Source organism: Staphylococcus sp. HMSC34G04 (assembly GCF_001838765.1).
Classification (GTDB): domain Bacteria; phylum Bacillota; class Bacilli; order Staphylococcales; family Staphylococcaceae; genus Staphylococcus; species Staphylococcus epidermidis.
The window spans coordinates 66,991-124,661 of record NZ_KV838730.1 but is presented as its reverse complement, the minus strand read 5'-3'; the positions used below and the strand labels follow the sequence as shown (position 1 = coordinate 124,661).

Annotated in this window: 54 protein-coding genes and 2 other annotated features; of the genes, 29 read left to right on the top strand and 25 right to left on the bottom strand. The window is 32.9% G+C overall.

Annotation, left to right across the window (positions count from 1 at the left end; all coding sequences use genetic code 11):
- Window positions 1-411 precede the first annotated feature (411 nt).
- A complete protein-coding gene (serS, locus tag HMPREF3241_RS06475; RefSeq protein WP_002475481.1) occupies window positions 412-1,698 on the bottom strand; it encodes a serine--tRNA ligase in 1,287 nt (428 codons plus the stop codon).
- Window positions 1,699-1,785: 87 nt separating this feature from the next.
- Window positions 1,786-2,001 (bottom strand) — a binding site (T-box leader).
- 541 nt (window positions 2,002-2,542) lie between these two features.
- Here serS and HMPREF3241_RS06470 point away from each other — a divergent pair.
- A complete protein-coding gene (locus HMPREF3241_RS06470) occupies window positions 2,543-3,358 on the top strand; it encodes an NAD(P)H-hydrate dehydratase (RefSeq protein ID WP_001831762.1) in 816 nt (271 codons plus the stop codon).
- Window positions 3,359-3,755: 397 nt separating this feature from the next.
- Here HMPREF3241_RS06470 and gyrA read toward each other — a convergent pair whose 3' ends face one another.
- The 6 genes from gyrA to dnaA all read right to left on the bottom strand — a co-directional run bounded on the left by gyrA (window position 3,756) and on the right by dnaA (window position 12,998).
- Window positions 3,756-6,437 (bottom strand): DNA gyrase subunit A, encoded by a 2,682-nt coding sequence (gyrA, locus tag HMPREF3241_RS06465; RefSeq protein ID WP_002447641.1) that lies wholly within the window; start codon window positions 6,435-6,437, stop codon window positions 3,756-3,758.
- A 36-nt stretch (window positions 6,438-6,473) separates the two neighbouring features.
- A complete protein-coding gene (gene gyrB, locus HMPREF3241_RS06460) occupies window positions 6,474-8,405 on the bottom strand; it encodes a DNA topoisomerase (ATP-hydrolyzing) subunit B (RefSeq protein ID WP_002447642.1) in 1,932 nt (643 codons plus the stop codon).
- Window positions 8,406-8,415: 10 nt separating this feature from the next.
- Window positions 8,416-9,531, bottom strand: coding sequence for a DNA replication/repair protein RecF (gene recF, locus HMPREF3241_RS06455; RefSeq protein ID WP_002447643.1), 1,116 nt, complete (start codon window positions 9,529-9,531; stop codon window positions 8,416-8,418).
- Window positions 9,528-9,764 carry a S4 domain-containing protein YaaA gene (yaaA, locus tag HMPREF3241_RS06450; protein WP_001831806.1) on the bottom strand — a complete coding sequence of 79 codons (237 nt, stop codon included), beginning with the start codon at window positions 9,762-9,764 and terminating at the stop codon, window positions 9,528-9,530. The genes recF and yaaA overlap by 4 nt, the downstream gene beginning before the upstream one ends.
- 432 nt (window positions 9,765-10,196) lie before the next feature.
- On the bottom strand, window positions 10,197-11,330 hold the full coding sequence (gene dnaN / locus HMPREF3241_RS06445) for a DNA polymerase III subunit beta (protein WP_002447644.1): 1,134 nt from the start codon (window positions 11,328-11,330) through the stop codon (window positions 10,197-10,199).
- Between the two features lie 312 nt (window positions 11,331-11,642).
- Entirely contained in the window at window positions 11,643-12,998 is a 1,356-nt protein-coding gene (gene dnaA / locus HMPREF3241_RS06440; protein ID WP_002496908.1) for a chromosomal replication initiator protein DnaA, read from the bottom strand.
- Between the two features lie 748 nt (window positions 12,999-13,746).
- On the opposite strand from dnaA, the gene rpmH reads away from it, so the two are divergent.
- The 10 genes from rpmH to HMPREF3241_RS06390 all read left to right on the top strand — a co-directional run bounded on the left by rpmH (window position 13,747) and on the right by HMPREF3241_RS06390 (window position 21,932).
- Window positions 13,747-13,884 (top strand): 50S ribosomal protein L34, encoded by a 138-nt coding sequence (rpmH, locus tag HMPREF3241_RS06435; RefSeq protein WP_000240855.1) that lies wholly within the window; start codon window positions 13,747-13,749, stop codon window positions 13,882-13,884.
- A 158-nt stretch (window positions 13,885-14,042) separates the two neighbouring features.
- The gene (gene rnpA / locus HMPREF3241_RS06430) at window positions 14,043-14,390 is read left to right on the top strand and encodes a ribonuclease P protein component (protein WP_001832522.1); all 348 of its coding nucleotides are present in this window, start codon (window positions 14,043-14,045) and stop codon (window positions 14,388-14,390) included.
- A gap of 145 nt (window positions 14,391-14,535) precedes the next feature.
- Entirely contained in the window at window positions 14,536-15,915 is a 1,380-nt protein-coding gene (gene mnmE / locus HMPREF3241_RS06425) for a tRNA uridine-5-carboxymethylaminomethyl(34) synthesis GTPase MnmE (protein ID WP_002458522.1), read from the top strand.
- Window positions 15,916-15,987: 72 nt separating this feature from the next.
- Window positions 15,988-17,865, top strand: coding sequence for a tRNA uridine-5-carboxymethylaminomethyl(34) synthesis enzyme MnmG (gene mnmG / locus HMPREF3241_RS06420; RefSeq protein WP_070853552.1), 1,878 nt, complete (start codon window positions 15,988-15,990; stop codon window positions 17,863-17,865).
- A complete protein-coding gene (gene rsmG, locus HMPREF3241_RS06415) occupies window positions 17,865-18,584 on the top strand; it encodes a 16S rRNA (guanine(527)-N(7))-methyltransferase RsmG (protein ID WP_070853551.1) in 720 nt (239 codons plus the stop codon). Before mnmG ends, rsmG begins: the two co-directional genes overlap by 1 nt.
- A gap of 43 nt (window positions 18,585-18,627) precedes the next feature.
- Window positions 18,628-19,467, top strand: coding sequence for a nucleoid occlusion protein (gene noc, locus HMPREF3241_RS06410; RefSeq protein WP_002447649.1), 840 nt, complete (start codon window positions 18,628-18,630; stop codon window positions 19,465-19,467).
- A gap of 400 nt (window positions 19,468-19,867) precedes the next feature.
- A complete protein-coding gene (locus HMPREF3241_RS06405; protein ID WP_070853550.1) occupies window positions 19,868-20,227 on the top strand; it encodes a DUF3147 family protein in 360 nt (119 codons plus the stop codon).
- Window positions 20,228-20,242: 15 nt separating this feature from the next.
- Window positions 20,243-20,638, top strand: a complete 396-nt coding sequence (locus HMPREF3241_RS06400) for a DUF3147 family protein (protein WP_001831775.1) — start codon at window positions 20,243-20,245, stop codon at window positions 20,636-20,638.
- Window positions 20,604-21,143: a TetR/AcrR family transcriptional regulator gene (locus tag HMPREF3241_RS06395; RefSeq protein ID WP_002447651.1), complete on the top strand. Its 540-nt coding sequence runs from the start codon at window positions 20,604-20,606 to the stop codon at window positions 21,141-21,143. The genes HMPREF3241_RS06400 and HMPREF3241_RS06395 overlap by 35 nt, the downstream gene beginning before the upstream one ends.
- A 219-nt stretch (window positions 21,144-21,362) precedes the next feature.
- On the top strand, window positions 21,363-21,932 hold the full coding sequence (locus tag HMPREF3241_RS06390; protein WP_002447652.1) for a helix-turn-helix transcriptional regulator: 570 nt from the start codon (window positions 21,363-21,365) through the stop codon (window positions 21,930-21,932).
- Window positions 21,933-22,122: 190 nt separating this feature from the next.
- Here HMPREF3241_RS06390 and HMPREF3241_RS06385 read toward each other — a convergent pair whose 3' ends face one another.
- On the bottom strand, window positions 22,123-22,752 hold the full coding sequence (locus HMPREF3241_RS06385) for a YIP1 family protein (protein ID WP_070853549.1): 630 nt from the start codon (window positions 22,750-22,752) through the stop codon (window positions 22,123-22,125).
- Between the two features lie 237 nt (window positions 22,753-22,989).
- Here HMPREF3241_RS06385 and HMPREF3241_RS06380 point away from each other — a divergent pair, with 237 nt between their 5' ends.
- The 4 genes from HMPREF3241_RS06380 to lip all read left to right on the top strand — a co-directional run bounded on the left by HMPREF3241_RS06380 (window position 22,990) and on the right by lip (window position 29,021).
- Entirely contained in the window at window positions 22,990-24,108 is a 1,119-nt protein-coding gene (locus HMPREF3241_RS06380) for an efflux RND transporter periplasmic adaptor subunit (RefSeq protein WP_070853548.1), read from the top strand.
- Window positions 24,105-24,791 carry an ABC transporter ATP-binding protein gene (locus HMPREF3241_RS06375; RefSeq protein WP_002458527.1) on the top strand — a complete coding sequence of 229 codons (687 nt, stop codon included), beginning with the start codon at window positions 24,105-24,107 and terminating at the stop codon, window positions 24,789-24,791. The genes HMPREF3241_RS06380 and HMPREF3241_RS06375 overlap by 4 nt, the downstream gene beginning before the upstream one ends.
- Window positions 24,784-25,980 carry an ABC transporter permease gene (locus HMPREF3241_RS06370; protein WP_070853547.1) on the top strand — a complete coding sequence of 399 codons (1,197 nt, stop codon included), beginning with the start codon at window positions 24,784-24,786 and terminating at the stop codon, window positions 25,978-25,980. Before HMPREF3241_RS06375 ends, HMPREF3241_RS06370 begins: the two co-directional genes overlap by 8 nt.
- 995 nt (window positions 25,981-26,975) lie before the next feature.
- Entirely contained in the window at window positions 26,976-29,021 is a 2,046-nt protein-coding gene (gene lip, locus HMPREF3241_RS06365; RefSeq protein WP_070853546.1) for a YSIRK-targeted triacylglycerol lipase, read from the top strand.
- Between the two features lie 79 nt (window positions 29,022-29,100).
- On the opposite strand, the gene HMPREF3241_RS06360 is transcribed toward lip, so the two are convergent.
- The 3 genes from HMPREF3241_RS06360 to HMPREF3241_RS06350 are packed head-to-tail and all read right to left on the bottom strand — an operon-like array spanning window position 29,101 to window position 31,965.
- The gene (locus HMPREF3241_RS06360; protein WP_002447657.1) at window positions 29,101-29,292 is read right to left on the bottom strand and encodes a VraH family peptide resistance protein; all 192 of its coding nucleotides are present in this window, start codon (window positions 29,290-29,292) and stop codon (window positions 29,101-29,103) included.
- Between the two features lie 44 nt (window positions 29,293-29,336).
- A complete protein-coding gene (locus tag HMPREF3241_RS06355) occupies window positions 29,337-31,217 on the bottom strand; it encodes an ABC transporter permease (protein WP_070853545.1) in 1,881 nt (626 codons plus the stop codon).
- Window positions 31,207-31,965, bottom strand: a complete 759-nt coding sequence (locus HMPREF3241_RS06350) for an ABC transporter ATP-binding protein (protein WP_002458531.1) — start codon at window positions 31,963-31,965, stop codon at window positions 31,207-31,209. Before HMPREF3241_RS06350 ends, HMPREF3241_RS06355 begins: the two co-directional genes overlap by 11 nt.
- Before the next feature lie 293 nt (window positions 31,966-32,258).
- Here HMPREF3241_RS06350 and HMPREF3241_RS06345 point away from each other — a divergent pair, with 293 nt between their 5' ends.
- The 3 genes from HMPREF3241_RS06345 to lepB all read left to right on the top strand — a co-directional run bounded on the left by HMPREF3241_RS06345 (window position 32,259) and on the right by lepB (window position 33,943).
- Window positions 32,259-32,639 carry an LptM family lipoprotein gene (locus tag HMPREF3241_RS06345; protein ID WP_002474869.1) on the top strand — a complete coding sequence of 127 codons (381 nt, stop codon included), beginning with the start codon at window positions 32,259-32,261 and terminating at the stop codon, window positions 32,637-32,639.
- 15 nt (window positions 32,640-32,654) lie between these two features.
- Window positions 32,655-33,299 carry a hypothetical protein gene (locus tag HMPREF3241_RS06340; RefSeq protein WP_002474867.1) on the top strand — a complete coding sequence of 215 codons (645 nt, stop codon included), beginning with the start codon at window positions 32,655-32,657 and terminating at the stop codon, window positions 33,297-33,299.
- 65 nt (window positions 33,300-33,364) lie between these two features.
- Complete coding sequence (lepB, locus tag HMPREF3241_RS06335) at window positions 33,365-33,943, top strand: signal peptidase I (protein ID WP_002447662.1); 579 nt, start codon at window positions 33,365-33,367, stop codon at window positions 33,941-33,943.
- A gap of 62 nt (window positions 33,944-34,005) precedes the next feature.
- Here lepB and HMPREF3241_RS06330 read toward each other — a convergent pair whose 3' ends face one another.
- Window positions 34,006-35,370 carry an MFS transporter gene (locus HMPREF3241_RS06330; protein WP_049383323.1) on the bottom strand — a complete coding sequence of 455 codons (1,365 nt, stop codon included), beginning with the start codon at window positions 35,368-35,370 and terminating at the stop codon, window positions 34,006-34,008.
- Between the two features lie 1,327 nt (window positions 35,371-36,697).
- Between HMPREF3241_RS06330 and HMPREF3241_RS06325 the strand changes: the two genes are divergently transcribed.
- Window positions 36,698-37,246, top strand: coding sequence for a GNAT family N-acetyltransferase (locus tag HMPREF3241_RS06325; protein WP_002458624.1), 549 nt, complete (start codon window positions 36,698-36,700; stop codon window positions 37,244-37,246).
- 121 nt (window positions 37,247-37,367) lie between these two features.
- Here the strand turns inward: HMPREF3241_RS06325 and HMPREF3241_RS06320 are convergent, their stop codons facing one another.
- From HMPREF3241_RS06320 to HMPREF3241_RS06295, 6 genes are all read right to left on the bottom strand, one after another.
- A complete protein-coding gene (locus tag HMPREF3241_RS06320; protein ID WP_001831338.1) occupies window positions 37,368-37,832 on the bottom strand; it encodes a bacillithiol transferase BstA in 465 nt (154 codons plus the stop codon).
- Between the two features lie 478 nt (window positions 37,833-38,310).
- On the bottom strand, window positions 38,311-38,541 hold the full coding sequence (locus HMPREF3241_RS06315; RefSeq protein WP_070845771.1) for an epilancin biosynthesis-related protein ElxI1: 231 nt from the start codon (window positions 38,539-38,541) through the stop codon (window positions 38,311-38,313).
- Between the two features lie 149 nt (window positions 38,542-38,690).
- The gene (locus HMPREF3241_RS06310; RefSeq protein WP_002447666.1) at window positions 38,691-39,329 is read right to left on the bottom strand and encodes an ABC-2 transporter permease; all 639 of its coding nucleotides are present in this window, start codon (window positions 39,327-39,329) and stop codon (window positions 38,691-38,693) included.
- Complete coding sequence (locus tag HMPREF3241_RS06305) at window positions 39,329-40,171, bottom strand: ABC transporter ATP-binding protein (RefSeq protein WP_002458623.1); 843 nt, start codon at window positions 40,169-40,171, stop codon at window positions 39,329-39,331. Before HMPREF3241_RS06305 ends, HMPREF3241_RS06310 begins: the two co-directional genes overlap by 1 nt.
- Window positions 40,172-40,198: 27 nt before the next feature.
- The gene (locus tag HMPREF3241_RS06300) at window positions 40,199-40,933 is read right to left on the bottom strand and encodes a DUF3169 family protein (protein WP_002491718.1); all 735 of its coding nucleotides are present in this window, start codon (window positions 40,931-40,933) and stop codon (window positions 40,199-40,201) included.
- Window positions 40,930-41,133: a helix-turn-helix transcriptional regulator gene (locus HMPREF3241_RS06295; protein WP_001831346.1), complete on the bottom strand. Its 204-nt coding sequence runs from the start codon at window positions 41,131-41,133 to the stop codon at window positions 40,930-40,932. Before HMPREF3241_RS06295 ends, HMPREF3241_RS06300 begins: the two co-directional genes overlap by 4 nt.
- Before the next feature lie 285 nt (window positions 41,134-41,418).
- Between HMPREF3241_RS06295 and HMPREF3241_RS06290 the strand changes: the two genes are divergently transcribed.
- The 3 genes from HMPREF3241_RS06290 to HMPREF3241_RS06280 all read left to right on the top strand — a co-directional run bounded on the left by HMPREF3241_RS06290 (window position 41,419) and on the right by HMPREF3241_RS06280 (window position 43,640).
- Entirely contained in the window at window positions 41,419-41,619 is a 201-nt protein-coding gene (locus HMPREF3241_RS06290; protein ID WP_001831332.1) for a sterile alpha motif-like domain-containing protein, read from the top strand.
- Between the two features lie 608 nt (window positions 41,620-42,227).
- A complete protein-coding gene (locus tag HMPREF3241_RS06285) occupies window positions 42,228-42,440 on the top strand; it encodes a hypothetical protein (RefSeq protein WP_002496925.1) in 213 nt (70 codons plus the stop codon).
- A 15-nt stretch (window positions 42,441-42,455) separates the two neighbouring features.
- Window positions 42,456-43,640: an acetyl-CoA C-acetyltransferase gene (locus HMPREF3241_RS06280; protein WP_002458622.1), complete on the top strand. Its 1,185-nt coding sequence runs from the start codon at window positions 42,456-42,458 to the stop codon at window positions 43,638-43,640.
- A gap of 217 nt (window positions 43,641-43,857) precedes the next feature.
- Here HMPREF3241_RS06280 and HMPREF3241_RS06275 read toward each other — a convergent pair whose 3' ends face one another.
- From HMPREF3241_RS06275 to HMPREF3241_RS06255, 5 genes are read right to left on the bottom strand one after another with little or no spacing between them, the layout of a single operon-like run.
- A complete protein-coding gene (locus tag HMPREF3241_RS06275; RefSeq protein WP_001831362.1) occupies window positions 43,858-44,601 on the bottom strand; it encodes a cyclase family protein in 744 nt (247 codons plus the stop codon).
- A gap of 21 nt (window positions 44,602-44,622) precedes the next feature.
- Window positions 44,623-46,869: a 5-methyltetrahydropteroyltriglutamate--homocysteine S-methyltransferase gene (gene metE / locus HMPREF3241_RS06270; protein ID WP_070853544.1), complete on the bottom strand. Its 2,247-nt coding sequence runs from the start codon at window positions 46,867-46,869 to the stop codon at window positions 44,623-44,625.
- Window positions 46,866-48,704 (bottom strand): bifunctional homocysteine S-methyltransferase/methylenetetrahydrofolate reductase, encoded by a 1,839-nt coding sequence (locus tag HMPREF3241_RS06265; protein ID WP_002458619.1) that lies wholly within the window; start codon window positions 48,702-48,704, stop codon window positions 46,866-46,868. The genes metE and HMPREF3241_RS06265 overlap by 4 nt, the downstream gene beginning before the upstream one ends.
- Window positions 48,658-49,833: a cystathionine beta-lyase MetC gene (gene metC / locus HMPREF3241_RS06260; RefSeq protein ID WP_002447674.1), complete on the bottom strand. Its 1,176-nt coding sequence runs from the start codon at window positions 49,831-49,833 to the stop codon at window positions 48,658-48,660. The genes HMPREF3241_RS06265 and metC overlap by 47 nt, the downstream gene beginning before the upstream one ends.
- Complete coding sequence (locus HMPREF3241_RS06255) at window positions 49,830-50,933, bottom strand: PLP-dependent transferase (RefSeq protein WP_002447675.1); 1,104 nt, start codon at window positions 50,931-50,933, stop codon at window positions 49,830-49,832. Before HMPREF3241_RS06255 ends, metC begins: the two co-directional genes overlap by 4 nt.
- A 65-nt stretch (window positions 50,934-50,998) precedes the next feature.
- Window positions 50,999-51,395 (bottom strand) — a binding site (T-box leader).
- 265 nt (window positions 51,396-51,660) lie between these two features.
- On the opposite strand from HMPREF3241_RS06255, the gene HMPREF3241_RS06250 reads away from it, so the two are divergent.
- The 4 genes from HMPREF3241_RS06250 to ychF all read left to right on the top strand — a co-directional run bounded on the left by HMPREF3241_RS06250 (window position 51,661) and on the right by ychF (window position 54,867).
- On the top strand, window positions 51,661-52,503 hold the full coding sequence (locus tag HMPREF3241_RS06250) for a ParB/RepB/Spo0J family partition protein (RefSeq protein WP_002447676.1): 843 nt from the start codon (window positions 51,661-51,663) through the stop codon (window positions 52,501-52,503).
- A 155-nt stretch (window positions 52,504-52,658) separates the two neighbouring features.
- Window positions 52,659-53,534: a mechanosensitive ion channel family protein gene (locus HMPREF3241_RS06245; protein ID WP_002458618.1), complete on the top strand. Its 876-nt coding sequence runs from the start codon at window positions 52,659-52,661 to the stop codon at window positions 53,532-53,534.
- Between the two features lie 20 nt (window positions 53,535-53,554).
- Window positions 53,555-53,770 carry a DUF951 domain-containing protein gene (locus HMPREF3241_RS06240; RefSeq protein ID WP_002447678.1) on the top strand — a complete coding sequence of 72 codons (216 nt, stop codon included), beginning with the start codon at window positions 53,555-53,557 and terminating at the stop codon, window positions 53,768-53,770.
- Window positions 53,770-54,867 (top strand): redox-regulated ATPase YchF, encoded by a 1,098-nt coding sequence (ychF, locus tag HMPREF3241_RS06235; RefSeq protein WP_002447679.1) that lies wholly within the window; start codon window positions 53,770-53,772, stop codon window positions 54,865-54,867. Before HMPREF3241_RS06240 ends, ychF begins: the two co-directional genes overlap by 1 nt.
- Before the next feature lie 193 nt (window positions 54,868-55,060).
- On the opposite strand, the gene HMPREF3241_RS06230 is transcribed toward ychF, so the two are convergent.
- Complete coding sequence (locus HMPREF3241_RS06230; protein WP_001831355.1) at window positions 55,061-55,252, bottom strand: hypothetical protein; 192 nt, start codon at window positions 55,250-55,252, stop codon at window positions 55,061-55,063.
- A 73-nt stretch (window positions 55,253-55,325) separates the two neighbouring features.
- Window positions 55,326-56,135 (bottom strand): GH25 family lysozyme, encoded by an 810-nt coding sequence (locus HMPREF3241_RS06225; protein ID WP_002447680.1) that lies wholly within the window; start codon window positions 56,133-56,135, stop codon window positions 55,326-55,328.
- Between the two features lie 384 nt (window positions 56,136-56,519).
- Here HMPREF3241_RS06225 and rpsF point away from each other — a divergent pair, with 384 nt between their 5' ends.
- The 3 genes from rpsF to rpsR are packed head-to-tail and all read left to right on the top strand — an operon-like array spanning window position 56,520 to window position 57,635.
- On the top strand, window positions 56,520-56,816 hold the full coding sequence (gene rpsF / locus HMPREF3241_RS06220) for a 30S ribosomal protein S6 (RefSeq protein ID WP_001831345.1): 297 nt from the start codon (window positions 56,520-56,522) through the stop codon (window positions 56,814-56,816).
- Window positions 56,817-56,838: 22 nt separating this feature from the next.
- On the top strand, window positions 56,839-57,348 hold the full coding sequence (gene ssb, locus HMPREF3241_RS06215) for a single-stranded DNA-binding protein (protein ID WP_002447681.1): 510 nt from the start codon (window positions 56,839-56,841) through the stop codon (window positions 57,346-57,348).
- Window positions 57,349-57,392: 44 nt separating this feature from the next.
- The gene (gene rpsR, locus HMPREF3241_RS06210; protein ID WP_001831354.1) at window positions 57,393-57,635 is read left to right on the top strand and encodes a 30S ribosomal protein S18; all 243 of its coding nucleotides are present in this window, start codon (window positions 57,393-57,395) and stop codon (window positions 57,633-57,635) included.
- Window positions 57,636-57,671: the final 36 nt, after the last annotated feature.

The window sequence follows — 57,671 nt, the reverse complement described above, 5'->3', positions numbered from 1 at the left end:
TAGAAATAAACATTGTTTGACAAACTAAGTTAAATATTTTGAATATGAATGACAACGTTTAAAAATCAATTTCCACTATTTTATATTTTTACAGGCGTTCTCTAAAAGATAAATTCTTGCTACTTCATGTATTATTTTCATGATTTTATAACTCAATCTATGACAATAAATATTTACTATTTTTAGACATACGTTTGTGTGACGTCAGACATCCATATCTATAAAAACTCTGTTGTATCAGCATTTTAAATCACCAAAATTATTTTAAGTTATTTTAGACATCCATCTCTAATTGAATATAAAAATAACAATTTTGTCTTTATACATAAAAAACTGCCGATAAGTTTATAGAACCTTATCGACAGTTAAATAACTTTATAATATTGTAATCATCTAGTTAAGTTTATATGATTATTTGATTGGTTTTTCAATCTTAGTTTTGCCACCCATAAATGGTACTAATGCTTCAGGAATTGTTAATGTACCATCTTCGTTTTGATAGTTTTCAACGATGGCTGCAAATGTACGACCTACAGCTAAACCACTACCATTTAATGTGTGGACTAATTCTGGTTTAGAAGCAGCATCACGTTTGAATCGGATATTTGCGCGACGTGCTTGGAAATCAGTACAGTTAGAGCAAGAACTGATTTCTTTATAATCATTGTAACTTGGTAACCAAACTTCTAAATCATATGTTTTACTAGCACTGAAACCAATATCGCCAGTACATAAGATAACACGACGGTATGGTAAACCTAATTCTTCAAGAATAGCTTCAGCATTTTGTGTCATTTCTTCTAAAGCATTCCAAGAATCTTCAGGTTGTACAATACGAACCATTTCAACTTTATCAAATTGATGTAAACGAATTAACCCTCTTGTATCTCTACCAGCTGATCCTGCTTCACTACGGAAACATGCAGTTTGAGCTGTAAATAATTCAGGTAGTACACCTGGTTGAATAATTTCATCTCTATAGAAGTTTGTTAAAGGTACTTCTGCAGTTGGAATCGTATATAAGCCTTCTTTTTCAACTTTAAATAAATCTTCTTCAAATTTAGGTAATTGACCTGTGCCAAACATCGTATCAGCATTCACTAATTGCGGTGTCATCATTTCAGTATAACCATGTTGCGTTGTATGTTTTGTCAACATGTAGTTCATTAAAGCACGTTCAAGTAATGCGCCATCTTTAGTTAAGTATACGAAACGAGCACCAGATACTTTAGCAGCACGTTCAAAGTCAGCCATTTTTAATTCTTCAACTAAATCCCAATGCGCTTTAGGTTCAAATTCAAAATCACGTGGCGTACCCCATTTTTTAACTTCAACGTTTTCTTCATCAGAAGCACCTTGAGGTACGTCTTCATTAATTAAGTTAGGAATACGAATTAAGATATCTCTAATTTTAGTATCTACTTCATTAAGTTGATTATCGATATCTTTAATTTCATCACCTAAATGACGCATCTCAGCAATGACGTCATCAGCGTCTTCTTTATTACGTTTCTTTTGAGCTATTTCTTCGCTCACTTTATTTCTTTTCGCCTTCATCTCTTCAGTTTTACTGATTAATTCACGGCGTTGTTCATCTAATTCTAAAACTTGGTCGACAACTTTAGGATCGTCGCCTCTTAATTCAATTTTGCTCTTCACTTTCTCAGGTTCATTTCTAAATAAACGAATGTCTAACATGTAACCTTCATCCTTTCCCAAATAAAATATATTCAATTTTATGGATGACTTCGTGTGATAAAACAATAAAAAAAGACCACATCCCAGACAAGGGACGTGGTCTACGCGTTGCCACCCTATTTAACAATTTCAAGTAAATTAAAACCATTTACCTCAAATTGCGCTTAACTAAAATAACGGTTATTACCGATTGTTCACATATAGTAGGTAGATTCACATGAATGTCGATTACTTGTTCTCACTTACCACAAGCTCTCTGAAATCGAACTATCTATGCTACTTGTCCTACGAACAATACTTTATTAACTTAATTTTAATATAGCAAAGTCATTATCATATTTCAAGTTATTTTAAATTTGCAACAATTACGTCATATTTAGATGTGCTTATATGCAACACTTTTTAAATCATTTGTGTCCCGCTTCTACAACTTGTTGAAACTGAATATCTTGTCCTGTGTAATAGTAGATACATTGTGACGATATACATACAATTTTTCTCGGATGAGCGGCGAGAGAATTTCAACATTATTATAATCAACTGCTTGTAATGTCACCTTACGTTCTATTTCCATTTAATATTTTTAATTAAATAAATAAAACTGCTACATTATACTATCGGTCTACTAAAATAATGAATGATACATGACGATGTAAAAAGAGTTTCATTTAACTATTGACGAATGTCAGATACAGGTATAGTATTCTTAATTGTATTTAGAAGAGATGATTTAAAATCACATGTAAACAATTGTTTGAAATAAATAAAAAGATTCGTGAAATAAAAGCAAACATAAGACTTGCAACATTTTAAGAAATAACATGTTATGGGAGGTTATGTCGTTATGAAAACGTTAGATTCTGTTAATATTCCTATAAGAAAAGACGAAACACATAAAGGTGACTATGGTAAAATTTTATTAATCGGTGGATCTGCTAATATGGGGGGCGCAATCATGCTTGCTGCACGCGCTTGCGTTTATAGTGGAAGTGGACTCATTACTGTAGCAACACATCCAAATAATCATGCTGCGCTACATTCTCGTTGTCCTGAGGCGATGGTTATAGATATTAATGATACTAAAATGCTTACAAAAATGATTGAAGCAACCGATAGTATCCTTATCGGTCCAGGTCTTGGAGTAGATTTCAAAGGTAACAATGCCATCACGTTTTTACTTCAAAATATACAACCTCATCAAAATTTAATTGTTGACGGAGATGCTATAACAATATTCAGTAAGTTGAAACCTCAAATTCCTACATGTCGTGTTATATTCACACCACATCAAAAGGAATGGGAGCGTTTGAGCGGTATACCTATTGAAGAACAAACATATGAACGCAACCTTGAAGCGGTAGAACGTATTGGCGCGACAGTAGTATTAAAACAACATGGTACGGAAATCTATTTCTGCAATGATGATGTCTATAAATTACCTATTGGCACACCTGCTATGGCTACAGGTGGTATGGGCGATACACTTGCGGGCATGATTACAAGTTTCGTAGGCCAATTTGATAACTTTAAAGAAGCTGTTACAAGTGCAACTTACATGCATAGTTTTATCGGTGAAAAATTATCTGACACAATGTATGTTGTTCCACCTTCACGTCTAATTAGTGAAATACCATATGTGATGAAACAACTTGAAGGTTAACAGATATAAGAATTAATTATTGTGCTTCTCAATACTAGTAAATTGAGAAGGTACATTGTTGAGAGGGACAATTACATTTTAGACACTCTCTATTGAAGGGGGTCTAAATGTATGAAAATGATTATTCTTTTATCCTCGATGCATGGTGCTACAGAAGTCATAAAGGACAAATCAATTTAATATAAACAAGAAATTAAAAAATGCATGAGGCATATTGCTATGTCTCATGCATTTTAGCATATTGGGCGTCGATGACTGAGTTAGAAAATAACCTCATTATAACTCTAGTCCGACTTCCCTATATATAAACTTTTATTCATTAAATCTACAGGTAGTTTAATTAAGGGGGGCCAGGCAGAACAACGAACTCTGTGTTTCTGTCTTACTCCCTTTTTAACTATTCATCACTATCTTCTTCATTATCTGAAGCACTCTCGATATCTTCATTCACTCTATCCATAAAATCTTGTCTAATATCAATACGATCATCATTTTCAGGAGACTCTACAGATTCCGTTTCTGCATCACCTTCTGTATGAATCGCATTGCCTGGTGTCTGATCATCCACTACCTCTTCTACATCTGCTTTTTCAGCACTAGTGGTTTGTTGCGCTTCATCTACATTTTCCTCATTATCGTCTTCTTCTTTTACTTTAGCAACAGTAGAAACAAATTGGCCATCTCCGAGTTTCATAAGACGTACACCTTGTGCTGCACGTCCATTTTGAGAAATATCATGAACGTCAAGACGGATAATAACACCAGCGTTAGTTACAACCATTAAATCCTCTTCACCGGTCACAGTTGTGATACAAACGATGTTACCATTACGCTCAGTAATTGTCGCAGTTTTGATTCCTTTACCACCACGATTTGATAAACGATATTCGCTAACAGGTGTACGTTTACCGTAACCATTTTCAGTAACTACTAATACTTCATCTTCACTTTCTGAATCTGCAACATCAAGACCTACGACAGTATCCCCTTCACGTAGAGAAATACCTTTCACACCTGCTGCTGTACGGCCTAATGGGCGTAATGTAGATTCAGAGAATCTAATTAATGATGCATGTGCAGTTCCAATAAGAATATCTTCATTACCTGTTGTTAGACGTACTGCAATTAATTCATCATCTTCTTTAAAGTTAATTGCAATTTTACCGTTTTTGTTAATACGGGAGAAGTTACTTAATGATGAACGTTTAACGATACCTTGTTTTGTCGCAAATACGAGATAATCTTCTTCACTTTCAAGGTCTTTAACTGCAATCATCGTACTTATTGTTTCGTCATTTTCAAGTTCAATCGCATTGATAATAGGTATACCTTTGGATTGACGTGACAACTCAGGAACTTCATAACCTTTGAGTTTATATACACGACCTTTATTTGTAAAGAACAGAACATGATCATGTGTACTCATTGTTACCAATTGACTAACGAAGTCCTCATCCAACGTGTTCATACCTTGTATGCCACGACCACCACGATTTTGAGAACGATATGTAGATACTGGTAAACGTTTAATATAGTTATTATGACTTAATGTAATAACGATTTGTTCTTCAGGGATTAAGTCTTCATCTTCAAGATCTTCTAGACCACCTAATTGAATTTCAGTGCGACGTTCATCACCGAAACGTTCTTTAATTTCAGTCAATTCATCACGAACTAATTGTAATAACACTTCTTCATCAGCTAAAATCTCTTCTAACTCTTTAATATATTCTAGAAGTTCATTATACTCAGATTCTATTTTATCTCTTTCTAATCCAGTTAAACGTCTTAAACGCATATCTAAAATTGCTTGAGCTTGACGTTCAGTAAGTTTAAAACGCTCTTGCAAACTTGCCATCGCAATTTTATCAGTGTCCGATTCACGAATTGTTGTGATAATTTCATCGATATGATCTAGTGCTATTCGTAAACCTTCTAGAATATGTGCACGGTCTCTTGCTTTTTTAAGATTATATTCAGTACGTCGTCTAACCACTGTTTTTTGGTGCTCTAAGTAATGAATAAGTGCTTCTTTTAAATTGATTAGTTTAGGTCTACCATTCACTAAAGCAATCATATTCACACCAAATGATGTTTGTAATGGCGTTTGTTTATATAAATTATTTAAAATAACACTCGCATTTGCATCTTTACGTACATCAATAACTACTCTTACACCTGTACGCAAACTTGTTTCATCACGTAAATCTGTAATACCGTCGATTTTCTTATCTCTAACTAACTCTGCGATTTTTTCAATCATACGTGCTTTATTGACTTGGAAAGGTATTTCCGTTACGACAATACGTTGACGGCCACCACCACGTTCTTCTATTTCAGCACGAGAACGCATTTGAATTGACCCGCGACCTGTTTCATAAGCTCGACGAATGCCACTTTTACCTAGTACTAAACCAGCTGTAGGAAAATCAGGACCTTGGATGTCTTCCATCAGCTCATTAATTGTGATGTCTGGATTCTTACTTAAACTGAGCACACCATCAATAACTTCAGTTAAATTGTGGGGAGGAATATTTGTAGCCATACCTACGGCAATTCCTGCCGCACCATTCACTAATAAGTTAGGGAAACGTGCAGGTAAGACTGACGGCTCTCTTTCATTACCATCATAGTTGTCAATAAAATCAATTGTGTCTTTGTTGATATCTCGTAAAAGTTCTAATGTTATTTTAGTCATACGTGCTTCGGTATAACGCATTGCGGCTGCACCGTCACCATCCATAGAGCCAAAGTTACCTTGACCATCTACAAGTGGATAACGATAACTAAAGTCTTGGGCCATTCTTACCATTGCTTCATAAATTGAAGAATCACCATGAGGGTGATATTTACCCATAACATCCCCGACTATACGTGCAGATTTCTTATACGGTTTATCGGGCGTCATACCTTGTTCATTTAAACCATAAAGAATACGACGATGTACTGGCTTTAATCCGTCTCTAACATCAGGTAATGCACGAGAAACGATAACACTCATAGCATAGTCTAAGAATGATTCCCGCATTTCACTGGTTATATTTCGTTCATTAATTCTTGATTGAGGTAATTCAGCCATCAAGAGATCCTCCTTCAAAAGTTCAGTTCATAGTGTCTAGAAATCTAGGTTGGCATAAACTGCATTGTCTTCGATAAATTGTCTGCGATTTTCTACTACATCGCCCATTAACATTTCAAATGTTTGGTCTGCATCAATTGCATCTTCAAGTCTCACTTGCAACATAGAGCGATGTTCAGGATTCATAGTCGTTTCCCATAATTGGTCTGCGTTCATTTCACCAAGACCTTTGTAACGTGCAATTGACCATTTTGGTGACGGGTTTAATTCTTGTTTCAACTTGTCTAGTTCTCTATCGTTAAATACATAATATTTTTGTTTTCCTTGCGTTAGTTTATATAAAGGCGGCTGAGCAATATAAACATAGCCCGCTTCAATTAAAGGTCTCATGAAACGATAGAAGAATGTAAGTAATAACGTACGTATATGTGCACCATCAACATCGGCATCAGTCATGATTACGATTTTATGATAACGTGCTTTTGATATATCGAATTCTCCACCAATACCCGTACCAAATGCAGTAATCATTTGACGAATTTCGTTATTGTTTAAGATACGATCTAAACGTGCTTTTTCCACATTCAAAATTTTACCTCTTAAAGGTAAAATGGCTTGTGTTCTTGAATCACGACCAGATTTAGTAGACCCCCCGGCAGAGTCACCTTCTACCAAGAAAATTTCACTTTCTTCAGGGTTCTTACTAGAACAATCTGCCAATTTACCTGGTAAGCTTGAAACGTCTAATGCTGATTTACGACGCGTAACTTCACGTGCTTTTTTGGCAGCTACACGTGCGCGTGAAGCCATGATACCCTTCTCAACAATAATACGTCCTACAGACGGATTCTCATATAAGAAACGTTCAAAGTGTTCAGAAAATAATCTATCAACAACTTGACGTACTTCAGAGTTTCCTAGTTTTGTTTTAGTTTGTCCTTCAAACTGAGGATCGCCGTGTTTAATTGATACGACCGCTGTTAAACCTTCCCGTGTATCTTCCCCTGAAAGTCTATCTTTATCCTCTTTAATAATCTTACTTTGTGTTCCATAGCTATTTAAAACGCGTGTTAAAGCACGTTTAAAGCCATCTTCATGCGTACCACCCTCGTATGTATGAATATTATTCGCATACGTTAATAGGTTGGTTGCATATCCACTGTTATATTGAAGTGCAATTTCTACTTCAATATCATCTTTAGACTGATGGATATATATAGGTTCATCGTGAAGAGGTTCTTTATTCTCATTCAATAAATCTACATAGGATTTAATCCCGCCTTCATAATGATATGAGTCTTCTCTAACTTCCTCTTCTCTTTCATCTTTTAAAGTAATTTGAATACCTTTATTTAAGAAAGCAAGCTCACGTATACGCTTTTGAAGTGTTTCATAGTTATAAACTGTTGTCTCTGTAAAGATTTCTTTATCGGCTTTGAATCGAATAGCTGTACCTGTTTTATCTGTATCGCCAATTTCTTTAAGATCAAATTGTGGCACACCTTGTTTATAGGCTTGATGATAAATCGTGCCATTACGATGTACATAAACTTCAAGATCTTGTGAGAGTGCATTAACAACTGAAGATCCAACACCGTGAAGACCGCCAGATACTTTGTATCCGCCACCTCCAAATTTACCTCCAGCGTGAAGTACAGTTAAGATAACTTCGACAGCAGGGCGTCCCATCTTTTCTTGAATATCAACAGGAATACCACGGCCATTGTCAGTAACTTTAATCCAATTGTCTTTCTCAATTATAACTTCAATATGACTAGCATAACCTGCTAATGCCTCGTCAATACTATTATCAACAATTTCCCATACTAAATGGTGCAACCCTCTTTCTGAAGTTGAACCAATATACATACCCGGTCTTTTACGAACCGCTTCGAGACCTTCTAAAACTTGTATCTGTCCAGCACCATAATTATCTGTGTTGTTTACATCTGACAATGTATTCACCATCACTTTCTCGTTACTTTAGTATTTCACCTTGACTAATACGGTATAACTTAGCGTTATTCATTATTTCATGATCTATTCCTTCAACTGACGTTGTTGTCACAAATGTTTGTACTTTATGTTGAATCGTACTTAACAAATGAGTTTGACGTGAATCATCAAGCTCACTCAAGACATCATCTAAAAGTAAGATTGGATATTCTCCTACTTCAATATTCATTAATTCGATTTCTGCCAACTTAATTGATAGCGCAGTTGTACGTTGCTGACCTTGTGAGCCATACGTTTGAGCATCCATGCCATTTACATTGAAACTTAAGTCATCACGATGTGGGCCATAGAGACATACACCTCGTTCTTTCTCTCTTTGTAAATTGTCATTTAACAATGCTAATACTTCTTCGATTAACTCAGATTGATTGGCTTCATAATTACTTAACTTTAAACTTGGAACATAATCGAGTGTCAGTGTCTCTCGATGATTTGTAATACCTGCATGAATGGGTTGTGCAAGTGTTTCTAATTCCTTTATAAAGTGCTCTCGACGTAACGTAACCTTCAGTGCATATTCAGCAAATTGTTGGTTTAAGACTTCTAGCATTGTTGTATCTGTCTTCTGCCCAATTTGTAACTGTTTAAGGTAATTGTTCTTTTGCTTTAGAATACGCTGATATTGAGCTAAATCATTCAAATAGACAGCAGATATTTGTCCTAACTCCATATCTATGAACCGTCGACGTATTTGTGGTGAACCTTTAACGATATTTAAATCTTCAGGCGCAAATAAGACGACATTTAAATGTCCAATATATTGAGTTAGTCTGCTTTGTTCAAGATGATTCACTTTAACTTGCTTACCTTTTTTAGTTATAAACATCGTAAGCGGCATCGTGCCATGTCTATAACTTAGCTCACCCTCTATTTTAGCATAATCAGAATTGAAACGTATGAGTTCCTTATCATTTGACGTACGATGACTTTTAGCAAGCGCTAAGGTATAAATTGATTCAAGTAAATTTGTCTTTCCTTGTGCGTTCTCACCAATAAGGATATTCACTTCAGGATGACAATCTAATGTCACCTGTTCATAGTTACGATAATTCTCTAATTGGAGTGTATTAAGTTTCATTGTTCACCTTGATGGATGATTAAAAAGGAACCCGTATCTTCAGGGATATCTGTAATATCAATGCGGTCGTTGTGTTCTAATTTTTTGCCACGTCTTGTTTCACGTTGTCCATTAATTAAAACCTCAAAATCCTGTAGAAACCATTTGGCTTGTCCACCTGATTCTATGATTCCTTCAGTTTTAAGAAATTGACCTAAAGTGATATTTCCTTCTACAACAACTTCTTGAACCAAAATTTCTCACTCCATTTCTGTATGTGTCATTAATATATTATACCGTTTTTTACTTTGAATTTCATTTAAAATAAAGAATGAAATCGTTTACTTTGATATATATTTTATTTTATCAAAAGCTGCTACAAATTTTATAATTTACTTACAATCATTTTAGAAACTTACACTGAATTTTAATTTTAAAGGGGTTTTTAGCACACTTTTTCCACAAGGGTAATTTAATACTCAAATATATTTATTATTGCTATGAAAAGCGCTCAGTACATTTAAAATTAATTTTACATTCACGATAATTATCTCATTCGTCTATATTAAGTTTTGAATGTTTGAAATGAGGTTTGGTATCAATATAAAAGAGCCTATACGACAAATGCACAGGCTCCTTTGTATAAGAGATTTAGCAATCTAATACGATTGTAATTTTAATTTCTATTAATATGTTCTAATAGGCAGAATTAATTGCGTTACAGAATCATCATCTTTTGGTTTTAAGATAAATGGTTTCATTGTACCAAAGAATTCTACTTCTACTTCATCATTATCAATGGCTTTTAAAGCATCCATCATGTATTTTGAGTTGAAAGAAATTTTCAAGTTTCCGCCTTCTACATCATTAGCGTTAACTTCTTCTTTAACAGTACCAATTTCAGGAGAAGTAGATGAAAGTTCAACTAATTCATTACCTGTACTTAATTTAATAACATTATTTCCACCTTCTCGTGCTAATAAAGATGCACGATCAATTGCATGATAAAAGTCTCCATTGTTAATTCCTAATTTAATCTCATAATTTTCTGGGAATAAACGTGTCGTATCTGGATAATGACCTTCAAGTAAACGTGAGATGAAATTAATATTCCCCACTCTGAATAACACTTGGTTAGAAGCAAAGAAAATATCAATATCTTCGTCGCTGTCACTCATAATTTTGTTTAATTCAGATAAAGCTTTACCAGGAATGATGACATTTTTATTTTCTGATTCATCTTCTAACTGTAATTTTCTTACAGCTAAGCGGTGTGAATCTGTTGCTGTGCATATTAATTCATTATCTTGTATAAGCCAGTTTACACCAGTAAGTACTGGTCGTGTTTCTGAGGTGGACACTGCAAAATTAGTTTGTGCAATGATATTTTTTAGTACCTTAACAGACAATTGAATAGCGTCATCTCGTGATACCTCAGGTAATAATGGATATTGATCAGGATCTAAACCACTTAAGTTAAATTCTGAATGACCTGATGTGATTAATGTTTGGAATTGTTCATTAGTTGATAATTTAACTTCTTTTCCAGGAAGTTTTTTAATAATATCAACGAAGAAACGACCAGGAAGTACAACTGATCCTGTTTCTGTAATTTCAACAATTTCTTCACCATCAACTTGTTTTGGAATAGTGATTTCTATTGATATTTCTGAATCTGACCCAGTTAAAATGACTTCATTATCTTTAGCATCAATTTTGATACCTGTTAAAATCGGTAAAGTTGTTCTAGGTGAGATAGCTTTTAATGTGTCGTTAAGTTGATTAATAAAATAATCTCTTTTGATTGTGAATTCCATCATTAAATTTAAACTCCTTCCAGTCGTTTATATATAATTATATAGGTTTTAAAATCATAGTAATAGTAGTAGGCATTGTGGATTGGTGGATAAGTCTAAAAAACTTACGGATAGCACAGTTATACACATGTGGATAAACTGTGTATGTTGTGTATTAATTTTTCACATTATCCACAATTGCTATTGTTATTCAGAGGGACAACTACCCATCTTTTTAAGTTTTTGGGAATTGATTTACTTAGTAATTATTCCCTAAAAGACCGTTTACAATCTGCTAATTTTCAATTTATTCAATATTGATTGATTTATTTCCCATTACTGATTTCTAATTTCTTTTTCTAAGTTTTCTACTTCTTGCTTAAATGTAGGATCAGACTTGATATCATTTGCAATCTTTTCATGGGCATGGATAACTGTTGTATGATCGCGACCTCCAAATTCTTCACCTATCTTAGGTAATGAAAAATCAGTTAATTCTCTAGATAGATACATAGCTATTTGTCGTGGGTAAGCAATTGACTTTGTACGTTTTTTAGCACTAAAATCTTCAATTCTTACACTATAATATTGACCAACTACCTTTTGGATATCTTGAATTGTAATCTTTTTAGACTTAGGTGATTGAATGATATCTTTTAACGCTTCTGCGGTAAGTTCGGTTGTAATAGGTTTCCCTTGTAATTTTGAGTACGCTAAAAGTCGAGTTAATGCGCCTTCAAGTTCACGAATATTGGATTGAATTTGGTTGGCGATGTAATTCAATGCTTCTGACGGAATATCAAGATTTTCTTCTTCAATTTTCTTTTGTAATATTGCCATTCTTGTTTCGTAATCAGGTGGCGTGATATCAACTATTAGCCCCCACTCAAAACGAGAACGTAGACGGTCTTCTAGCTTAGCAATTTCTTTTGGTGGACGATCACTTGAAATAACGATTTGCTTATTATTTTGATGTAATTCATTAAAAGTATGGAAGAACTCCTCTTGCGTTTGTTCTTTATTTTGAATGAATTGAATATCATCAATTAATAAAACATCAATTTTACGATACTTTTCACGAAATGCTTCAGTTTCATTATCACGTATTGATTTAATAAATTCGTTTGTGAATTTCTCACTAGAAGTGTAAATGACTTTAGCATTAGGTTTGTTACTAAGAACATGATGTCCAATTGCATGCATTAAATGTGTTTTACCTAGACCTACGCCTCCATATATAAATAATGGATTATAAGCTTCTGCCGGTGCTTCTGCAACAGCTAAACTTGCAGCATGTGGGAAACGATTGCCAGGTCCAATGACAAATGTATCGAATGTATTGTGCATATTAAATTGTTCTTTTCCCCAAGTCTTATCATCTATAGAAGAATTTTGTACTTGGGGTTCTTGAACTTCTTGTGTATTTACATTGTTGTAGGATGCAAGTTCATCTTCAGAAATAAAATGTGGTTTCACTTCATAACCGATGACATCATAAATAATAGCCTGCATAATTTCTGAATATCGCTGATTAAGCCAACTCGCATTGAAAGGCAGACTTACTAATATAATGGCTTCGTCATTTTTAAGTGAGTAGAGTTGCGTATCTTTTATGAACGTTTGATAACTAGTGTTTGAAATTCTTTCCTGGGCAATTTCTAAAACTTTATCCCAAATTTCTTTCTCTGACATAAATAACTCCATCTTTCTTAAAATTTTAGACTTATACACAGAAATAACATAGGTGGATAAAAATAATCACAGTATGTTAATAATTATCCACAAGTTAATCACAATCAGTGGATAACTTAAACATAACTATGATTTATGCACACCATTTATGTATATAAATTTAATAAATAAATCCTTATAAAATCATAATTTGAACGACTTATCCACATAATTATACTTTTTAACTCCAAGTGATGTCAAATGGCTGTGAATATGTTGTTAAATTTTGAATAACTGTGTGTATAGCGCATATGTTATCCACAGTTTTTGAGAGAATTTCTGTGTATAAGTGGATAACTTCAAATAAGCGTCACAATTTCTTTTTTTACTTTGGGAAATAATTTATATGGATTGTATGAACTATGTATATGACAAATTATTATTAAAATTGGTAATAATTTGATGAAGAAAAAAGATTTCTTATATTAAATCACAACAAGTGATTTTCAATCGTTATATTCGTAAATTCATCTTGCTTTATAAAAGGTATTTTGTTATATTGTAGTAGTTGCTTGAATTATGACTAGATAATAATAAGCTATAGAACAAATTTCTTAATAGCAGACACAATAAGAGAGCAATTGCTCAGATGAAGTATGTTAGTAATTGAAGCTAATATATACTTCGTTAATTTATCTATTTATATGAACCAATTTCTAGGTAGGAAGTTGGAAATATTGGTAATTGAATTCAGATGGAGGTGTTTTGTATGGTAAAACGTACTTATCAACCAAATAAACGTAAACATAGTAAAGTTCATGGTTTCAGAAAACGCATGAGCACTAAAAATGGCCGCAAAGTTTTAGCGCGTCGTCGTCGTAAAGGCCGTAAAGTTTTATCTGCATAAGATCACTGAATCATCAGTGGTCTTTTTTTTGTTTAAATAATAAAATGATATTTAAGTATTGTTCTGATATCATTTTCAAAATAATATATGCGTATGTTTTGTTAATAGATAATTGTTACTATTAAAATGAATAGATTAGAATAAGCGAGTGATGTTTAATGGAAAAAGCATATCGTATTAAGAGAAATTCAGACTTTCAAGCGATATACAAGAATGGGAAGTCTGTTGCAAATAGACAATTTGTTGTCTATACCTATAAAAATAGAGATTTAAAACATTTTCGCTTAGGAATAAGTGTCTCAAAAAAACTGGGAAACGCTGTTACAAGAAATAGAATTAAAAGAGCGATAAGAGAGAATTTTAAAGTGCATAAGCAAAATATTATCGCTAAAGATATTATAGTTATAGCGAGGCAACCAGCAAAAGATATGAATACACTGGAGATTCAAAGTAGTTTAGAGCATGTGCTTAAAATTGCAAAAGTGTTTAATAAAAAGATCAAGTAGGGCAGGGGACTTAGACGAACCGAAGTCTAACGTCACACAAACCGAAGGATTACATCTTAATGTTGAACAATTTATTAGCTTTTTTAAAAGAAACAAATTACAATGTTATAATGAATTTTTACATTAATAAGGAGGCGAGACTCTTATGGATTTTGATACGATTACAAGTATTTCAACACCTATGGGTGAAGGTGCTATTGGAATTGTGAGATTATCTGGGCCGCAAGCTATTGAAATCGGAGATATCTTATATAAAGGAAAGAAAAAGTTATCTGAAGTTGAGACGCATACAATAAATTACGGTCATATTATTGATCCAGAAACAGATGAAACAGTTGAAGAAGTCATGGTGTCTGTTTTACGTGCCCCTAAAACTTTCACACGAGAAGATATTATTGAGATAAATTGCCATGGTGGTATTTTAACAATTAATCGTATATTAGAGTTAACTATGACTTATGGTGCACGTATGGCAGAACCAGGTGAATATACAAAACGTGCATTTTTAAATGGTCGTATAGATTTATCTCAAGCAGAAGCGGTTATGGATTTTATACGTTCCAAAACTGATCGAGCTTCTAAGGTTGCGATGAATCAAATAGAAGGACGTTTAAGTGATTTAATTAAGAAACAACGTCAATCCATATTAGAGATACTCGCCCAAGTTGAAGTTAACATTGATTATCCAGAGTATGATGATGTAGAAGACGCAACGACAGACTTCTTACTAGAACAGTCTAAGCGTATTAAAGAAGAAATCAATCGATTACTTGAAACAGGTGCACAAGGTAAAATAATGAGAGAAGGGTTATCTACTGTTATTGTAGGACGTCCTAATGTTGGGAAGTCTTCGATGCTAAATAACCTTATTCAAGATAATAAAGCAATTGTGACTGAGGTCGCTGGTACAACAAGAGACGTGTTAGAAGAATATGTCAATGTTAGAGGTGTCCCATTACGACTTGTAGATACTGCGGGTATTAGAGATACTGAAGATATCGTAGAGAAGATTGGTGTAGAACGTTCTAGGAAAGCTTTAAGTGAAGCAGATTTAATTTTATTTGTGCTTAATAACAATGAACCTCTGACGGAAGATGATCAAACTTTATTCGAAGTCATTAAAAATGAGGATGTTATTGTAATCATTAATAAAACAGATTTAGAGCAGCGATTAGATGTTAGCGAACTAAGAGAGATGATTGGTGATATGCCACTTATACAAACATCGATGCTTAAACAAGAAGGTATTGATGAATTAGAAATACAAATTAAAGATTTATTCTTTGGTGGCGAAGTACAAAATCAAGATATGACTTATGTATCGAATTCACGTCACATTTCATTGTTGAAACAAGCGAGACAATCAATTCAAGATGCGATTGATGCTGCTGAGTCTGGTATCCCAATGGATATGGTGCAGATTGATTTAACACGTACTTGGGAAATTCTAGGAGAAATAATTGGAGAATCAGCGAGCGATGAATTAATAGATCAACTATTTAGTCAATTTTGTTTAGGAAAATAATGATATAAAAATATAAACAAGACGGTAAGACGTCTACAATTCAAGATTTTAAGACTTTTGGGAGGTAAAATAGTGGTTCAAGAATATGATGTAGTAGTCATTGGTGCTGGTCACGCCGGTATTGAAGCAGGTCTAGCTTCAGCTCGTCGGGGTGCTAAAACGCTGATGTTAACAATTAATTTAGATAATATTGCTTTCATGCCATGTAATCCATCTGTAGGTGGTCCTGCGAAAGGAATCGTTGTACGTGAAATAGACGCTTTAGGTGGACAAATGGCAAAAACTATTGATAAAACGCACATTCAAATGCGTATGCTAAATACAGGGAAAGGTCCAGCTGTTAGAGCTTTACGTGCTCAAGCAGATAAAGTATTATATCAACAAGAAATGAAGCGTGTACTTGAGAATGAGGATAATTTAGACATCATGCAAGGTATGGTTGATGAACTCATTATAGAAGATAATGAAGTTAAAGGTGTTCGTACTAACATTGGTACAGAATATCGTTCTAAAGCTGTCATTATTACAACAGGTACATTCTTACGTGGAGAAATTATACTAGGAAACTTAAAATATTCTAGTGGTCCTAACCATCAATTACCATCTGTAACGCTAGCGGATAATTTAAGAAAATTAGGATTTGATATCGTTAGATTTAAAACGGGTACGCCACCTCGTGTAAATGCGAGAACCATCGATTATTCTAAAACTGAAATCCAACCAGGTGATGATATAGGTCGTGCGTTTAGTTTTGAAACAACCGAATTTATTTTAGATCAATTACCTTGTTGGTTAACTTATACAAATGGAGATACACATCAAGTCATTGATGATAACTTACATTTATCTGCTATGTATTCCGGTATGATTAAAGGTACAGGTCCAAGATATTGTCCATCAATTGAGGATAAATTTGTTCGCTTTAACGATAAACCAAGACATCAACTTTTCCTAGAACCTGAAGGACGTAATACGAATGAGGTATACGTGCAAGGATTATCTACTAGTTTACCTGAACATGTTCAACGTCAAATGTTAGAAACCATTCCAGGTCTTGAAAAAGCAGATATGATGCGTGCAGGTTATGCTATTGAATATGATGCAATCGTACCTACTCAATTATGGCCAACGTTAGAAACAAAAGCGATCAAAAACTTGTATACCGCTGGTCAGATTAATGGAACATCAGGATATGAAGAAGCAGCGGGACAAGGTATTATGGCAGGTATTAACGCTGCTGGTAATGTTTTAGGTACAGGTGAAAAAATACTCAGTCGTTCAAACGCATATATTGGTGTACTTATAGATGATTTAGTCACTAAGGGTACAAATGAACCGTATCGATTATTAACTTCACGTGCGGAATATCGATTATTATTACGTCATGATAATGCTGATTTACGTCTCACTGATATGGGGTATGAGTTAGGCTTAATATCAGAAGAACGCTATGCAAGATTTAATGAAAAGCGTCAACAAATCAAAGATGAAATACAACGACTTACCGATGTACGTATTAAACCAAATGAACATACGCAAGCAATTATTGAAGCTAAGGGTGGTTCAAGATTAAAAGATGGTATATTAGCGATTGATTTATTACGTCGTCCGGAAATGAACTACGAAACAATTTTAGAAATCTTAGAAGAATCACATCAACTTCCTGAAGCGGTTGAGGAGCAAGTTGAAATTCAAACAAAATATGAAGGTTATATCAATAAATCTTTACAACAAGTAGAAAAAGTTAAAAGAATGGAAGCGAAAAAAATTCCTGAGGATTTAGATTATAGCAAGGTAGATAGTTTAGCATCTGAAGCACGCGAAAAGTTAGCTGAAGTTAAACCATTAAATATTGCACAGGCTTCACGAATTTCAGGTGTGAATCCAGCAGATATCTCAATTCTACTTGTTTATTTAGAACAAGGTAAGCTTCAAAGGGTGAAACAATAATGAGTATTGAATGGTTATCAGAGAAATTAAGCGAGCAAGGCATAGAACTATCTAATACACAAAAAGAGCAATTTCAAAAATATTATCAATTACTTGTTGAATGGAACAAAAAAATGAATTTGACAAGTATTACTGATGAACATGATGTTTATTTAAAACATTTTTATGATTCAATAGCGCCCAGTTTTTATTATGATTTTAACGGTCAATTAAGTCTTTGTGATATCGGTGCTGGTGCAGGTTTTCCAAGTATACCTTTAAAGATAGTATATCCTGAGTTAAAAGTGACGATTGTAGATTCTCTAAATAAAAGAATACAATTTCTAAATCATTTAGCTGCAGAACTAGGTCTTGAAGATGTTAGTTTTGTGCATGATCGAGCAGAAACATACGGCAAGGGTGTCTACAGGGAGTCTTATGATATTGTTACAGCTCGTGCAGTAGCGAGATTGACTGTCTTAAGTGAGCTATGCTTACCTTTAGTAAAAAAAGGTGGACAGTTCCTTGCACTTAAATCTTCAAAGGGTAAAGAAGAATTGCAAGAAGCGACGTTTGCTATTAATATTTTAGGCGGTAATGTGAAAGATACTTATACTTTTGAATTACCTGAAAATGTCGGTGAGCGACAAATGATTATTATTGATAAACGTAGACAGACATCAAAAAAATACCCAAGAAAACCAGGTACGCCAAACAAATCTCCACTAGTTGAAAGTTAAGACATCATAGTATGATAAATAATTGAGAGGGAGAGAATGGATAATGAAGAAACCTTTTTCAAAATTATTTGGTTTAAAAAATAAAGATGACATCATTGGTTATACTGAAGAAGAACGTAATAATAATGTAGAATCCATTCATATTGAACGTATCGTACCCAATCGTTATCAACCTAGACAAGTATTTGAGCCAAATAAGATTAAAGAATTAGCAGAGTCTATTGAAGAGCATGGGTTATTACAGCCAATAGTTGTACGTCCAATTGAAGAAGATATGTTCGAAATTATAGCCGGCGAACGACGTTTTAGAGCATTACAGTCGTTGCATAAACCTCAAGTAGATGTCATCGTTCGAGATATGGATGATGAAGAAACAGCGGTAGTTGCATTGATTGAAAATATTCAACGTGAAAACTTATCTGTCGTCGAAGAAGCGGAAGCTTATAAAAAGTTACTTGAAATCGGGGAAACGACTCAAAATGAATTAGCAAAAAGTCTAGGCAAAAGCCAAAGCTTCATTGCTAATAAACTTAGATTATTGAAGTTAGCACCCAATGTGATTAAGAGATTACGTGAAGGTAAGATTACAGAAAGACATGCACGAGCGGTATTAGTATTACCTGATGAAACACAAGAAGAATTAATCGAACAAGTTATTAGTCAGAAGTTGAATGTGAAACAAACTGAGGATAGAGTACGTCAGAAAACTGGACCAGAAAAAGTAAAAGCGCAGACTTTCCAATTTTCTCAAGATGTAACACAAGCAAAAGAAGAACTAGGTAAGAGTATTGAAACGATAGAAAAATCAGGTATACGGGTTGAACAAAAAGATAAAGAACATGAAGATTATTATGAAATTAAAATAAAGATATATAAGAAATAATTATAAGAGTTTGGTACATATTGTGATGATGTATCAGGCTCTTTTTTATCGTATTACAATGCATTATCTTTGATATTATAACGGTAAAAAATTCTGTGTAATAAAATATCTAAATAGCAAATATCAACATTAATGATCATATTAAATGTACCTAATAACATCTTAACCATAGCAAAGATAACTTGTATTGTGTCACTCAATGAAAGCGTGATTATAGTAGATAAACTTATAATATTTTAATTGATAAAAAGTGATTTTAAAATGTTTTACGTGAAACAAAAATTGTCATTATTTAGAAAATTAGGTGATTTAAACAATATATTTACAACAATTGATTTACGCTATAAACTAAAAGTAAACGATACGTTTCGTTTAATAAATATGGATGAGAAGGGTTATTGTGTTTGGTATATCAATTTCTAGTGCTATACTACATTTCGTTATCGGAGGATTTGCTGTTGCACTTGCATCAATTATGGCTGATAAAGTAGGAGAGAAATTAGGTGGTATTATTGCCACTATGCCGGCAGTCTACCTTGCAGCTATTATAGCGTTAGCTATAGACCATAAAGGACAGCAACTTATTCAAATGTCAATTCATTTAAGTACAGGAGCGATTGTTGGGATTGTCTCATGTATTGTAACAGTGTTCTTTACTTCAATTTTTATTGGTAAGAAAAATTATAGGAGTGGAACAGTATTTGCAATTCTTTGCTGGTTTGTGATTTCTGTTGCGATTTTCTTAGTCAGACATATTTAAATTGGAGGATTAAAAATGAAGTTAGCAATTATTAAATTTTCAGTTGGTGGTTTAGCTGTTTTAATTAGTTATATTGTTTCTGTCGTGCTTCCATGGAAGGAATTTGGAGGTATATTTGCAACCTTTCCTGCAGTGTTTTTAGTTTCAATGTGTATTACTGGGATGCAATTTGGCAATGAAGTAGCTATGCATGTGAGCAGAGGTGCAGTCTTTGGCATGATAGGAGTTTTATGTAGTATACTAGCAACCTGGGGATTACTACAAGCTACACATATGTGGCTATTGAGCATTATTGGTGGTTTTGTAGCTTGGTTTGTAAGTGCATTGATTATTTTTGAAATTGTGGAATTCATCGCACATAAAAGAAGGGATAAACATGGCTGGAAGACCAAAAGATCCAACAATCAATAAAAAAATTTATACTGAGATTCAACGTTTATTGGAAACGACTCATTTTAGAGATATTACTATAGATCAAATTTCTGAGAATACTGGTATTTCTAAAGCAACTATTTATAGACGTTGGAAGGATAAATCTTCAATTATCATGTCTGCGTTTATTGAACAATCTCAATATATTGTGATTCATAATCAAGATAATTTATATGATGATTTATTCCAGTTTTTAGTAAAAATAAAAGATATCTATAAAACAAAACTAGGTAGTGCTGTGATTGAAATATTAATTAGTCATCAACAAATGGAAGCTAGAGAAACTTTTATGACTAATTACTTTAATCATAATCGCAAAGTTTTAAAAGAGATTGTTCGTAAGCACATAAAAGAGGAAGAACAAGATTTGTTTATCGATTTAATCTTCTCACCCATCTATTTTAATATATTAATTAAACCTGAAACTCTCGATGAAAATTACATTAAAAAGATGTTGAATCAAGTTCTACGTATATATCATTGATATGAAAAACGCTTCTTTCGAGGAGCGTTTTTTGTATTTCATGTAACAGGTTAGCCTAAGGTCAGTCTATTAAAACCCTTAACCATAATATGTCAAAGCATTTTGACAATGATAAGAGTGACATCGTAAAAACTATTTGATAGCTTTTGTAGAGAAAACTTGATTTGATTTAATAATAATATTAAATGATTTCAAATCATAATTAAGGAGTTTAACGTAATGAATGTTAGCAATCAAATCAAAAAATTTAGAGAAAGAGATGGGTATTCACAAGAATTTTTAGCAGAGAAAATGTTTGTTTCAAGACAAACCATTTCAAATTGGGAAAATGATAAAAGTTATCCGGATATTCATAATTTACTTATTATGTGTCAACTCTTCAAGGTATCTCTAGATGAACTAGTGGAGGATGATTTGAAAAACGTGCAAATCAAAAACATTAAAAAAGAATTAGACTTTTGGACATGGATGATGATAATTCCAATGGTATTGGGGAGTGTTCTCATAGGTCCTATGATTCATTACTTTCATTGGTTAGGAATAGGAATAACATATTTAGTATTTTTAATAGGTATCATTGCTTCTACAAAATTAGAAAAAATTAAAATAAAAAATGATATTGAAACATACGACAGGATATTAGCGTTTATTAATGGTAAAGATCCTAAAGAGGTGCAGAAAAGTAAGTTTAGATATATATGGACATCTTTAATTTCTTTTATTTTCTTTGTTGGTGTGATCATCGGTATAAGTTACTTAAGTATCATTTTAACTGATTATTTTTTATAAAAATCAAAAAGAGAATAGACTGGATGTCTATTGAATTTGACACCCAGCCTACTCTAAGAATGATTATTTATTGCTTTGTCCACTCATAATAATAATGGGAAATATGAAACAACACATAATACAAATCATTATGATTATTGTTTTCATAAATATTTCCTTACATAGTTTTTATTGCACTTAATAGCAGCGTTTAGCTATTCATTCCACCTATCATACCTGATCCTATTAATATGATGAGTGCAACGATTCCTAATATCATAGATGTTTTTTTAGATAATCGACTTGTTGAGTAATAGACAACACCTGTTAAAAAGGCTTTTAAAAGATTAGTTAAACTGAAAGCCATGAGTGTTTTATTATCCTTTGAAAAAATGTTTAAGCTATCAAGCTTATAGTCTGTTATCTTTAGTCCAAAAACTACTTGAATTAAAGAAATAATAGTTGAAAATCCTAAAATAATGATTGAATAAGAGAGTGCAGCTGAGAATAAACTGCTCGCTTTGGCATCTGATTTAAATATTTTAGAAATAACTAAAAAGATTAAAAATACTACAACAACACTAAAGATTGTTCCTATGAAAGCACCTATAGTTGTAGTCATACGAAACATATTTTCATCCATTTGGCTATTAGCTATCGATTGGTTATCTAATAGATCATTGCTAGTATTATATGTGATGAAAGCGCTAATAATAGCTAATACTATCATTATGATTGATTTAAGTATCCATTTTGGCTGATGTCTTAGTTTGTTAAAATGATTAACAAATGGAATACTTGAGTTCTGAATATCATTTTCTTTTAATTCCTGTGTACTCATGTAATATATCTCCTTTACTTATTTAGGTTAGTTTGATGGTAACATTTTATTACATAATATAAAATGTAAAATCCTTAAATTTAATTAAATATAATTACTAATACTAATTTAAAGACAAAATGATTGCTACTATATTAAAAATTATAAGATTTAGTGATTTTTCTACATATAAAAGATTAATAATTTTACAAGTGTGTTATCATTTTCTTGTGAATCTATTACACAAGGAGAATATATATGAATAAAAAACTATTGTGGAGCATCATTGGTATTGTAATTATTGTCGTATTAATCATTGCTGCTTTTATATTAAAACAAGTTAATGGTTCAGGTAGTAAAGATAGTAAGGCTTACGATACATATACAGTAAGAAAAGAGACACCTATTAGTTTAGAAGGCAAAGCGTCTCCAGAATCTGTGAAAACTTATAATAATAATCAATCTGTGGGTAATTTCTTAAGTGTTTCAGTACAAGATGGTCAAACAGTTAAACAGGGTGAACGTATCATCAATTATGATACAAATGGGAATAAACGCCAACAACTAGTGAACAAAGTGAATCAAGCACAATCTCAAGTTAATGATGATTATCAAAAAGTAAATCAAAGTCCTAACAATAATCAATTACAAGTTAAATTGACTCAAGATCAAAGTGCTTTAAATGAAGCTCAGCAGTCATTGTCACAATATGACAGACAACTCAATGACAGCATGAATGCATCATTCGATGGTAAAATCAATATTAAAAATGATTCAGATGTAGGTGAAGGGCAACCTATTTTGCAATTAATTTCTTCAAATCCTCAAATTAACGCAACAATCACAGAGTTTGATATTAATAAAATTAAAGAAGGCGATGAAGTAGATGTCACTGTAAATAGCACAGGTAAAAAAGGAAAAGGCAAAATCCTTAAAATAGACGAACTTCCTACAAGCTATGATACAAGTGACGATAGTGCAGCATCATCGGCACAATCAGGGGCACAAGGTGATAGTGAAGAAGGAACTGAAATGACGGCATCTAATCCTACAATTAATCAGCCAACAGGTGGTAAAAGTGGCGAAACATCAAAATATAAAGTTATTATTGGTGATTTAGATATACCCGTGAGATCTGGCTTCACTATGGATGCTAAAATCCCTCTTAAAACTAAAAAGTTACCAAATAACGTGTTAACAAAAGATAATAACGTATTTGTCGTTGATAAGAATAATAAAGTTCACAAACGTGAAATTAAAATAGAACGTAATAATGGTGAAATCATTGTGAAAAAAGGATTGAAATCTGGCGATAAAGTCATTAAAAAACCAAAAGGTAATTTAAATGATGGAGAAAAAGTAGAGGTGTCATCATGATTGAATTGAGAAAAATCAATCGACACTTTAAAAATGGAAATGAATCAAATCATATTTTAAAAGACATAGATATTCATATTGATGAAGGTGAATTTATTGCTATCATGGGTCCGTCTGGTTCAGGTAAAAGTACGTTAATTAATATCTTGGGATTTATTGATCGTGGTTATGAAGGAGAATACTTTTTTAACAATGAGAATTATCAAAAAAGCTCAGATAATAAGCTCGCAGAAATTCGAAATCATACTGTAGGTTTCGTCTTTCAGAATTTTAAATTGATTCAAAATAACACTATTTTAGAAAATGTAAGTATTCCGCTAATTTATAATGGTTTGAGTAATAAAGCGAGAAAAAGCAAAGTTTTAGACGGACTTCATGACGTCGGTCTCAAAGGTAAAGAGCATCTCTTACCAAATAAATTGTCAGGAGGGCAACAACAACGTGTAGCTATTGCCCGGGCAATTATTAATGACCCTAAGTTTATTATTGCCGATGAACCTACTGGCGCTCTTGATTCGAAGACATCTCAAGATATTATGGAGCTTTTCGTAAAACTGAACAAAGAACAGAATACAACTATTATTATGGTAACGCATGATCGTGAAGTGGCGGAAAAAGCTGATCGTATTATCCATATTTTGGATGGACGTGTGCAAGAGGAAGAGGTGTTGACACGTGAGTAACTTTTCAAATGTCATATCAGTTGCTATTCGTTCCATTTTAAAAAACAAACGACGTAATATCTTTACGATGATTGGAATCATTATTGGTATCGCATCAGTAATTACTATCATGTCGTTGGGAAATGGTTTTAAGAAGTCAACGACTGAGCAATTCAATAATGCTGGAGCTGGTAAAAATCAAGCTTCAATTTCCTACATGACAGAAAATATGGATGCACCTAAAAACAATCCATTTAAGCAAGAGGATATGAGTGTTGTTGAACAAGTTAATGGTGTTAAGAGTGCTAAAGTAAAAGAGGATAAAGATAGTACATATTCAGTCAAAATTACGAATACACATGGCAGTAGCGATGCTAGTTTAAAAAAGGTTGATAAACTGACAGATGTAAATGAAGGAAAAGGATTTACAAATGATGATAATGATGTGCTAGAAAAAGTAGCCGTTATAGATAAAAAAATTGCTAAAAAAGTATTCAATAATCATGCAATGGGTCAATCTATATATATAAATGGAGAAGGGTTTAAAGTCGTAGGCGTCACTGATAGCTCAGAAGTTGATGAAAGTGGGATGCCTATTGAGTCATTAATTCAAATACCTTCAAAAACATTTAATAAATATATGGGCAATTTGACACAAGGTATGCCTCAATTATTAGTTACAGTTGAAAAAGGTTCAGATAAGAAAGACGTAGGTAAAAAGGTTGAAAAAGCGTTGAATAAAAAAGGAACTGGCGTATCTGAAGGTCAATATAGTTATGAAGATAATGAAGCGGTGATGAAAACGATAGGTTCAGTCTTAGACACGATTACTTACTTTGTCGCTGCTGTTGCGGGAATATCACTCTTCATTGCAGGTATTGGTGTGATGAATGTCATGTATATTTCAGTCACTGAACGAACAGAAGAGATTGCAATTCGTCGTGCATTTGGCGCTAAAGGTCGAGATATTGAAATACAATTCTTAGTAGAAAGTGTTGTGTTATGTCTCATAGGAGGAATCATCGGATTAATTCTAGGTATTATTATTGCTACATTGATTGATCTCGTGACACCTGAAATGGTTAAGAGTTCCGTCAGTCTAGGTTCCGTCATCCTGGCTGTAGGTGTATCAACATTGATAGGCATCATTTTCGGTTGGATACCCGCACGTTCAGCTTCTAAAAAAGAATTAATTGATATTATTAAATAATTTATAACATAGAATGGTTTATCGTAAGGTACCATATGGTCGAAATTCTTGTTAACACAGCTATTAGTGTTTATACTGTTGCATTATATTAATTAATGGTTAAGTACACACGATAATTTGAGAGCATAGTAGTTATTAGCCTTTATCACCTATACCCCCTCACTGTTTCAAGTAGAGGGGGTTAATGTATACATGAATACTTATTTTTGACTATCTATCGGTCAGTTGAAGAATGCAAAAAATTTAATTTTCATGAATTGAATAAAAAGATAAAAGTAGTGTATGTATTAACTAAAATTAGCACAAGCTTTAATTAATTCGTAATATGAATTTAAAAAATAGATATGGAAATATAAAGTGATTAAATATTATATTCGTAATTAATTATTAGAAAATATTGATATAGATTAAATTTCTATAGAAGGGTATTTATAATTATTTTCAGGAAAAATAAAAAAGCTAATGTAGTTAGCTTACTATCAGCGCACGAATAGTGGTTGATCAATAGAAAAAATTATAGATGCAAAGTAAACCATCCGTTTGTACGGGTGGTTTTGATTTTGTGAGGTAAAAACTCATTATTGTAGGATATACAAGAGTATTGTCTATCGAGCAAAATATAGAAAGGTCATTTGAAAATTTGAGATGATATATAACTTTAAGCATTGAGAAGACTCACCTCAAAAACTAAGATTAGTTATTTAAAATGTTTCTCATGCTACTTTTTCATTTAATGATACCTGAATTGTTATTAATAATATCGTTTTATCAATTTTAATTGTGATTAATGCGATAAAATAGATAAATATAATTAAAAATAATGTATTGAATTAGTTTAAATGCTGTAATAGAATCAATAAAATGTTTTAAAAACTAAAAAGTTAACAAAAATTTAACTAAATTAGTTAAAAAAATTAATGAATTATATGTTATTTTGAATTTAGCAGTTATTTTTTCATTATTTATAAGGGAAAAATCTTATAGAGGTGATTTCTTTGAAAAATAATAATAGAATAAAAAGATTTAGCATTAGAAAGTACGCAGTGGGAGTAGTATCAATTATTACAGGTGTAACAATTTTCATCGGAGGGCAACAAGCTCAAGCAGCTGAAATTTCAGTGCAACATGCGGATGCACACCCAGAAGACTCGCAAACAACACAACAATTAAAAAATGATAAGGTAGAAGAAACGCTAAAAGCTTCAAAACAAGGTACTGCTGATAGTCAAAAAGTACAAACAATTGATCAATCTAAAACAAATCAAAACAACCAACATTCTGTAGCTGAAAGTGCACAACTGAAAAGTGATGAGACAGCAAATCAGCCAAAAGTAGAAGAAGAAAGCTCAGTAAAACAAGACGTCCAACCGTCTAAAAATGTAAATCAACAAGACGTAGCTACTCAATCAAATGAGAGAGAAAATAATGACATAAAAGGTGAAGACCAAACTTCAAAGGCGAGCAATCAACATACTCAGAGTTCTAACAGTCATAATCAATCAATAGGAACAAAAGATAGCGACTCAGAAGAAATCGATCAGCCATTAGTGAAATTACAAAAGCCGTCTAATGATTCTACATATCAAACACAATCAAAAGCTAAACAAGATAGTTCTAAACAGCTCCCTCAAGAAAAAACAACAAAACATCAAATTCAAACAACTGAAAATGAACAGACAAATAACGTTGATTCTAAAAAAACTAATGACACTCAAGATGCTAGACAACATACTCAAGAGCCTAAAAATGATACATCAACATCACAAAAAAATCATCATCAAGTAGCTACAAAAGAACAATCTAATAGAAGTACAACAAGGGAGACACAAAAGCAATCAGCAAATTCTAATCGTAATCATCAGTCTACACATCAAGCACAGTTCAAAAACCAATATCCAGTCGTATTTGTCCATGGTTTCTTAGGCTTTGCAGGTGATAATCAATTTAGTTTAGCTCCAAAATATTGGGGTGGTACAAAATACAATATTGACAGAAATTTAACTAATGAGGGTTACAATGTACATGAAGCAAATATCGGTGCTTTTAGTAGTAACTATGATCGCGCAGTAGAATTATATTACTATGTCAAAGGAGGACGTGTTGATTACGGCGCAGCGCATGCAGCTAAATATGGTCATCATCGCTATGGTCGAACATACAAGGGTATCATGCGTGATTGGGAACCTGGCAAAAAAATTCATTTTATAGGACATAGTATGGGTGGTCAAACCATTCGTCAAATGGAAGAGTTCTTAAGAAATGGTAACCAAGAAGAAATAGAATATCAACGTCAACATGGAGGTACTATATCCGATTTATTTACAGGTGGTAAAGATAATATGGTTGCTTCAATTACTACACTTGGCACACCACATAATGGTACACCGGCGGCAGATAAAATTGGCACACGTAAACTTGTAAAAGAAACGATTAATCGTATTGGTAGATTAAGTGGTGGTAAAGATGTAGATATAGATTTAGGTTTTTCTCAATGGGGATTAAAACAACAACCAAATGAAAGCTACATTGATTATGCGGAACGTGTATCCAAAAGTAAGATTTGGAATACTGAAGATCAAGCTGTTAATGATCTGACAACGCAAGGTGCTGAAAAAATTAATCAACAAACAAGTCTAAATCCTAATATTGTCTACACTACTTATACGGGGTCTGCGACGCACACAGGACCTCTTGGTAATGAATTACCTAATTCTAGTGAAATTCTTTTGTTGAACTTAACCAGTCGTATTATTGGTAAGGATGCAAACAAAGAAATTAGACCGAATGATGGTGTAGTTCCAGTTATATCATCACAACATCCTTCTAATCAAGCCTTTAAAAAAGTTGATGATCATACACCAGCTACTGATAAAGGAGTTTGGCAAGTGAGACCTGTTCAACATGATTGGGACCATTTAGATTTAGTAGGTATGGATGCATTTGATTTAACACATACAGGTAGAGAATTAGGTCAATTCTATCTAGGTATTATGGATAATATCATGAGAATCGAAGAAGCTGACGGTATTACAAATAAATAATTTTATTGATAGTATAAGGAAACCCTCATAATATAGAGAGGTCACACTGACCTCTCTATTGAGGGCTTTTGTATTATGGTTATTTATTTTTCTCTTCACGTCTCTTTAGGACATAAGCACCACCGAGTAAACCCACAGGTATACCAATAAGCGGTGTGACAATGTTACTTAAAATAAATATGATTACAGTTAAACTGAGTACGTTAAACCAATTGATTGTTAAATTTTTTAAATCCTCATATGATTGTTTGATTAATTCTTTGAATTTCATAGTAAAAACCGTCCTTTATTAAAATAATTTTGTGAATTGAGTTACTAAATAGAATGCTTAATCATACGACTCGAGTGTATAAATGAAATTATAGCAAAAATGAAATAAACAATTGTATATATAATCATTACTATAAATATAGGTGACATTGAGACATTTCCTAGAAGTTTCATAAATGCAAGTGCTGCAAATAATGCATGTAATAAAGCAATGAGAAGCGGTAATCCAAAATTAAATGCAATTTTTAATAGTAAACCTTTAGACATATCAGTGTAGGTAAATCCTATACGACGTAATATCTTAAAGTTATCAAGTTCATCCTCAGTTTCATCCATTTGTTTAATGTAAATAATACAACCAGCAGCCATTAAAAACGCTATTCCTAAGAATGATGTTACAAAGATAAGTATGCCATTGCTTTGGTTTATAAATTTCTTATATTCATCGTGCGACACAATATTACGATTAACTTTTGAGGCAATTTTTTCTGCTTTTTTCACATCTTTGTGAGTATTGAAATTAAAACCGTACATCTTATTAACAATATTGTCAGTTTTTAATGTGTTATAGACCTCCGGGCTCACCTCAACTATAGGAGCTCCAAATGATAATTGTGATGGATATATTTTAGAGTCATCTTTGTCTTTAACGATAATAGATTGTTTAGATTTTCCTTTAACTGTTATCTTATGATTTAAATGAATATCTATTAATCCCGTTGATGATTGTATATTCGTTATTTTAGCTTCATGACCCTTGAGATGTGAGTTCATCATTAGTGATGTTGTATTAGTAGACATATCAGAACCATTCTTACTCTTCATGACGTGGTCGCTTAATGTTTTTGGATTGATTACTTCATAAGTCCGTTGATGATATTTTAAATTTCCTTGATCTAGTTTATGTTTAAATTGCGTAGCTATTTTATTCTGGCTTATATTAAAATCATCTGGAGAAGTCATTTCTAAAGTTGTATTAGTATTAGATTGTGTAATTGCCGCGAAGCAAAGAATACTAACAGTGAAAGCTGAAATGATAGCAATAACTGTAAGAGACATCGCATTTTTCTTCATTCTGTGCATGATAGATGATGTAAAGACAACGTCTGTGATATTTACACGACCATGTTTAATATGTTTTAGCGTTTTAAAAATAAGTGATACAGAACTTCTAAAGAATAAGAAAGCACCTATAATAGTTAAGAAAAGTATGCTAAAAGGTGTAATCAAAGCAGTTGTTAAGGCTTTAAAAACACCAAACATTTCAGTAGACATATAATATCCAAATACTATCATTATAATTCCTAAAACACCGCTGATTGCTTCAAACGTAGTTATTCGTTTTTGGGTAGCTTCCGGGGTATAATTGTCTTTCATCAAAGCTAAAATGCTGTGTTTTTTTAAGAAAATGTAATTTTGTATCATTATCAATAAAAAAGCGACAGCTAACATTACGATAGTAATAAGTATAGCTTGGGGTTCAAAGCCAATAGAGATATGTGTGTTTAACTTCATTAATTTAGAAGCGATAACAAGTAAAAGTTTTGAACCAAAAATACCAATTAAAGTGCCTAAAATTCCTGTTACAATAAAAAATACTAGTTGTTCTATATTGAGCATTCTTAGAATATTTCTACGTGTTAAACCTATCAGTTGGTATAAGGCAAACTCTTTTGTACGCCTTTTAATAAATAAATGATTTGCATACATTAAGAAAACAACAATAATGATAAAAAGAATTGTAGCACCAATTGTGGCACCATTTTTAATAATAGTTGAAGAATCTGAGTTATTAATACTATGTGAATATTTTAAAGTTGAGAAACTAAAATAAAGTATAATGCTAATCAATAATGAAAATAGAAACATTCCATAATGCTTAATATTTTTTCTTAAATTTTTAAGGATAAGTTGGTTAAATGTCATGAGTGACACCACCTAGTGCGGTTTGAAGTTTCATAATTTCTTGGTAAAATGTTTGTTTTGAATCGTTACCCTGGTAGATTTCTGAGTGTATATCACCGTCTTTCAACATAATGACTCTCTCAGCGTAACTAGCGGCTGAAGGATCATGTGTCACCATCATAATGGTTGAATTAAATTGTTTATTCATATCTTCTAGACGGTGTAACAAATCTTGGGCACTTTTAGAATCTAAGGCGCCAGTAGGTTCATCTGCGAAAATGATCGTTGGTTTATGGACGAATGCTCGGGCAGCCGCCGTACGTTGTTGCTGACCGCCAGAAATTTCACTTGGATATTTATTTCCCAGGTTATAAATACCTAATGCCTCAGCCACTTCTTTATAATTTTGTTCCATTTCATATTTATGGAATTTTTGTACTGAGAGTGGTAGCATAATATTTTCTTTTACTGTTAATGTGGGTAAAACGCTATAATCTTGAAAAATAAAACCGAGATGTTGTTTTCGAAAATTTGCCACTTCTTTGTGGCTCAGTTTATTAATTTCTTTGCCTTCAACTTCCACAGTTCCACCTGAAATAGTATCTATTGAACTTAACACATTGAGTAAAGTCGTTTTACCTGATCCAGATGGACCCATGACAGCTACGAATTCCCCTTTTTCAACTGAAAAACTTATATTATTTAAAGCTCGATATTTTTGTTTGTGACCATATACTTTTGATAATTGATTTGCTGTTAAAATAGCCATCCTCTCACTCCTTTAGTTATCTATATTTAAATTGTAGGATGGTTGTGACCTCCTTGCCTTTATCTAAACTTACATTTATAGACATGAAACTTACATGTTTGAAAGATACTTGTTTTATAATTTATCAAAATACATATAAGTGTATGCTTTTAGTTTAATTTGCCGGATTATCCATGACGCTTAATTTAAACTGAATTTTTAAAAATAAGGTTTTAGTTAATCATTAATAATAATTTAAAAATTGTTTGTTATAATTTATTATGAATTTATAAATGGAGAAAAGGAGTATTAATATGAAAAAAGTATTTATGATCATAAGTATACTTACCATAACTGTTACTTTAAGTGCATGTGGAGGTTCTGGAAAACAAAAAGAGCCATCTAAGGAAAGTCAAAAATCTGATAAATATGATTATGTTTATTATGAAATATTAAATGATGGAGATTCTGAAACGCCAAATGTTGAGATTAAATATAAAGATAAAAAAGGTAAATCACATATAGAAAAAGCTGATTTAGATCACGTGTATGAACATATACTAGATGATGGTAATAAAAAACCATATATTGTAAAAGATGGGAAGAAAATTCATGTATACCGACCACCATATATGATTTATGGTGATGATGATGTTGAAGGCAAAGCCATTTCGAAAGATGAAGTTACGAAGTAAAAGAAAGGTGACAAAATGAAACAGCTATTATACAAAACAAGTTGCGTAATGATGGTATTTCTCACGTCTTCTTTAAGTATTGTCAGTACATATTCTCATGCAACAACATCGGGCGGAACGAGTAGTTCCAGTTCGGCAAGTTCTAGTTCAAGTAGCAGTGCAGCTTCTGCATCTAGAGGTTCAACTTCTTCAAGTACAAGTATGAGTCGTTCTAGTGCAATAAATGCGTCTCGTAATGCACAACAATCTAGTCAGCGTGCTGCTCAACAAGCGACAAAATCAAGTCGTGTGACAGCAACCAAAAATAAAGGACAACAGAGTGTATCAAGCCAAAAAGCACAATCTCGTTCTTTAATGCCATCTCAAAGGCCATATGATTCAAGTGCACCGTATTCGTCTCAATATATAGCTACAACTTATTATAATAATTGGTTATTCTATTATATCTTTGCATATTCGTTTTTAAATCAACATGAAAAGAAAAACAGTGTAGATGCTCAATTTAATATGTTGAAACAACAAATGAAGCCTCATGAGAAACTTTATACTGTTACTGTAAAGACCAAACAAGGAAAGCGTGTCGTTGTTGTACCTAAAAAACAATATGACAAAATTGAAAAAGGAAAACACATTAAAGTTAAAAATGGTGTTGTTCAGTAATCTTTTATGAGCCCATGTAAGCTCAGTGATAAATGACATAAAAACATATCAAGGGAGCTATAATAATGAAGAAAGAAATAATAGAATGGATTGTAGCCATAATCGTTGCAATTGTTATCGTCACACTTGTGCAAAAGTTTTTATTTGCTTCTTATACAGTCAAAGGAGCGTCTATGCATCCAACATTTGAAAATCGAGAAAAAGTGATAGTAAGTCGTATAGCAAAAACGCTTGATCATATTGATACAGGAGATGTAGTGATTTTTCATGCTAACGCGAAGCAGGATTATATTAAGCGACTTATTGGTAAACCAGGTGATTCAGTAGAATATAAAAAAGATCAACTATATTTAAACGGTAAAAAAGTAGATGAGCCTTATTTAAGTGAAAATAAAAAACATAAAGTTGGAGAATATCTAACGGAAAACTTTAATTCTAAAGATCTTAAGGGTACGAATGGCAATATGAAAATTCCTAACGGTAAATACTTGGTTTTAGGTGATAATCGTCAAAACAGTATTGACAGTCGTATGGATGAAGTAGGTCTTTTAGATAAAAATCAAGTTGTTGGAAAAGTAGTTTTGAGATACTGGCCATTTAATCGGTGGGGCGGCAGTTTTAATCCTGGAACATTTCCTAACTAATTAAATAAAAACCTCTTAGTGCATATTTTCAATGACATGCGTACTAAGGGGTTTTTTAATATTTACTCTACTTCAATATGTTTACCGACAGCTTCCCATTTTATAGATACTGTTATGATAATTCCAAGTAAAGGGACAATGGACAAGATTAACATAGTATTCGTTAGACCTACCGCAGCAAGTATGATTGGAAAGACAAAAGTGCCTATGATACTACCAGTACGACTTACAGATTCTACAAAGCCAGTAGCTTGTGAACGTAAATGAGTGGGGAATGATAAGGCGCCAATTGTTTTCCCTTGAGTACCAGGACCTCCTGAATGGCCAAATAAAAATAATCCAATAAGGAAAGTGTTAAGAAGCATTGGTAGATGATGATAAAAGAGTCCTACACATACCATTGAAATTAAAACAAGTGTGAATCCTATCATTGTAAGCTTCCGTGTACCTAATTTATAAGTCAATTGAGCACCTAAATATGCGCCTAGAATACCTGCTATATTGACTATGGCAGTGCCTAATAATACACCTATTTTTTCTTTACTAATAAGATAGGTTGCAATAATAGGTATGTATAAACCAACACCATAGTACTGCATACCTTGTAACGTTGAAATTGCGGTTGCCAGGATAATTCTTTTTATATATCTCGGTTTAAATAAGTCTGTCCAAGAATTTTGAGGCGAAGTCACATCAGAACTTAAATCATCGTCAAGCGTTCCCTCTAGGTGGATGTCTTTATGATAATATTTTCTTACAAATTCAGTTGCTTTTTCTAAAGAATAATGATTAATCACCCATGTCGGACTTTCGTGTAAATATTTAATTCGCAAGATGTATAAGACAAAAGCAATAAATGCACCAAATCCAACTGCATATCTCCACAAATGTGCACCAGCCCCTAGCATAAAGAACGCAATGACCACTAAAGCAGAAGTAACTATTGCAACATACCAAACGACTTGCCAATAATTAACATTTCTTCCTTTATGCTTTAAATTACTTATTTCCGCAATAAAAGTGAAAGCAACTGGACTATCCATTCCAATAGCAAACCCCATTACACAACGACATATTATTAGAATAATTACATTTGGTGCGAATGCTGCACCAAGAGACGTTACAGTGAGTGTTAGTAAGGCAATTGATAAAATGCGCTTGCGTCCAAACTGATATGCTAATGTACCACCAAGTAATGCACCAAATAATGCACCAATAGGTAAAGAGGTCATTACTATAGATAGCGTTGCTGGTGATAAATGAAACTGTTGAGTGAGTTGATCAGTCATTGTACCTAAAATAGTAATATCATATGCATCTAAAAATATAGTTCCTAATATTAAGAATAAAACCACCTTAGATGTCGATGTTTGAGCTTCATCGTCTATGAGTCTAAATAAGTCAGTTTTTGATTTAACGAAATTCATATTTTCATCCCTTATTTTCATCTTCTTTTCAATCGTAATCCAAGGTCGTTAATTCAATATAAAATTAAGATTAAAAAATTATTAATGTTTTTAAAGATGAGAAGTGATTTGTGGATAACTAGAAAGGTGAAAAATAAAAAAGTTGTTATAGCAATGTTTAAGTAAGGGTGAAATTATCCACAATAGCTTGATCGTATGTGTATAATTTACAGAATTGTGTGACAATCATAGCTGTTTATTTGCTATCAACACTTTTAAATGTTGGAGGGATAAATTGTATGATAAATTACGTTTAATTTATTACGAAAGTAAAAGATTTAATTTTTTAGAAATTTATTAATAAATAAAGATATTTTCTGTGTATGCGTATTGTTAAAGGTTGTATATTTTTTAATAAGTTCAAATAATCTAATTAGAAAAGTCTTTTGATTAAATATAAATTTGTTGTATTATTTAATAAATGAAAAGCAATTCGATTTTTGCAATAGTTTAGAAAGCATTTGGTTTTTGAGAAAGGTTCATTTTTAAAATGAATAAATATATAGAATATCCTCGCAATTGAAACAAATTTTATCACTCGAATTCCTCAAATTTCTTAGTATCTTCTTCATTGAGATTGACTAGATATCATTTTAAACGTATTAGATAATTTCAAAAATTTCTTAACGTAAAGATTTTCTACAGGAAAGTTCTGAAAGAAAAATCATCTAGCCCAATCGCTTTGTCTTTGGGTTTGAAAAATTAGATAGATTTTTCAAGTTTTTGTATAAAATTGACTATCACTATTTTGAGGTTTCTAGCACTTACAGGTAATAGTCTTTTCCATGATACATATTTCCAAACAATCCTATAATTTAAGCTTTATTTATGAATACATTTGGTAAATATTAAAAATTTATAGTTAAGACTGTATCGAAGTTTGATAAAGATTAATTTAAATCTGTGGTGGTTCAATTTATTTTTCAAGTTGTTTGTAAAAACCTTGTTTTAACTCTCTTATCAACGAAAATTCTATAGAAAATGTAAAGTTTCTAAGACATCTATAAAAATAAATACAATTTTTGGATTTTACTAATCAATATTGAGAAGTATATTTTAAAAAAGTTTTCTCTGTGTTTTTAACGTTTGTGTTGTTGATGATTATCTATCTTAAGTTAAGCTTTTTCACTCTAATATTGGTTGTAGGTATAAGACAATAGAAACAAGAGAACTACATACACACTTATGACTTAGAGAATATCGAATTCTAGTAATCAAGTTTTATGACATAATCCTATATTCGTGTATACTAAAATAACAGAAAATTCTAAAAAAGGGGTGGTTTTGTATGTTTAGTTATCAAATAAATAAAAATATTAAATTAAAAATATTAGAAGAACGAGAAGCAGAACAGTTATTTAAATTAGTAGATAGCAATCGTGACTATCTAGCTGAATTTCTACCTTTTGTTGAACATACGAAGAAGGTTGAAGATAGTAAACACTTTATCCATTCGGCGTTGCAACAATTTATCGATGGTAATGGATTTCATTGTGGAATATGGAGTAATAAAGAATTGATTGGAGTCATAGGATTGCATTACTTAGATTTAGTTAATAAAACAACTTCAATTGGTTATTATTTAGCTGAAGACTTTCAAAAGAAAGGTATTATGACTAAATGTACTAAAGCTTTAATTCGTTATGTATATGAAGAATATGATATTAATCGTATTGAAATACGAATGTCTACCAAAAATAAGAAAAGTCGAGCTATACCTATAAGACTGGGGTTTACACAAGAAGGTATATTGAGAAGTAATGAACGTTTACAAGGAGAATTCTCAGATAGTTATGTTTTTAGCTTGTTGAGAGAAGAATGTACGTATACTAGATAAAACTCCTCGAAAGATATGTTTATCTTTGTTTTAGCGAAAGCATTCAAATAAAATTTGATAATCCTCTAACAACTTTAAAAGCGTCTAGAGATGATAATCCAGACGCTTAAATATATTATGCTTATTTTTCACGAAGTACACGTGTCATTTCTTCAATTTTACCAGTGTGTAAAGGCACATGGATAGCATTTAACATTAATAATTCATCAAGTGTGTTACAACCTGCGATAGGTTGGTCTAATTTCTGAGCTAACTGCTCGTGTGTTAATTTTTTAGCACGTTCTGGTAATGTTTGAATGTGTTGTTTGATTTCGTTGATAGCAGGTACATCTTGTCCTTTCCAGTCTCTAGGATTTGAACCATATCCAAACAATTTATTATATTTTTCAACATCTACGACATGTTGATTGCCTAATGATAATGCTTGTTCAAAGATTGTTAATACATGACCATATTGCCAATGTAAAGTGTTTGGGAAATGTTGAGTTTCTTTATCTAATACTTCTTCAACATTCCAATTGTCATAATCGGCTAAAAGATTGTTTACGCCCAATTCAATGACATTATAAACTGTGATATTACTCATCATATTACTCCTTTTATATATCGATGGTATTACTAAAAATACCCATTAAAAAGGTAGCATATGCATTAAAGATAAAAGTTATCACAAGTTTTAGTTAAAATTTAATGTATATGGATCTTCTCTTTTTTAATCTGTTCCTTTAATACATATATATAAACATATCAGTGTATTAGCTGTAAAAACTGAGAAGTAAGATGAATCTAGAGTTGATTGGAGACATTGATATACGAAAGGATTGATAATTCAACTAATAACTCGAAATTTAGTTCGAATGCAGTAGGCCCTTTTTGACCGAAATAAAGAGCAATGATTTAGAGTAAATAACGAATGTGTATAAAGTAGTTCGAGATTAGTATAGGAAAAGCGTGCCTCTTTCTTTTTAAGCTCCTACGAGATACATTTATTTATCATCTAATCCGATAAGTTGGGTTCTATTGAGCCAGTGACACTTAAAATATGATGGTCATATACTTATTGATTATGAATCATTATGCTTTTTCTTATTTTTATCTTTAATCATTTCAGAAGGAACAGCAAAGATAAATACTAGAATAAACAAAATGAGCGCTAAGTGAGGTACATTTTCTAGGAAATACCATCTTAAGTGCCAGTCAAACATATCATTTGCATAATTTACAAAATACTTGGTAAACAATAAAGCAACACATATGCCTGTTAAAGTATCTAAAACTTTAGTTAATATTGTCATTAAAGTACTCCTTTATCCCATTTTTAATTAACTATTTATAAATATATTAATAAATAATTATCTTTAAATGCAAATAAATTATTAAAAACTTAAATGATATAAATAACCCCCTGAATTTTCAATTACCGAAAATTTAGGGAGATTAAATATTATAGTTCTTGTTTGTTAAAAATTTTAATCGATAAAATATAAGAGATAATCATTGAAATCAATCCAAGTATTCCATAAATGGAATATACAACATAGCTTTGTGTGTTGCTCAGCATTGTAATCATAGAGCCGCTTCCTGTTTGATTACTCAATATCATTGATGCGATATAGAATAAGAAATAGATAATAATGACAGCAAATGTTGTAGTCATCACAATGACATTTGAATTTTCAGAACCGAATTTGAATGTTAGAGGAAACATAATGGAGAAAGTCCCTGCGCCACCAATGGCAACACATAGTGAAATGAATACCATACTTAAACTTTGTGTGATTAGACCGACACTAGGTACACCTGCAAGTATCCCAACTAATGCACACAAGAGAAAAATAGTATAATAACTTTTAACATAATCAGCTCTTCTAACAGGAAGTGTGGATATGTAATTCATCCATCTTGAGTCCTTTTCACGTTTGAAGTTATCCGTAATAGGAGATATTAAAAAAATGATAGCAAGAAAGCTGTTCATCGTTGGATTTAAAAATGAGAAAACGACTGCAGCAATAATTCCGACTACTAAGTAGATGAAAAATGATTTTTTAGCTGTATAAAATATACTAAGAGTAAGACCTTTCATTATACTTCACCTCGCATAATAATTTTAGTTGCATCATCGATTGTCTTTAGTGGTTGTGCATCAGGTACTTTTTGATAGTTATTCACTAAACTGATTTGTCGATCATTACGTCTGCGCGTTGCGATTAGATACTCATTTGAAATATTGAAATGCTCAACTGGTTGATCGATGATACCGTATTGGCTCAATAAAACTTCTTTACTTTCTTTTAAAATAATTCGACCATCACGCATAAAAACGAGCTGAGTAGCTAGCTGTTCAATATCTTCAGAAATATGTGATGAAATTAATATGGCACGATCGTCTCCTAAATAATCCTCTAGAATTTCTAACACATGTTCACGTCCTGATACGTCCATACCTGCTGTAGCTTCATCTAAGATTAATAATTTAGCATCATGGCTTAAAGCAATTGTTAAAGCTGCTTTCATACGCATTCCTCTTGAGAATGTCTTAATTTGATTATTTGTTGGTAGTTCAAATGCTTTGGTTAAAGAAAAGAATGTATCACTGTTCCAAGCATCATATATTTCAGTAAAAACTTTATTGATAGATTGTAGAGTTAATTTATCTGGAACACGTAAATCATCAAAAACTACGCCTAAATGTTCTTTATATTTGAAGTCGTTCTCTGTCACCTCTTTATCGAAGAATTTCAGTGAACCATTATCTTTATGTCTATTTCCTACAAGTGTATTAATGAGGGTAGACTTACCTGAACCATTTTTTCCAATTAAACCCACTACCTCGCCAGGTTTAACAGAGAATGTGATGTCAGTAAGCTGAAATTCTGAATTCTTATATGATTTATTGAGTTGCTGAACTTCTAATAAGTTTTCCATAATTTACTCCTTTTCTTTAAATTAGTTTTAGGATTTCTGTTCTGATTTATAAAAATTACTGACTTTCAGTAAATATCCCAATGAATTATAGATAAATAAAATGATGAACAAAATCATGCCTAGTGATTGATTCATGCCTGTAGTTATTGAGAATATCCCCAACATCATAATTCCTATAAAAAGTAATACAATATTTTGCTGGTGCACTTTATACAAGGAAACGAGTGTGATGTATCGCTCTCCTTCGTCCATAATATTAAATGCTTTTTCAGTGTAATGTTTCTCTCCTAATTTAGGGTATCGAGCATCAAATTTTCTATAAAATATCCCAATCATTATGGATGAAATGATTGTAATAATGAAAGGAATCATTATTAGAGCAATGTGATTGTCAGATGCATTTCCTATGACGGGTATTAAAATTGCAATAAAAGCGACAATTAATTGCATTGTGTAAATAAATCTTACTTTCAATGATTTGGTGTATGATTTATTTTCATATGTATCTGCCAAATCATCTGAAATATTTGCGTCAATTTTAGCTTTATAGTGAAGTGACGCATTTTGGACTATAAATAAATACACAGTGAGTATAACATTTATTAATGATGCTACGATGGTTGTATAAAGCACAACTTTAAAGTTAGCGAATTGTGCATAATTAAATAACTTCTCCCAGTTAATAGCTCCGATGATGTATCCGATGATGCCTCCAACTAATCCTCCTAATAAACATAGAAGTGCATATCTTTTTATTTTCAAAAGTCTTCCTCCTCCATAATAAAGATATCTTCAACAGGTTCACCAAAAATTCTTGCAATTTTTATTGCGGTTAATATAGATGGTGTAAAATCGTTGCGTTCTATTAAAGACACCGTTTGTCGTGATATTCCAGCTTTTTTAGCAAGCTCTGTTTGATTATATCCATCACGGGCTCGTAATTCTTTAAGTCTATTGCGCAAATTGTATCACTTCCTTACATATAAACTATATAATATATTTGTCATTATGACAAGTATATTAGTCAAAATGACATATATATTATACTCTTTAGGGGTTGTATAAAATTGATTTTTAGTACCACAAGTTTTAATAAAATTTATTAGTTTTTAAAAAAGAAATACTTTTAACATATAAATAAGACCTCAACTATTAATTTTTTACTTAAATTTAAACAAATGTATTTTGTAAATGCCTTCATTTTGGTAATATATACCTATTGTTGCAAAATATAGGAGGTTTAGGTATTGAGCTTTTATCGTTTTATGAAGAATTTTGAAGGTGAGAAAAGTCATTTTGGAGATTTGTTTGAAGGTATGAAAGATATTAATTTTCCTGAAAACATTACGACCCCAAGGGAAATTATGGAAAAGTTCCAACATTGGTTACAAGAACCTAGTTTACACGATACGATACAAGATGCGATTAAGCAGTATCAAAATAAATAATTTTCATCTATATTAAAAGGTTGTTGAATAAATCAGGGTTTTAGTCAAAATCTTTTAATGTAATTTTTATACATATACGTTGATAGGATTCATTTTCGGAAAAATAGTGCAGATAAATCAATGATTTCGTGTTTTGAATAAATAATAGATGATATGTCTCAACTGTTTTTTAACAATGGCGATTGTTTTATACTTATTTATAAAAGTCTATGGGATATCAAGACGCTTAAATACGGCTTCTTAATCTATTATCAATGATGTTGGTGATTCTAAAAACACTTTACCAGTGAATTGATAGGAAAGATAAGTATAGAATATGTTGTTTCTATTATGAAGCATGGGTGACAAATATAAAGGAAAGTAAGTATTGATTGCATAATAAAACTTAGAAATGTTAAATCATCGTAGATATAATAGTAGATGTTGAGGAAATCTTATAAAGATGCCTTGTGTTAAGTGGGACGGTTAGACTACCCCGTTTGTATAGACATGAGTATTTCTTTTATGGTTTCCTCTTTTTTACAGCAATGAATTAACTATATTTAGTGAAGTGAAAGTGATTCTGAAATTAAAATTGATCATTGCTTAGAAAGAAAGTGATGCATTTGATGACGATAGATCATAATGGAATTTTTCTATGTAAATTTGGTAATATAATGTGGAATGTGTTTACTACAATTAAAGTATGTAATACTCATTTAAATGCAATGAAGGTAAGAGATAAACTCTTAAATAATAGATTTGAATATCCAAATACAATGACAATAAGAAAAGAAGGTTTGCTTCTTCCCTCATTTTTAGAAAAGTATAAGTTATATTAAGGAGATGAATATGACATGTCACGCATAGTATTAGCTGAAGCATATCGAACACCTATAGGCGTGTTTGGTGGTGCATTTAAGGATATACCTGCCTATGAACTAGGTGCAACAGTTATTCGTCAAATTTTAGAACATAGTCAAATAGATCCTAATGAAATCAATGAAGTTATTCTAGGGAACGTGTTACAGGCAGGTCAAGGACAAAATCCTGCTCGTATTGCTGCGATTCATGGTGGTGTGCCAGAAGCGGTACCTTCTTTCACTGTAAATAAAGTTTGCGGTTCTGGATTAAAAGCGATTCAACTTGCCTATCAATCTATTGTAGCGGGAGATAATGAGATTGTTATCGCTGGAGGCATGGAAAGTATGTCTCAATCTCCAATGCTGCTTAAAAATAGTCGTTTCGGTTTTAAAATGGGAAATCAAACTTTAGAAGATAGTATGATAGCTGATGGTTTAACTGATAAGTTTAATGACTACCATATGGGCATCACAGCCGAAAATCTAGTTGAACAGTATCAGATTAGTCGTAAAGAACAAGATCAGTTTGCATTCGATTCCCAACAAAAAGCATCACGTGCACAACAAGCAGGTGTGTTTGATGCTGAAATTGTACCTGTAGAGGTACCACAACGTAAAGGTGATCCCCTAATGATTTCTCAAGATGAAGGCATTAGACCTCAAACGACAATTGAAAAGTTAGCACAACTCCGCCCAGCATTTAAAAAAGATGGATCAGTAACTGCTGGTAATGCATCTGGTATCAATGACGGTGCTGCTGCTATGCTCGTTATGACGGAGGACAAAGCGAAAGAATTGGGCATACAACCTATAGCTGTATTAGATAGTTTTGGTGCGAGTGGTGTGGCGCCTTCAATTATGGGCATTGGTCCAGTTGAAGCGATACGTAAAGCTTTAAAACGTTCTAATAAAGTGATAGATGATGTTGATATTTTTGAATTAAACGAAGCTTTTGCAGCGCAATCAATTGCTGTAAATCGTGAGTTGCAATTACCGCAAGATAAAGTCAATGTTAATGGTGGTGCGATTGCACTAGGACATCCAATAGGGGCTTCGGGTGCACGCACTTTAGTTTCATTATTACATCAATTAAGTGATGCTAAGCCAACAGGTGTGGCATCTTTATGTATCGGAGGCGGTCAAGGTATCGCTACGCTTGTATCTAAATATGGCGTTTAATATTTAGTGGAGCACGGTTTTTATATAATAAAAATGTGTATTAAAAAAGCTATAAACGAAGTCATTTTAAAAACTTCGTTTATAGCTTTTTACTTAGTTAGAAAGATTTCACTGCTATTAAAACCTTATGATGATGAACATTAATGGAATCATATCATAGCGGTTGTGCACAACTTGAACCACCACGTGGTTGAGAACGTTAGATGAAAGACATTAATTAAGGTTTTATTGCGAATGCACGAACTGGAAAGCCTGGTGCATCTTTTGGTTTTGGACTGATTGCATAGATAATTGCACCTCTGGTAGGTAATTGATCTAAATTGGTAAGTAATTCGACTTGGAATGTGTCTTGCCCTAAGATATATCTTTCGCCAACAATGTCACCATTTTTAGCTGTATCAATTGAGGCATCAGTATCAAATGTTTCATGACCTATGGATTTAACACCACGTTCTTCAATGAGAAATTTTAATGCATCAAGACCCCAACCTGGAAGATGTTGATGGCCATCTACATCTTTATTTTCAAATTTTTCTATATCTGGCCAACGTTTTGACCAATCAGTACGTAATGCGACAAAAGTACCTGCTTCAATGCGACCGTGTTGTTGTTCCCAGTCTTCTAAATGTTTACGTGATACGATAAAATCCGAATTTTGTGCAGCTTCTTTAGAATAATCTAAAACAATTAATGGTAAAACAAGTTCTTTTAAATCTAATTCTTCTAAATATCTTCTATTTTCAACGAAATGGATTGGAGCATCAATGTGTGTTCCATATTGAGTTACGATACTCCAACGTTGTACATAAAACCCGTGATCTTTAACATTGAATAGCGTTGAGACTTCACCTTTTTCAAATTCGCTAAAACGAGGGATATTTGGGTCGAAAGTATGTGTTAAATCGACCCACTGAGCTTCTTTTAAAGTATTTAATTGATTCCAAAGTGGATACTGTGACATTTGTCTCACCTCTAGCTCGTATTATGCTGTTGTTGATTCAGATTCTTGACGTTTCTTTTTAACTGCATTGACTAACACTGTTAATGCATCTTTCACTTCATCTTCTTTACGTGTTTTTAGACCACAGTCTGGGTTAACCCAGAATAGAGAACGGTCAATTTGTTGTAATGAACGATTAATTGCAGTGGTAATCTCTTCTTCGGTTGGAATACGTGGACTGTGAATATCGTAAACACCTAATCCAATTCCTAAATCATAATTAATATCTTCGAAATCTTGAATTAAGTCTCCGTGACTACGAGAAGTTTCAATAGAAATAACGTCTGCATCTAAATCATGGATGGCATGAATGATTTGTCCAAATTGAGAATAGCACATATGTGTATGAATTTGTGTTTCATCATGCACAGATGATGTTGCTAATTTAAATGAATGTACAGCATCTTCTAAATATTGTTCGTGATATTCAGAACGTAGAGGTAAGCCTTCACGCAACGCTGGTTCGTCAACTTGAATGACTTTGATACCTGCTTCTTCTAAAGCTAACACTTCTTCATCAATGGCTAAGGCAATTTGATCTTGAACAACCTTTCTAGGTACATCTACGCGTTCAAATGACCAGTTTAGAATAGTAACTGGACCTGTAAGCATACCTTTTACTGGTTTGTCAGTTAAGCTTTGCGCGTATACTGTTTCTTTTACAGTAAGTGGAGCAGTCCACTTCACATCTCCATATATAACTGGTGGTTTAACTGCACGAGAACCGTAAGACTGTACCCAACCGAATTTTGTTACTAGGAAACCTTGAAGTTTTTCCCCAAAAAATTCAACCATGTCGTTACGTTCAAACTCACCGTGTACAAGTACGTCTAAACCAATATCTTCTTGGATTTTAATCCAACGAGCGATTTCATTTTGTAAAAATTCTTGATACTCAGCGTCTGTAATGCGATTATTTTTCCAATCTGCTCTAAATTTACGGACTTCACGAGTTTGAGGGAATGAACCAATCGTAGTCGTAGGTAAATCTGGTAACTTTAGACGTTGGTTTTGTAATTGCTTGCGTTTAGCAAATGGTGATTTACGATGTGTCGGTACACTTTCAAAATCGTATTCAAGATTTTTAAATGATTGACTTTGGAAGCGTTCATAACGTGCTTTGTAATGTTCATATTTTGACAGGTCATCATCATTGAATAAGCGACGCAATGCATCTAATTCGTCTAACTTTTCAGTAGCAAAACTTAATCCTTCTGCAATAGATTCATCAAGTGTTTCATCATCTAGTGATACTGGAACATGTAGAAGTGATGATGAGGGTTGAATGACTAACTGTTGTGTGTGTTGTTGTAATGTTTCGATTAATTGTTTTTTCGCTTCAATATCAGCAGCCCATACATTTCGGCCATCAATGATTCCTGCATAAAGTGCTTTACTTTGATCGAAATCACCAGCTTCAATTTGTTTTAAGTTATAGCCGTTATCGTGTACCAAATCTAATCCTAAACCGCCCACTGGTAATGAACTTAAGAATTTTAAGTGAACACGTTCAAAGTAAGTTTGAATAACGAGATATTTTCCTAAACCTTCATTTGCAAAATAGTCGTATGCTTTTCTAGTAATGTCTTCATAACTTTCGCTATCATCAGTCACTAGAATAGGCTCGTCAATTTGAATATACTCAGCACCTGCATCTACAAGTGACTGTAAAACTTCTTTATATAAAGGAAGTAATGTTTCAACTTTTTCCTCGAACGATTGATGACCACCTTTTGATAATTTTACAAATGTGATAGGACCAACAATTACAGGATGCGCATTTACATTAATTGATTGTGCATATTTAAAACGTTCTAATAACGTATTTTTTTCAACTTTAGGTTCTACGTTGTCCCATTCAGGTACAATGTAGTGATAGTTGGTGTTAAACCATTTAATAAGTGCACTTGCAACATGCTCTTTGTTACCACGAGCAATATCAAATAATAAATCATCATTGACTTCGCGTCCTTGGAAACGTTCAGGGATAATATTGAACAATAAAGACGTATCTAAAATATGATCATATAAAGAGAAATCTCCAACTGGAATGCTATCAAGATGATAATTTTTCTGAAGTAAAAGATTTTCTTTGTGTAAATCAGTCAGTGTTTGATCTAATTCTGCTTTGTCAATTTTATGTGCCCAATAATTTTCAATTGCTTTTTTCCATTCTCTTTTTCTACCTAATCTTGGGAATCCTAAGTTTGAAGTTTTAATTGTTGTCATAATATTGCCTCCTTGTTGGCAGTGATTGATTTAGAGTATGCTGCGAGTTCCAACGAATAATCTACCTTTTGGAAAGGTGTAATAATGTACAGACCGTTGAAGTATTCGTGTACTGTATCAATGAGTTCTTTAGAAAGTCTTAAACTTAATTCTTTAGTCTTTTCTTTATCATCTTTAACAGCTTTGAATTGGTTAAGTACATCGTCTGACATTTTGATGCCGGGCACTTCATTATGTAAGAAAAGTGCGTTGTTATAACTTGCGATTGGCATGATACCTATGAAGAAAGGTGTATTTAAATGTTTTGTTTCTTCATATACTTGAATAATTTTTTCTTTACTATAAACGGGTTGAGTTATGAAATAACTCATGCCACTTGCTACTTTCTTTTCAAGTCGTTTAATGGCTCCATCTAATTTTCGTACGTTAGGATCAAACGCACCAGCGATGTTAAAGTTAGTATGTTTCTTCAGCGCATCGCCGTCAGTGTTAATACCTTTGTTAAATCTTAGTGCAAGTTCTGTAAGGCCTTTTGAGTTCACATCATAGACATTTGTAGCTCCGGGTAAATGACCTACTTTAGAAGGATCTCCGGTAATAGCCAGTATTTCATTGACACCAATGAGTGATAAACCTAGAAGATGAGACTGTAATCCTATTAAATTACGGTCACGACATGTTACATGTACAAGAGGCTCAATATCGTAGCGTTGTTTGATTAAACTTGCCGCTGCGATGTTACTTACTCTTACGGTAGCTAACGAATTATCCGCCAATGTAACAGCATCTATGCCAGCTTCATCTAATTTGCCTACATTATCGAAAAATGTATCAGTATCCAAATGTTTGGGTGTATCAAGTTCTACGATGACTGTTGGGCCATTTTTAACTTTAGAAGTAAGGTTTTGTTTAAGAACTCGCGCTTGCTTTTGAGATGAAGCTTTATTAATAGGGATTACCTTTTTATCTTTAACGGGTTTTAAATGTTTAACTGCTGATTTAATATAGCGAATGTGTTCAGGTGTTGTGCCACAACAACCACCTATCAATCTGACTCCCTCATTAATTAATTCTTGAGCTATATCTCCGAAATATTGAGCATTATCACTATATTTGAATTCACTATTCTCGATATCTAATAAACTCGCGTTTGGATAACACGATAAATACGCATGTTTAGGAAGTTCTATATGTGAAAATGATCGTTGCATATGGTGTGGGCCATGGTGACAATTTAATCCAACTACATTGGCGCCACATTCAACTACGTATTTCAATGCCTCATTAATTTCAGTGCCATCAACTAAGTAATTCGTATTTGAAGCGGTGAGTTGAGCGATGATTGGAATATCGTATTTTTGTCGTGTGGCAGTGACGATGCGAGTTAATTCATCTAAATCGTAATAAGTTTCAAATAAAAGGGCATCTACACCTTCATCAATTAATGTATCGATTTGAAGTTCTGTATGATATTGAATTGTTGAAAGACTGATATCCTCTTGCCGGACGCCTCTAAATCCACCTACCGTTCCAAGTATAATTGTGTCCTCATTTGCTGCACGTTTGGCAATTTGAACTGCAGCTTGGTGAATTTCTTTAACTTTATGTTCAAGACCAAAGGACTTTAATTTTTCAAAGTTGGCACCATACGTATTCGTTTGAATGACGTCTGCACCAGCTTCGATATAAGAACGATGAATCCGCTCGACCTTATCTGGATGAGTAAGGTTGTAGGCTTCCGGACAAGTATCAAGTCCTTCCGAGTAGAATATTGTTCCAATAGCGCCATCAGCTACTAAAACGTTGCTCTTTAATTGGTTCAGTAAATGACTCATTGAAAGCCTCCTTTAAAGCGTAGTTAAAATCTGCGATGAGTTCTTCTGGATTCTCAAGACCTACACTTAAACGGAATAACCCGAAAGTGATGCCACGTTCACGTCTCACATCTTCTGGCACTGCTGCATGAGACATTGTTGCGGGATGTGATAGGATAGTTTCTACACCACCGAGACTCACTGATACAAGCGGTAAAGTAAGAGAATCGACGAACTTTTGTGCTTTAGATTCATCTTTAAGTCGGAAACCTATCACTGCACCTCCAGTTGAAGCTTGCTTGAGGTGTGTAGGATTATTTCCTGGGTAATACACCTCAGAAATCTCCTCTCTTTGACTCAAAAATTGAACAAGACGTTCAGCATTATGAACAGATTGTTTAAAACGAACTGGTAATGTTTTAAGATGTTTTGCAAGTGCCCAACTATCATAAGCAGAAAGGGCTGTGCCTGTGCCGTTCTGTAATAAGTACAATGCATTTGCAACCTCTCTATTATTAGTAATTGCTGCACCTGCGATTAAATCGCTATGTCCACCTAGAAATTTAGTTGCACTATGAATAACTATGTCAGCGCCTAGTGCTAAAGGTGATTGACCCAAAGGTGTCATAAACGTATTATCAACAGCTAATAGTAACTTATGTTCCTTTGCTAGCGTTGCTACAGCATGAATATCTGTAATTTTGAAAAGTGGATTTGAAGGTGTCTCTACATAGATGAGTTTTGTGTTTGATTGAATAGCTTCAGCGATATGATCTATATGTGTGGCGTTAACTGTAGTAAATTCAATATTGAATCGATTGAGTATTTGTTCAGTTAATCTAAATGTCCCCCCGTAAACATCATCAGGTAAAACAACATGATCCCCTGCGTTTAATGTGAGTAAAACGGCTGAAATTGCGGCAATGCCTGAAGCATAAGCAAATGCATATTTACCACCTTCTAAGCGTGCCAGTTTCTCTTCAAGTAAAGTTCGGTTAGGGTTACCACTTCGTGCGTAATCATATTGACTCTCACCACCTAACACTTTTTGATGGAACGTAGATGAATCGTAAAGTGGTGGGTTAGCTGAGTCGTAGTCTTTACCTCTACGTACATCGAATATTACTTCTGTTTCTTTAGATAAACTCATGAAATCACTCCTACTTTAGAATTCTCTAATGCTTGAATTATGTCAGCTTCTATATCGTTATAATCTTCTATACCTACGGATAATCTGATGAGATATTCATCAATGCCACGTTTGTCTTTTTCCTCATCTGGCATATCCACGTGTGTTTGTGTATAAGGGAAGGTGATAAATGTTTCTGTACCACCTAAACTTTCTGCGAATATGCAAATATCTAAATTTTCTAAAAATTTAGCGACGCTATATGCTTGGTTCAGTCTTAAACTAAGCATGCCTGTTCGTCCGCTATATAAAACTTCATCAATTGAATCTGACTGGCGACATCGTTGTGCGAGTTTTTGAGCGTTTTCTTGGGAACGCTCTATGCGAAGATGTAATGTCTTTAAACCTCTTTGTAAAAGATAACTATCAAGAGGTGATAGCGTTGCTCCAATCATATTATGGAATTGATTCAATTGTTCAGCTAATTGAGCATCTTTAACAGTTACAACTCCAGCTAACACATCGTTATGTCCGCCAATGTATTTTGTTGCTGAATGCAGAACGATATCTGCACCTTCTTCGAGTGGTGTCGAAAGATAAGGTGTTAAAAAAGTGTTGTCGATAATTGTTAACAGTTGATGTTTTTTGCTAAGGATATAATATGGTTCTACATCAATTTCAATCATTTGCGGATTTGAGATTGGTTCAATAAATAATGCTCTAGTTTGTGGCGTGATATTTTTTTCCACTTCTTCATAATTTAAAAAGTCTACATATTTAAACTTCAATCCATATTGTTTTTCGTAAAAATCGAATAACCGAAACGTTCCACCATAAAGGTCAAATGCAACGAGAATTTCATCACCTGGTTTGAATATATTGCATATTAACTGAATCGCTGCCATACCACTGGAAGTAGCAAATGAAGCAATGCCTTTTTCAAGCTGTGCAAAAGCTTCTTCAAAGGCTGTTCTTGTTGGGTTTTTCGTTCGTGTATAATCATAGCCTGTTGATTCACCTAGGTGAGGATGCTGATATGCAGTAGATAAATATATTGGATTGGCAATTGCGCCAGTGTGATCTTGTGTTAAAGCAATTTGAGCTAAATCTGTATCCTTCATAGCTAGCTCCTCCTATTCAGTAAAAATAAAAAAGCTTCCGTCCTTTAGACCCGAATGATTCGGATGTAAAGGACGAAAGCTTAAACTTCGCGGTACCACCTTTGTTTGCTACTTTATTACTAAAGTAACCTCAATCAGTACGCCATAGTGTTAAAACAGTATACTGAAAATAGCGGATACACAATTTTCTTATCGTAACATCATTAAATAAAACAAAAACTCATTTAATCCATATGTGAATAAATGAGTATTAACGATAAATTGTGACGTATAAAATTTCCAGTACGCCATTTAACATCAATGTTAATACTGTATCGCTATAACGGGCGAACCCGTTGATACCTCATATTGGCATCAACACTCCAAGGCCATTTTCAAACTTTCTTTCAATGCCTTCTCTCAGCGTGTGAAGACTCTCTGTATAAGCAGTGTAAGTTTTACTTTCCTTTTTACAGTGTGTAAAATGTTTTTAAATTGTTAATACATAGATTACATAGTTTGAATTTATTTGTCAATGATTTTTCTGAAAATTTTGATTTAACTATTAATTTATTATCAGAAATACATCTGAAAATATATGACGTAATAAGCTTCATATTAAGCCGTTAGTATTAATTTGAAAGGCTTGTATTATTGGATTGAACTTTTTTAAAATAAGGAATGAATCAATGAGGATTGATTATTCATTAGAGGTACTTAAACTAAGATAGAAAGATGTGGAAAAGAGATGGCATATACAGATGATCAGAGGTTGAAAATGAATAATGATGATAGTGTGCAATTTATTGCACTAGAATTAATTAGACCTAATCCTTATCAGCCACGTAAGACGTTTGAAGAAGAACGACTCAATGATTTAGCTTCATCAATTCAACAACATGGTATACTACAGCCTATTGTATTACGTCAAACTGTTCAAGGTTACTATATTGTTGTGGGTGAGCGACGATTTAGAGCATCTAAGTTGGCAGGATTAACAGAAGTGCCAGCTATTATTAAAGAACTATCTGATGAAGATATGATGGAATTGGCAATTATTGAAAATTTACAGAGAGAAGATTTAAATGCCATTGAAGAAGCAGAAAGTTATAAAAAAATGATGACAGATTTGAACATTACCCAACAAGAAGTTGCGAGACGATTAGGTAAGTCACGTCCTTATATTGCCAATATGCTTAGATTATTACAATTACCTAAAAATGTTGCTCAAATGGTTCAACACGGGGTGTTATCTAGTGCTCATGGGCGTACGTTATTAACTTTGAAAGACGCCAGTAAAATAAAAAAGACGGCAAAAAAAGCTGCTCAGGAGTCTTGGAGTGTAAGGTATTTAGAGGAGTATGTCAATGGTTTAGTCAGTAAAGACATCTCAATGAAACTTGACAAAGAGACTAAGGGAAGTAAACCGAAAATGATTCAACAGCAGGAAAGATTTTTAAAAAAGCAATATGGTACGAAAGTAGATATTTCGACATCAAAAAATGTTGGAAAAATCACATTTGAATTTAAATCTGAAGCAGAATTCAAACGCTTGATTCGTCAACTTAATAAAGATTATATGGAATATTAAAAGTTTAGCCCTCTATAAACAGGAAGCATATACATAGTTTTATAAATATCCCTCAAAAGGATAGTATTTTAAAACCATAGACGTATTATCTAAATGAATAAATTAAGTTATAATAAATGAATTATCAAAAAAATGAAAAGGAGGGCATATTATATATGAATCAACTAAAACATATTTTATCTTCATTGTTCGAACCTTTAACAAAGGTTGAAACATATGAAAATTTAATTACTAAAGTAATAATGATTTTAATTTATATCCTTGTAGCGATTGTTGTTATAGCAATTTTGAATAAGATTATTGAGCAAGCATTTAAAATTCAAAATAAAAGTAAAAAAGGGAATAAAAAGCGTTCAAAAACACTGATTTCTCTTGTACAAAACATAGTAAAATATATCGTATGGTTTGTTGTTATCACAACAATTTTAAGTAAGTTTGGTATTAGCGTCGAAGGTATTATTGCTAGTGCTGGAGTTGTAGGTATTGCGGTTGGTTTCGGTGCGCAAACGATAGTGAAAGATATTATTACAGGTTTCTTTATTATCTTTGAAAATCAATTTGATGTGGGTGACTATGTTAAAATTAATAGTTCAGGAACTACGGTAGCAGAAGGTACTGTGAAATCTATTGGTTTAAGATCAACGCGAATTAATACAATTTCAGGAGAACTGACTATTTTACCTAATGGTAGCATGGGTGAAATTACGAACTTTTCAATTACAAATGGGACTGCTATTGTAGAACTACCAGTATCAGTTGATGAAAATATAGATCAAGTTGAAAAGAAACTCAATCGTTTATTTGTTTCTTTACGCAGTAAATATTACTTATTTGTCAGCGATCCAGTTGTTGATGGCATTGATGCGATAGAATCTAATAAGGTTACTATACGAATTTCAGCAGAAACAATTCCTGGTGAAGGATTTTCAGGCGCTCGTATTATTCGTAAAGAAACTCAAAAAATGTTTAGACAAGAAGGTATTCGCATGCCACAACCAGTCATTTCAAATTATAATGAAGGAAAAAGCTAATCATCATTGGAGGTCATTTCATGACGTCAAAGTATGGAATAAATGATATAGTAGAAATGAAAAAACCACATGCATGTGGAACAAATCGTTTTAAGATTATTAGAATGGGCGCTGATATTCGTATTAAATGTGAACATTGTCAGCGCAGTGTCATGATTCCACGGCAAGTGTTTAATAAGAAAATGAAAAAAGTTCTTGAATTTCATCAAGACAAAGAAAGTAAGGAGAATGAATAATGGCTTTAACAGCAGGTATCGTAGGTTTGCCTAACGTAGGTAAGTCTACCCTATTTAATGCAATTACTAAAGCTGGCGCATTAGCAGCAAACTATCCCTTCGCAACGATTGATCCCAATGTTGGTATCGTTGAAGTGCCAGATTCACGTTTAATAAAATTAGAAGAAATGGTTCAACCTAAAAAAACAATTCCTACTACTTTTGAGTTTACTGATATTGCAGGTATTGTTAAGGGTGCATCTAAGGGCGAAGGTTTAGGAAATAAATTTCTTTCACATATTCGTGAAGTAGATGCTATATGTCAGGTGGTTCGTGCGTTTGACGATGAGAATGTTACACATGTATCAGGGCGTGTTAATCCGCTTGATGACATAGAAGTCATTAATATGGAACTTGTTTTAGCAGATTTAGAATCTGTTGAAAAACGTTTACCGAAAATAGAGAAGATGGCTCGCCAAAAAGATAAAACAGCTGAGATGGAATTACGTATATTAACACAAATTAAAGAAGCGTTAGAAGACGGTAAACCAGTACGCAGTATTGATTTCAATGAAGATGATCAAAAGTGGGTTAATCAAGCTCAGTTATTAACATCTAAGAAAATGTTATACATTGCTAATGTTGGTGAAGATGAAATTGGAGATAAAGATAATGATAAAGTGAAAGCAATCCGTGAATATGCAGCAAACGAAGATTCAGAAGTTATCGTTATTAGTGCAAAAATTGAGGAAGAAATCGCCACATTAGATGATGAAGATAAAGAAATGTTCTTAGAAGATTTAGGCATTGAAGAACCAGGTTTAGACAGACTCATTAGAACAACATATGATTTGTTAGGTTTATCTACTTACTTTACTGCCGGTGTGCAAGAAGTGCGTGCTTGGACATTTAAACAAGGAATGACTGCACCACAATGTGCTGGAATTATTCACACCGATTTCGAACGTGGTTTTATTCGTGCAGAGGTAACAAGCTATGATGATTATGTACAACATGGTGGCGAAAATGGTGCTAAAGAAGCGGGAAGACAACGTTTAGAAGGTAAAGATTACATCATGCAAGATGGGGATATTGTTCATTTCCGTTTTAATGTTTAACTTAAAGCATGTATTTATATTAATGAGGCACTCTAAAATTAGAAGCAAATTCTAGTTTTAGGGTGTTTTTTTGATAATAAAATTGAAAATTAGGAGATAAATTATTCTGCATACTACAATGACAACTATTAATGAGGCGATTATTTGTAGTTAGGAAATAGAATCATTGCTCTTATGTAAGGATTCCAAATTCTTAAAAAAATGGAATGATTTTACTTGCTTTAATGATGTCTTGTGTACTAAAAAATTGTTTGCCCTCACCAGTGTATGCGGGTTCAAGAACTAAATTTGCTTTAGCGCAGTATAGCCATTCTGGGTGAATGCCACTATTTAAGATATCTTGAAACTCTTGGAAATCTTTATTCCAATCTAAATTTAATCTCATGAAAAACACCTCATATGTATTTTAGAACAAATGTTCGTTAAAGTGAAGTGTTTTTGTTCGTACGCGTTCGTATTTATGAAGTGAACCAAGACGAATTCACATTTTCGTCAATGTAATTTGCATCGACATTTTGATTTAATTCAGGAGAGTAGTAACTATCTGTATATTGCCATAGCACTTTCTCTCGGTTTGGTTCCTTAGCTTGATATGCTGCTAACCAGTAGCCATCATAAGAACTGACAGCATTTGATGCATGATTTAACATGAAGTTTTCATATGAATAAAAAAGGATCTTCTTGTTTCCAGCAAGCTTTCTCATTTCGTTTGCCCATGCTTGTGTAGCTGTTTCATCATCTCCGGATGTAACGGTTTGTTCTTCATAATCATTGATGTAAAAGGCGGCTTTGGGGGCACGTTGAGATAAAGTGTTAGCTTCATAACGTGCATCTTTTGGACTTTCGTACATGCTATAAGAGTACACGCCGTATTTCATTTTATTTTGTTCTAATAATGCTGCATTTTTTTCAAAAGTCTTATCAACATATTCTGAACCGTACTGTGCTCTTAAAATAATAAAATCATAATTTTTCTTTAGTTGTTTTATTTGTTCGTTAGTTAAAAGTCCTTGCCATTCAGAAATATCTAAGACTCTTTCACCATTATTTGTTTCAGTAATATTAGATTCAGCAGAGAAAGTAGAACGATTTTGTGTTTTATGAGGTTGCTTTTTAGGATGGTCTTTTAAGTATTGTTGATAGCCATACCCCATTGTACCTTTTTCGCTTACAGAAGATGAAGACGCTTGTGCTTGAGTATCTATAAAATTAAGGCTAGTAGCGAAAATTGAAAGTGAAATGATTGAGTAAGAAAATTTCTTTAACATAAACGACTCCTTTATAATGAATTTAGTATCAAGTGCAATTATATGAAATATAATTTTGATGTTATTATAACTAAAATGAAGTATCAACTATCTATTAAGTAACATTAATATAATTTGAATATAAAGTAATGTATAACATAAATAGGATCATTGCGTTTGAACAACGAGGGAAGTCTCAGAGGAGTCTTAAACCAATAATCTGTATTGATATTTTCAAAAATAAATAATGCTCATCAATATTTAAGGGTAAGATTCATCTGAAATTGATTGTAAAAAGTAAAGCTCTATGCTATAATTCTTTTCTGTGAGTAATGAAAATTATTCCTTGCTTATCACATTAAATGTTGATAAGCCGTATAGACCACAAGGAGGTGCAAATAAACTATGAGAACATATGAAATTATGTATATCGTACGTCCTAACATTGAAGAGGATGCTAAAAAAGCGTTAGTTGAACGTTTCAATGGTATCTTAGCTTCAGAAGGATCAGAAGTTTTAGAAGAAAAAGACTGGGGTAAACGTCGCCTAGCTTATGAAATCAATGATTTCAAAGAAGGTTTCTATAACATCGTACGTATTAAAACTGATAACAATAAATCAACTGACGAATTCCAACGTTTAGCTAAGATTAATGACGATATCATTCGTTACATCGTTATCCGTGAAGACCAAGATAAGTAATAATTTAGATGGGGGCGTTTAAATGTTAAATCGAGTTGTATTAGTAGGTCGTCTAACGAAAGATCCAGAATACAGAACCACACCCTCAGGCGTAAGTGTAGCGACATTTACTCTAGCAGTTAATCGTACTTTCACGAATGCTCAAGGGGAACGCGAAGCTGACTTTATTAACTGTGTAGTCTTCCGTAGACAAGCAGAAAATGTAAATAACTACTTGTCTAAAGGTAGTTTAGCTGGCGTTGATGGTCGCATACAATCACGTAGTTATGAAAATCAAGAAGGTCGTCGTATTTTTGTTACTGAAGTCGTATGTGATAGTGTTCAATTCCTTGAACCTAAAAACGCACAACAAGGTGGCCAACGTTCACAGAACAATAATTTCCAAGACTACGGTCAAGGATTTGGTGGTCAGCAATCAGGACAAAATACATCTTACAACAACAATAATTCATCAAACTCAAATCAGTCGGATAATCCGTTTGCAAATGCTAATGGACCGATTGATATCAGTGATGATGATTTACCATTCTAATAATGAACGAATAAAATAAAATGAGTCAAAGGAGGCAGTTAACCATGGCAGGTGGACCAAGAAGAGGCGGACGTCGTCGTAAAAAAGTATGCTATTTCACAGCAAATGGTATTACACACATCGACTATAAAGACACTGAATTATTAAAACGTTTTATCTCAGAACGTGGTAAAATTTTACCACGTCGTGTAACAGGCACTTCAGCGAAATATCAACGTATGTTGACTACAGCTATCAAACGTGCTCGTCATATGGCTTTATTACCATATGTTAAAGAAGAACAATAATATATTATTTATTGTAAAACCCCGTAAGTATAGGCT

What these genes read in the sequence shown, in the direction of transcription:
- serS (WP_002475481.1), bottom strand. Translation starts at nt 1,698, where the DNA reads ATGTTAGACATTCGTTTATTTAGAAATGAACCTGAGAAAGTGAAGAGC.
- HMPREF3241_RS06470 (WP_001831762.1), top strand. Translation starts at nt 2,543, where the DNA reads ATGAAAACGTTAGATTCTGTTAATATTCCTATAAGAAAAGACGAAACA.
- gyrA (WP_002447641.1), bottom strand. Translation starts at nt 6,437, where the DNA reads ATGGCTGAATTACCTCAATCAAGAATTAATGAACGAAATATAACCAGT.
- gyrB (WP_002447642.1), bottom strand. Translation starts at nt 8,405, where the DNA reads ATGGTGAATACATTGTCAGATGTAAACAACACAGATAATTATGGTGCT.
- recF (WP_002447643.1), bottom strand. Translation starts at nt 9,531, where the DNA reads ATGAAACTTAATACACTCCAATTAGAGAATTATCGTAACTATGAACAG.
- dnaN (WP_002447644.1), bottom strand. Translation starts at nt 11,330, where the DNA reads ATGATGGAATTCACAATCAAAAGAGATTATTTTATTAATCAACTTAAC.
- dnaA (WP_002496908.1), bottom strand. Translation starts at nt 12,998, where the DNA reads ATGTCAGAGAAAGAAATTTGGGATAAAGTTTTAGAAATTGCCCAGGAA.
- rpmH (WP_000240855.1), top strand. Translation starts at nt 13,747, where the DNA reads ATGGTAAAACGTACTTATCAACCAAATAAACGTAAACATAGTAAAGTT.
- rnpA (WP_001832522.1), top strand. Translation starts at nt 14,043, where the DNA reads ATGGAAAAAGCATATCGTATTAAGAGAAATTCAGACTTTCAAGCGATA.
- mnmE (WP_002458522.1), top strand. Translation starts at nt 14,536, where the DNA reads ATGGATTTTGATACGATTACAAGTATTTCAACACCTATGGGTGAAGGT.
- rsmG (WP_070853551.1), top strand. Translation starts at nt 17,865, where the DNA reads ATGAGTATTGAATGGTTATCAGAGAAATTAAGCGAGCAAGGCATAGAA.
- noc (WP_002447649.1), top strand. Translation starts at nt 18,628, where the DNA reads ATGAAGAAACCTTTTTCAAAATTATTTGGTTTAAAAAATAAAGATGAC.
- HMPREF3241_RS06400 (WP_001831775.1), top strand. Translation starts at nt 20,243, where the DNA reads ATGAAGTTAGCAATTATTAAATTTTCAGTTGGTGGTTTAGCTGTTTTA.
- HMPREF3241_RS06395 (WP_002447651.1), top strand. Translation starts at nt 20,604, where the DNA reads ATGGCTGGAAGACCAAAAGATCCAACAATCAATAAAAAAATTTATACT.
- HMPREF3241_RS06390 (WP_002447652.1), top strand. Translation starts at nt 21,363, where the DNA reads ATGAATGTTAGCAATCAAATCAAAAAATTTAGAGAAAGAGATGGGTAT.
- HMPREF3241_RS06385 (WP_070853549.1), bottom strand. Translation starts at nt 22,752, where the DNA reads ATGAGTACACAGGAATTAAAAGAAAATGATATTCAGAACTCAAGTATT.
- HMPREF3241_RS06380 (WP_070853548.1), top strand. Translation starts at nt 22,990, where the DNA reads ATGAATAAAAAACTATTGTGGAGCATCATTGGTATTGTAATTATTGTC.
- HMPREF3241_RS06375 (WP_002458527.1), top strand. Translation starts at nt 24,105, where the DNA reads ATGATTGAATTGAGAAAAATCAATCGACACTTTAAAAATGGAAATGAA.
- HMPREF3241_RS06360 (WP_002447657.1), bottom strand. Translation starts at nt 29,292, where the DNA reads ATGAAATTCAAAGAATTAATCAAACAATCATATGAGGATTTAAAAAAT.
- HMPREF3241_RS06355 (WP_070853545.1), bottom strand. Translation starts at nt 31,217, where the DNA reads ATGACATTTAACCAACTTATCCTTAAAAATTTAAGAAAAAATATTAAG.
- HMPREF3241_RS06350 (WP_002458531.1), bottom strand. Translation starts at nt 31,965, where the DNA reads ATGGCTATTTTAACAGCAAATCAATTATCAAAAGTATATGGTCACAAA.
- HMPREF3241_RS06345 (WP_002474869.1), top strand. Translation starts at nt 32,259, where the DNA reads ATGAAAAAAGTATTTATGATCATAAGTATACTTACCATAACTGTTACT.
- HMPREF3241_RS06340 (WP_002474867.1), top strand. Translation starts at nt 32,655, where the DNA reads ATGAAACAGCTATTATACAAAACAAGTTGCGTAATGATGGTATTTCTC.
- lepB (WP_002447662.1), top strand. Translation starts at nt 33,365, where the DNA reads ATGAAGAAAGAAATAATAGAATGGATTGTAGCCATAATCGTTGCAATT.
- HMPREF3241_RS06330 (WP_049383323.1), bottom strand. Translation starts at nt 35,370, where the DNA reads ATGAATTTCGTTAAATCAAAAACTGACTTATTTAGACTCATAGACGAT.
- HMPREF3241_RS06325 (WP_002458624.1), top strand. Translation starts at nt 36,698, where the DNA reads ATGTTTAGTTATCAAATAAATAAAAATATTAAATTAAAAATATTAGAA.
- HMPREF3241_RS06320 (WP_001831338.1), bottom strand. Translation starts at nt 37,832, where the DNA reads ATGAGTAATATCACAGTTTATAATGTCATTGAATTGGGCGTAAACAAT.
- HMPREF3241_RS06315 (WP_070845771.1), bottom strand. Translation starts at nt 38,541, where the DNA reads ATGACAATATTAACTAAAGTTTTAGATACTTTAACAGGCATATGTGTT.
- HMPREF3241_RS06310 (WP_002447666.1), bottom strand. Translation starts at nt 39,329, where the DNA reads ATGAAAGGTCTTACTCTTAGTATATTTTATACAGCTAAAAAATCATTT.
- HMPREF3241_RS06305 (WP_002458623.1), bottom strand. Translation starts at nt 40,171, where the DNA reads ATGGAAAACTTATTAGAAGTTCAGCAACTCAATAAATCATATAAGAAT.
- HMPREF3241_RS06285 (WP_002496925.1), top strand. Translation starts at nt 42,228, where the DNA reads ATGACGATAGATCATAATGGAATTTTTCTATGTAAATTTGGTAATATA.
- HMPREF3241_RS06280 (WP_002458622.1), top strand. Translation starts at nt 42,456, where the DNA reads ATGTCACGCATAGTATTAGCTGAAGCATATCGAACACCTATAGGCGTG.
- HMPREF3241_RS06275 (WP_001831362.1), bottom strand. Translation starts at nt 44,601, where the DNA reads ATGTCACAGTATCCACTTTGGAATCAATTAAATACTTTAAAAGAAGCT.
- metE (WP_070853544.1), bottom strand. Translation starts at nt 46,869, where the DNA reads ATGACAACAATTAAAACTTCAAACTTAGGATTCCCAAGATTAGGTAGA.
- HMPREF3241_RS06265 (WP_002458619.1), bottom strand. Translation starts at nt 48,704, where the DNA reads ATGAGTCATTTACTGAACCAATTAAAGAGCAACGTTTTAGTAGCTGAT.
- metC (WP_002447674.1), bottom strand. Translation starts at nt 49,833, where the DNA reads ATGAGTTTATCTAAAGAAACAGAAGTAATATTCGATGTACGTAGAGGT.
- HMPREF3241_RS06255 (WP_002447675.1), bottom strand. Translation starts at nt 50,933, where the DNA reads ATGAAGGATACAGATTTAGCTCAAATTGCTTTAACACAAGATCACACT.
- HMPREF3241_RS06250 (WP_002447676.1), top strand. Translation starts at nt 51,661, where the DNA reads ATGGCATATACAGATGATCAGAGGTTGAAAATGAATAATGATGATAGT.
- HMPREF3241_RS06245 (WP_002458618.1), top strand. Translation starts at nt 52,659, where the DNA reads ATGAATCAACTAAAACATATTTTATCTTCATTGTTCGAACCTTTAACA.
- HMPREF3241_RS06240 (WP_002447678.1), top strand. Translation starts at nt 53,555, where the DNA reads ATGACGTCAAAGTATGGAATAAATGATATAGTAGAAATGAAAAAACCA.
- ychF (WP_002447679.1), top strand. Translation starts at nt 53,770, where the DNA reads ATGGCTTTAACAGCAGGTATCGTAGGTTTGCCTAACGTAGGTAAGTCT.
- HMPREF3241_RS06230 (WP_001831355.1), bottom strand. Translation starts at nt 55,252, where the DNA reads ATGAGATTAAATTTAGATTGGAATAAAGATTTCCAAGAGTTTCAAGAT.
- HMPREF3241_RS06225 (WP_002447680.1), bottom strand. Translation starts at nt 56,135, where the DNA reads ATGTTAAAGAAATTTTCTTACTCAATCATTTCACTTTCAATTTTCGCT.
- rpsF (WP_001831345.1), top strand. Translation starts at nt 56,520, where the DNA reads ATGAGAACATATGAAATTATGTATATCGTACGTCCTAACATTGAAGAG.
- ssb (WP_002447681.1), top strand. Translation starts at nt 56,839, where the DNA reads ATGTTAAATCGAGTTGTATTAGTAGGTCGTCTAACGAAAGATCCAGAA.
- rpsR (WP_001831354.1), top strand. Translation starts at nt 57,393, where the DNA reads ATGGCAGGTGGACCAAGAAGAGGCGGACGTCGTCGTAAAAAAGTATGC.